This is a genomic window from Streptomyces sp. NPDC002787, from assembly GCF_053592095.1.
Map to the genome: position 1 here is coordinate 1 of NZ_JBSFVC010000025.1, position 57,671 is coordinate 57,671.

Here is a 57,671-nt window from a genome sequence, read left to right on the forward strand (position 1 = left end):
TGTTTCTTCAGGACTCCCCCCCCGCGCGGGTCCAAAAACCAATCCACCCCGGCGTGGGGGGGGGGTTGTAACAAGGGACACACCCTTGTTCCCACCGCCCGCCAGAGGCACTATCCGTTCGCGCCCCGGAAGGTCAACACCCTTCCGGGGCACTAGCCCTCAGGCGGCAACGCCACCCGCAGGCACCACAGCGCTGACATCAGTCCTCGACGTTGACCGCCGCGCAGAAGTTGCCGATGTTCTGCTCCACGTCGCCGGTGGTCGCGGGAGTGGCGGTGAAGGCAGCGCCGCCGTCGAACGCCTGCTCGCACTCCACGACCTGCAGGTTGTTGATGGCGAACGGGAACGGGTCGTCGTAGTCGTGGCCACCGTTGGCGTTGGCCACCCCGCCGCCCGCAAGGCCGAGACCGCCGACCATGGCAACGACGGCGGCGGTCTTCTTGAGCTTGTTCATCAGGTCTCCGATTTCTTCACGCACACGGGCCTCCTTACGGACCGTGTCCGACTCGTCACTGACGCTAACACATGCCTCTCTTAACGCATGATTTCCGGTACGCCCGACTGAGTGACACAAATCGAGTTACGCCCCTTTTGGCGCAACTGAGTTCACGGGATACCGCGGAGGAGAGGTGGCCGCCGCCCGCTCGGATCCTGATGGATCGCGGGACGGGCGGCGACCTTTTCGCTCAGGCGGGTGCCGGCAGGGTGACGGCGGCGGGGGTGCAGACGGTGGTGCTCTCGCCGCCGGCCCGCAGGGCGGCGCAGACCTGCGGGACCCTGGGCACGGTGAGGCTGACGCTCTGTCGAACATTGGCCTCAACGGTCTGCTGCAGCCTCGCCAGTTCGACGCCACCCGCGGTGATCGTCACACCGACGGCCTGCCTCTCCTGGCATTGGATGCTGACGGTGACCGTACTGGTCGCCGCGTTGTCGGCCTTCTGGACGACGACGGTGCAAGGGAACTGCTGCGGCAGCGCGGCGGCCTGTGCCGGCGCGGCGGCGAAGAGCGGTGCGGATGCCAGCAGCACGGTGGCCGCCGAGCGGAGCATGCGGTGAGACAAAGGTCCTCCCAGGAACCGGGGCAGCCGCCAACGGGCGGTCCGCCCTCGATCTCAGCACCCAAATACCCCTTAGGTGCCATTACGGGATGATGCGACCATAGCTGCACGGACCGCGCAACGCGGGCACACCGCCCGGCCGAAGACCCCGGCCGGGCGGTCCGGAGGGTGTCAGCTGCGGTACAGCGCCTCGATCTCCTCGGCGTACGCCGCCGTCACCGCGTGACGCTTGACTTTCATCGACGGTGTGAGCAGGCCGTTGTCCTCGTTGAACTCGCCTTGCACCAGACGGAATTGGCGGATCGACTCGGCCCGGGAGACCGCCTGGTTGGCGTAGTCCACGGCCTTCTGGACATCAGCGCGCATCCGGGAGTCGTGGACGACCTCGGAGAGCGGGGTGTCCGGGGACATGCCGCGCACATGCAGCCAGTGGGACACGTCCTCTGGGTCCAGGGTGATCAGAGCGGCGACGTAAGGGCGGTTGTCGCCGACCACGACGCACTGTCCGACCGGGGGGCGGCTGCGCAGGCGGTCCTCCAGGACGGCGGGGGAAACGTTCTTGCCGCCGGAGGTGACGATGATGTCCTTCTTGCGGCCGGTGATGGCGAGGTAGCCGTCCTCGTCGAGCGCGCCGAGGTCGCCGGTGGCGAACCAGTCGTCGGTGAGGGCGGCGTCCGTGGCGACCGGGTTGTTCCAGTAGGTGCCGAAGACGATGGAGCCCTTGATGAGGACCTCGCCGTCGTCGGCGATGCGGATCGCGGTGCCGGGGACGGGCTGGCCGACTGTGCCGGGGCGGGGCTTGAGGGGCGGGACGATGGTGGCGGCGGCGGTGGTCTCGGTGAGGCCGTAGCCCTCGTAGACGATGATCCCGGCGGCGTAGAAGAAGAGGTTGAGGTCGCGGTCGAGCGGGGAGCCGCCGCTGATGGCGTAGCGCACCCGGCCGCCGAGTTCGCCCCGGACACGGCGGTAGACCAGCAGGTCGTACAGGGCCCAGGCGGCGTACAGGCCGGGGGTCGGGCCGGGGCCCTTGTCCAGGAACTTGTCGAGGTAGGCGCGGGCGAAGCGGACGCCGAGGCGGTGGGCGCGGTCGAAGGAGGCGCCGCGGCCGATGCGTTCGGCGGTGGCGCGGCCGGTGGCGTGGATCCGCTCGAAGAGGTACGGGACGCCGACGAGGAAGGTGGGGCGGAACTTCTTGAGCGCGGGCCGGAGTTCGTCGGGTTTGATGCTCGGGCAGTGGCCGATCTCGATGCGGGCCATCAGACAGGCGATCTGGATCGTACGGCCGAGGATGTGGGCCAGGGGGAGGAAGAGGAGCGTGGAGGCGGCCTGGCCGCTGACCGCCTTGAAGACCGGGTGGAGCAGTTCGACCGTGTTGGCGGCCTCCGCGTGGAGGTTGGCGTGGGTGAGGACGCAGCCCTTGGGGCGGCCGGTGGTGCCGGAGGTGTAGCAGATGGTCGCGGCCGTGTCGGGGGTGAGGGCGGCGCGGCGCTTGGTGACCTCGTCGTCGGGGATGCCCCGGCCCAGGTCGGCGAGTTGGGCCAGGGCGCCCGCGCCGCCCGCCGTGGCAGCGGCTGATGCCGGTGTGAGCTGCCAGACGTGCGGGGGCTGGGCGTGGCGGGCGGTGGCGGTGGCGACGGCGTCCGCGTTCTCGGGGGTCTCCACAATCACGAAGTGGGAGCCGGAGTCCCGGACGATCCACTCGATCTGCTCGGGCGAGGACGTGGCGTAGATGGGGACGGACTGGCCGCCGGCCGCCCAGACGGCGAAGTCGAGGACGGTCCACTCGTAGCGGGTGCGGGACATCACCGCGACGCGGCCGCCCGGTTCGAGGCCGGCGGCGATCAATCCCTTGGCGGTGGCGGTGACTTCGCGGGCGAAGGCGGCTGCGGTGACCGGGTGCCAGGTGCCGTGCCCGTCCTCGCGGCGCAGGATCACGGCGTCGGGGGCCTCCGTCGCGTTGACGAAGGGGAGGTCGGCGATGCTGCCGCTCGTGGGGCGGGGGGCGAGAGCGGGGGTGCGTGCCTCGCGGACGACTCCCTGCGCGTCCCTGACGACCTCGACCTTGACGCGGTCGGTCAGGTCGCCGCGCTGCTTCGCCCGGTTCAGGTCCTTGCGTACGCCCATCACGACTCCCCGACGCCCACCACTGCTTCATTACCGACGAGTCAACTTACCGGTGCGTAAGAAATTTTCAATGGTTTCGGACGACTCGTGGGAACCGGGAGGGTTCGGGAGCCAGGCGCGGCCTCAGCCCATCAGTCGGTCCGCCGCTTTGATCGAACCGGCCAGGTCGTACAGGTCCCTGTCCTCACGGTTCCTCGCCAGTTCGTCGGCCCGGAGACCCAGTTGGCGGAGGGAGGGGCGGGCCGGGAGGTCCGTCCAGCGGCCGTCCTCCTGGCGGAGGGCGTCGGCGAAGTAGGCGGCCACGGCGGCCACTTGGAGGCCGTGCGGGGAGGTGGCCCACAGGTCGTCGTGGAGAGCCGTCGCCTCCAGGCCGGCCGATTCCTCGTGCGGGGTGCGGGTGTCGGGGTCGAGCCAGCGGACCGTGGCGGTGGCGAGGTGGCCCGCTTCGGTGCCCGTCTTGGTGCGGACGGCGTAGAGGGCGGTGACGGTGTGGCCGGGGCCGACCTCGCCGCCGTCGACGCGGTCGTCGCGGAAGTCCTCGTCGGCGACCTGCCGGTTGTCGTAGCCGATCAGGCGGAACTCCTCGACCGTCGCCGGGTCGAAGGAGACCTGGGCCTTGGCGTCGCGGGCGGTGAGGTCGATGTGGCGCGGGAGTTCCTCGCAGAAGACCTCCTCGGCCTCCTCCTCGGTGGAGACGTAGGTGGTGTGGCCGTCGCCCTGGTCGGCGAGTTGTTCCATGAGGGCGTCGCCGTAGTCGCTGCCGACTCCAACGCCGAAGAGGGTGATGCCGTGCTCGCGGCGTTCGCCCGCGATGCGTTCGAGGATGGTCTCGGCGTCGGTCGCGCCGGTGTTGGCGAGGGCGTCGGAGAGGAGGACGACACGGTTGGTGGCGCCCTTGCGCAGGCCGTCGACGGCGGTCTCGTAGCCGGTCTCGACGCCCGCGGCGAGGTTGGTGGAGTCGGTGGGCTCCAGACCGTCGACCGCCTCACGGATCTCGCCCCGGCTGTCGTCGAGGCGGGTCATCGGCAGGACGGTCTCGGCCTCGTCGCTGAAGGTGACGATCGCCACGGAATCGTCGTCGCGCAAGCGGTTCGTCATCGTACGCAGGGCGTCCTTGGCGAGGTCGAGGCGGCCCGGTTCGGCCATCGATCCGGAGACGTCGATGACGAAGGTGAGGGCGGCGGGCGGGCGCTTGCTGTCGCCCTCGGCGACGCGGGTGGCGAGGCCGACGCGGACGAGGGACCACTCCTCGGCGTCGGTGCGGGCGCCGTCGACGGTGACCGAGAAGCCGTCGCCGTCCGGGCGTTCGTAGTCCTGGCGGAAGCTGTTGACGAACTCCTCCGGGCGGACCGTCGACGGGTCGGGCAGGCTGCCGCCGCCCAGGGTGCGGCGGGCGTAGCCGTAGGAGGCGGTGTCGACGTCGAGGGCAAAGGTGGAGAGGTAGTCGGGGGACGGGGCGAAGTCCGGGGACTCGTCGTCCGGTTGCTCGCCGCGCTGTTCGCCGGTGCCGGTTCCCTCGGGGGCCGGGGCCGGGAATCCGTCGTCGGGGCGGCTCTCGCCCTTACCGCGGTCGTACGAGGAGGAGTCGCCGCGCTCGCCGCTCGCGCCGCAGCCGGTGAGGAGGAGGACGCCGGCCGTGCCCAGGGCGAGGAGTGCGGTGCGCGTCCGTCGCCGTGTCGTCGGCGCCGGCCTCGTCGTCGGCCTGTTCCTGCGATACGTGTGCATCCGGGCCCCCTAGCCACGTCATCTGTCGCCCTGGTGCGGGCGACTGTTGTGACTGTGACGGCGCAGGGGGCCCGGATGTGCGCTACGGGGTGTTGCGGATGCGTCTCGAACGGGCCACGGCGGGGGCCCGCCGAGACCGGTGGGTGATCCTCCGTTGACCTAGGAGACGACGTCCTTGCGGCCGAAACCCCTGAAGGCCAGGGCGAACAGCACCAGCGCGTACGTTATGGAAATCGAGACGCCCTGGATCATGTCGGTGTAGTCGGGCTGCGGGCGGACGACGTCCAGCCAGGCGTACTGCCAGTGCGTGGGCAGGAAGTCGCGCCAGTCGCCGAGGGCGGTCACCTCGTCTAGGACGCTGCCGACGATGGTGAGGCCGACGGCGCCGCCGACCGCGCCCAGCGGGGCGTCGGTCCTGGTGGAGAGCCAGAACGCCAGGGCGGCGGTGACCAGTTGGGACACGAAGATGTACGCCACCGTGATCACCAGGGCCTGGGCGGCGGCGCCCGCGGCGAGTTCACCGCCCGTGGGCAGTTCCAGCGGGCCCCAGCCGTAGGCGGCCGTGCCGACGGCGAGCGCGACGACCGGCAGCAGCACCAGCGCCGCGAGGCTGAGGCTGAGCCCGACGGCGAGCTTGGACCACAGCAGCCGGGCGCGCGGCACGGGGGCGGCGAGGAGGTAGCGCAGGGAGGACCAGCTGGCCTCCGAGGCGACCGTGTCGCCGCAGAACAGCGCGACGGGGATGACCAGGAGGAAGCCCGCCGCGGCGAACAGGTTCACCGCGGCGAAGTTCGCGCCGGACGCGGTGGCCGTGTCCATCAGGTTCACCCGGTTGTTGCCCTCGCCGGGCGTGCCGCCGACCTGGAAGGCGATCAGCAGCACGAGCGGCAGAGCGAACAGGATGCCGCCCATGACCATCGTGCGGCGCCGCTTCAGCTGGCGGACCAGCTCGACCCCGAAGGGCAGGGTGCGGCCCGCGCGGTAGCCGTCGGCGACCTCGACGGGTTCCTTGTGCCCGGGGTGTCCGGGTTCTGCGTGCTCGGCACGCTCGGCCAGCGTGCTCATGCGGACTCTCCGATCAGGGTGAGGAAGGCGTCTTCGAGGCGGCGGTGGGGGCCGACCGACTCCACGGGGACCTCCAGCCGGACGAGCTCGGCGACCAGGCGCTGGGCGCTGCCGTCGGCGTCGAGGCGGACCACCAGGCCGTCGTCGGCGCGGACCGCCGATTCGACGCCCGGCAAGGCGGAGATCTTGTCGACGATCGGCTCGTCCACCGGTTCGGACGTGCCGACCAGCAGCGTGTCGCCGGAGCCGACGATCTCGCTCACGGGGCCCGCCTGGACGAGCTTGCCGTGGTCCATGACGACCAGGTGCGTACAGGTCTGCTCGACCTCCGCCAGCAGGTGGCTGGAGACGATGACCGTACGGCCGGCGGCCGCGTACCGGATCATGACCTCGCGCATCTCGCGGATCTGCGGCGGGTCGAGTCCGTTCGTCGGCTCGTCGAGTATCAGCAGGTCGGGCAGTCCCAGCATGGCCTGGGCGATGGCCAGGCGCTGGCGCATGCCCTGGGAGTAGGTGCGGACGGCGCGGGCCAGGGCGTCGCCGAGGCCGGCGATCTCCAGGGCCTCGTCGAGGTGGGCGTCCTCGGCCGGGCGGCCGGTGGCGGCCCAGTACAGCTCCAGGTTCTCGCGGCCGGACAGGTGCGGGAGGAAGCCCGCGCCCTCGACGAAGGCGCCGACCCGGGAGAGGACCGGGGCGCCCGGCACGATCGCGTGGCCGAAGACGCGGATCTGGCCGCCGTCCGGCTGGATCAGGCCCATCAGCATGCGCAGGGTCGTCGTCTTGCCCGCGCCGTTCGGGCCGAGCAGGCCGAGGACCTGGCCCTTCTCGACGCGGAAGGAGAGGTCGCGGACGCTGTAGCGGTCGCCGTTCTTGTACTTCTTGCTCAGGTCGGTGATCTGGAGCGGGACCTCGGCGAGCGCCGGGTCGGGGGCGGGGGTGACGATTCGGCGGCGCCCCGTCACGAGGAGGACGGCGGCGAGCACGGCGCCGCCGATCGGCATGTACCAGACCCAGGCGGGCAGCACATCCGTGCGGTCGGCCCGGCCGAGCGGTGTCGGCACCTCCAGGTCGCCCTTGAGGGAGACGGTGTACGTCGCCGGGGTCGTCGGGGAGGCGTAGCCGAGGTCGGTGGAGGCGAGGACCAGGCGCAGGCTGTGGCCGTCGTCGAGTTCGTGGTCGATGGCCGGGAGGGTGAGCTCGACGTCCTTGCCGGACTTGGCTCCCTCGACCCGGAGGGGCTCGACGAGCTGGGACGGGAGCACCTGGGAGCGGCCGTCCGGGCCGACGTCGTACACCTTGGCGAAGAGGACGGCGTCCTCGCTGGTCGACTTCACATGGACCGTGGCCTTGGGCGAGCCGGTGATCTGGAGGTCGTCCGCGACGGGCTTCGACTGGAACGCGGCGAACTGGCCGGGGAAGTCGAGGGAGATGCTGACTCCGAGGGAGGACAGCTGGGAGAGGCCGCCCGCGGCGCCGAGGCCGGGCAGGGCCGACACGGCGGGCGGGTTGGCGCCGGCCGGGTTCTCGAAGCTCTGCTCGCGTCCGGCGAGGGCGATCTTCGTGGGGTCGCTCTCCAGGCCCGGGTACGTGTCGTCGGTCGTACCGGCGAGGCGGGGCTCGCCGTCGCCGGAGCCGGTGCCGAGGGTGCGGGTGACGCGGAACGCCGAGCCGGTGTCGGCGCTCTTGTCGTCCTTGAGGTAACGGTCGAACCAGGCGTTGACGCGGCCCTGGACCCGGCTCGTCTCCATGTCGCCGCCGTCGTGGCCGCCGGAGATCCAGTCGACGTCCACGGGCGCGCCGTTGGCCTTGATCGCCTTGGCGGCGGCGTCGGCCTGGCCGAGGGGGAAGAGGGAGTCGGTCTGGCCCTGGAGCAGCAGCGTGGGCACCTTGATGCGGTCGCCGACGGCCTCGGGGCTGCGCTCGTCGAGGAGCTTCACGGCCTGCGCGTCGGGTTCACCGGTCTCGGCGACCCGCTGGTACATCTCGCAGAGCTGGGTCTCGAACTTCTCGCAGCCGCCGCCGGTGTTGACGAAGAGGCCGGCCCACAGCTTCTTGAAGACGCCGTTCGGGAAGAGGGCGTCCGCCAGGTTCCAGTACGTGATCGCGGGCGCGATGGCGTCGACCCGGTCGTCGTGCCCGGCGGCCAGCAGCGAGATCGCTCCGCCGTACGAGGCTCCGGCGGCGCCGACGCGGGGGTCGCCGTCCTTGTCCAGCTGGACCTCGGGCCGCTTCGCGAGCCAGTCGATCAGCTTGGAGACGTCGGCGACCTCGCCCTTGGGGTCGTTCAGCCCGATCCTGCCGGTCGACTCGCCGAAGCCGCGCGCGGACCAGGTCAGCACCGCGTAGCCGTCGCGGGCGAGGTCCTCGGCCTGCTTGCGGACGTCGTCCTTGCTGCCGCCGAAGCCGTGCCCGAGCAGGACGGCCGGGCGGCGGCCGTCGGAGCCGGAGGTGAAGTACGAGGTGTCGATGCGCACGCTGTCGGCCGTGTCCATGGCCTGGTCGGTGCGCTTCACCGGCGCCGCTTCGTCCGAGGCGGTGGCCGTCCAGGTGCCCGCGCCGGCGAGCACGACGACGGCGGCCGCGGCGGCGATGGTGCGGCGCGGCCTTTGCCGCAACGCTCCACGCAGTCGCAGTCCGGGCAGTCGAAGATCCATGCGTCAACGGTACGGGGCTCCACCGGGGGCCCATGGCCCTCTCCGGTCGGAGGAGTGGGCCATCCCACGGTCGTACGGGAGGAATTCGGTATACAGCGGGTGCGGTACACGGGGGTGTGGGACGGACCTGACAGCAACCTGATAAGTCGGGCCTCCCGGCGGCGAATTCGGTGGCGGGAGTGTCGGTGCGGCCGGATAGAGTCACCGCTCACAGCTGGCACACATGTCCGTGATGGGCATGGATCTTCGGGGTGGGCATATGAAGCTGCGGCAGACCGCGGCCTGGGTGGGGGTCACGACGGCGGCGCTCGTGGCGACGACGGCCTGCGGTGCGGAGACCGTCAAGCGGGCCGCCGAGACGGTCGACAGGTCCGACGCGATCCTGGCGGCGCTGACGCGGGCCACGGACCGGACCGAGGAGCTGGGCTCCGCCGAGGTCGAGATGACCGCCGACATGGGCGACGGCCCGGTCACCATGGAGGGCACGTACTCCTGGGGCGACGGCTACGCGTACGACATCGAGATGGACGCCGGGGCCGCCGGGATGCAGGACCTGACGGACGACCCGACCGTCCACGCCCTCTTCGTGGACGGCGCCTACTACTACAACGTCGACCCGATGACCTCCGGTCCCTACAAGGGCAAGGAGTGGCTGAAGGTCGACGGGTCGGTGGTGTTCGGCGAGAAGGGCTCCCAGGCCTTCAGCGGCGGCAGCGGGGCCAGCCCTGCGGACTCCATGCGGAGCCTGAAGTACGCGAAGGGCTTCGAGGACCTGGGCGAGGAGCGCGTGGACGGGCGGGCCGCCACCCACTACCGGGCCCTGGTCGGCAAGGAGCAGATGGGCAGGTTCCAGGAGGCCTACTCCGGTGAGGGCAGCGTCCTGGACTCGGTGACCGGCGGCGTCGACAAGGTCACGATGGATGTGTGGGTCGGCTCCGACGACCTGCCGGTCCGGCTGCGGCAGGAGATGGGTGCCATGACCATCACCATGGACTTCGAGAAGTTCGGCGCCACGGCCGAGGTGAAGGCCCCGCCCGCCGCTCGGACCGCCGATGTCACCGAGGCTCTGCAGGAGACCCTGGGGCAGCAGGGCTGACCCCGGGCCCGGACGCGGCGGTGCCCCGCCCCTTTTCGCGAAGAGAGGGGCGGGGCACCGTACGGCCTCAGTGGTTGCGCGGGAAGCCCAGGTCCACGCCCGTGGGGGCGTCGGCCGGGTCGGGCCAGCGGGTGGTGACGACCTTGCCCCGGGTGTAGAAGTGGGTGCCGTCGTTGCCGTAGATGTGGTGGTCTCCGAAGAGGGAGTCCTTCCAGCCGCCGAAGGAGTGGTAGCCGACGGGGACCGGGATCGGGACGTTGACGCCGACCATGCCGGCCTCGACCTCCATCTGGAAGCGGCGGGCGGCGCCGCCGTCGCGGGTGAAGATCGCGGTGCCGTTACCGAAGGGGGAGGCGTTGATGAGGGCGATGCCCTCGTCGTAGGTGTCGACACGCAGCACGGTCAGCACCGGACCGAAGATCTCGTCCTGGTAGGCCTTCGCCGTGGTCGGGACCTTGTCCAGGAGCGAGATGCCGATCCAGTGGCCGTCCTCGAAGCCGTCGACCGTGAAGCCGGTGCCGTCCAGGACGACCTCGCAGCCCTCGGCCGCCGCGCCCTCGACGTACGACGCCACCTTGTCGCGGTGGACCGCCGTGATCAGCGGGCCCATCTCGGAGCTCGGGTCGTTGCCGGGGCCGATCTTGATCTTCTCGGCGCGCTCGCGGATCTTCTCCACCAGTTCGTCGCCGATCGCGCCCACGGCCACGACGGCCGAGATCGCCATGCAGCGCTCGCCCGCCGAGCCGTACGCGGCGGAGACCGCGGCGTCGGCGGCCGCGTCCAGGTCCGCGTCCGGGAGGACCAGCATGTGGTTCTTGGCGCCGCCGAGGGCCTGGACGCGCTTGCCGTTCGCCGAGGCCGTGGTGTGGATGTAGCGGGCGATCGGGGTCGAGCCGACGAAGGAGACGGCCTTGACGTCCGGGTGCTCCAGGAGGCGGTCGACGGCCACCTTGTCGCCGTGGACGACGTTGAAGACGCCGTCGGGCAGGCCGGCCTCGGAGAGGAGTTCGGCGATCTTGATGGAGGCCGACGGGTCCTTCTCGGACGGCTTCAGCACGAAGGTGTTGCCGGTCGCGATGGCCATCGGGAACATCCACATGGGGACCATCGCCGGGAAGTTGAACGGCGTGATGCCGGCGACGACGCCCAGCGGCTGGCGGATGGAGGAGACGTCCACGCGGCTCGCGACCTGTGTGGAGAGCTCGCCCTTCAGCTGCACGTTGATGCCGCAGGCCAGCTCGACGATCTCCAGGCCGCGCGCGACCTCGCCGAGCGCGTCGGAGTGCACCTTGCCGTGCTCGGCGGTGATCAGCTCCGCGATCGCGTCCCGGTTGGCGTCGAGCAGCGCGCGGAACTTGAACAGGATCGAGGTGCGCTGCGCCAGCGAGGACTGGCCCCAGGTGGCGAAGGCCTCCTTGGCGGTGCGGACCGCAGCGTCGACCTCGTCGACGGTCGCGAAGGCGACCCTGGTGGTGACCGCGCCGGTCGCCGGGTCCGTGACCGGCCCGAACGTACCCGACGCGCCTTCGACGGTCTTGCCGCCGATCCAGTGGTTGACGATCTTCGTCATGCCGAGAGACTCCTTCTCACAGATGGCGGCGTCGGGTTGAGACGTGCCGGTCGTACTCCTCGCGTGCCTTGACCGCCGACGCGCGGGTCGCGGTCTCGGCCACAGGTACATCCCACCAGGCCTGCGCGGGAGGCGGGCCCGACACTGTGTCTGCCGTTTCGGTCTCCACGTAGACACAAGTGGGAGTGTCGGCCGCCCGTGCCTCGGCGAGGGCGGCGCGCAGGTCGCGCACCGTCTTGGCGCGCAGGACGCGCATGCCGAGACTGGCCGCGTTGGCGGCGAGGTCCACGGGCAGCGGGGTGCCCGTGAACGTTCCGTCGGCGGGGTTGCGGTGCCGGTAGGCGGTGCCGAACCGCTCGCCGCCGACCGACTCCGAGAGGCCGCCGATGGAGGCGTACCCGTGGTTCTGCACCAGCAGCACCTTGATCGGGACGTTCTCCTGGACGGCCGTGACGATCTCGGTGGGCATCATCAGATAGGTGCCGTCGCCGACCAGCGCCCACACCGGGCGCCCGGGGGCGGCCATCCGGACACCGATCGCGGCCGGGATCTCGTACCCCATGCAGGAGTAGCCGTACTCCAGGTGGTACTGGTCCCGCGACCGGGCCCGCCACAGTTTGTGCAGGTCACCGGGGAGGGAACCGGCCGCGTTGATGAGGATGTCGGACTCGTCGACGAGCTCGTCGAGGAGGCCGAGCACCTGGGCCTGGGTGGGCCGGGTGTCCGGTTCGTCGGCCTCGTAGCAGGCGTCGACGCGGTGCTCCCAGCGTTGCTTGTCCTCCGTGTACTCGGCGACGTACGCCTCCGCGACCCGGTGGCCGTGCACCTCCAGCGCCTCGGCGAGCGCCTCCAGACCCGACCGGGCGTCCGCGATCAGCGGCAGACCGGAGAGCTTGTGGCCGTCGTAGGGCGCGATGTTGAGGTTGAGGAAGCGGACGCCGTCGGCGGCGAAGAGGGTGTTCGAGGCCGTGGTGAAGTCCGTGTAGCGGGTGCCGACGCCGATCACCAGGTCGGCGGTGCGGGCCAGTTCGTTGGCGGTCGCCGTGCCGGTGTGGCCGATTCCGCCCACGTCCTGCGGGTGGTCGAAGCGGAGGGAGCCCTTGCCGGCCTGGGTGGAGGCGACCGGGATGCCGGTGGCGCCGGCCAGTTCGGCGAGCGCCTCCTCCGCGCGGGCGTGGTGGACCCCGCCGCCGGCGACGATCAGCGGGCGGCGGGCCGCGCGGATCGCGTCGAGCGCGCCGGCCAGTTCGGCGACGTCGGCCGCCGGGCGGCGGACGTTCCAGGTCCGCTCGGCGAAGAACTCCTCCGGCCAGTCGTATGCCTCCGCCTGCACGTCCTGCGGCAGGGCGAGGGTCACGGCGCCCGTCTCGACGGGGTCGGTGAGGACGCGCATCGCCTGGAGCGCGGCCGGGATCAGTGCCTCGGGGCGGGTGATCCGGTCGAAGTACCTCGACACCGGACGCAGGGTGTCGTTGACGCTGATGTCGCCCGCGTACGGCACTTCGAGCTGCTGGAGGACCGGGTCGGCCGGGCGGGTGGCGAAGATGTCGCCCGGGAGCAGCAGCACCGGCAGGTGGTTGATGGTGGCGAGGGCCGCGCCGGTGACCAGGTTGGTCGCGCCGGGTCCGATGGAGGTCGTCACCGCGTGCGTGGACAGCCGGTTGGACTGACGGGCGTAGCCGACGGCCGCGTGCACCATCGACTGCTCGTTGCGGCCCTGGAGGTACGGCATGTCGTCGGCGTACTCGACCAGCGCCTGACCGAGGCCGGCGACATTGCCGTGGCCGAAGATGCCCCAGGTGGCGCCGATCAGCCGCCGCCGCTCTCCGTCGCGCTCGGTGTACTGGGCGGAGAGGAAACGGACCAGCGCCTGGGCGACCGTGAGCCGGGTCGTGGCCGGGGTCTTGTTCGAGGTCGGGCTCATCGGTACCCCTCCGTGTGGTCGGGGTGGAAGCAGATCTGCCACTTCCGCTCGGGGCCGGGGCCCGCCATCACGTTCAGGTAGTACATGCTGTGGCCGGGCTGCGCGATGGACGGGCCGTGCCAGCCGTCGGGTACGAGCACCGCGTCACCGGAACGGACCTCGGCGAGCACCTCGGCGCCGCCCTCACGGGAGGGCGACACGCGCTGGTAGCCGAAGCCCTGGGGGCCGTCGATCTCGAAGTAGTAGATCTCCTCCAGCTCGGTCTCCTCCCCCGGCCGGTTCTCGTCGTGCTTGTGCGGCGGGTACGAGGACCAGTTGCCGCCGGGGGTGATGACCTCGACCGTGATCAGCTTGTCGCACTCGAAGGCGTCGGCGGAGGCGAAGTTGCGCACCTGGCGGGCGCAGGTGCCGCTGCCCCGGTCTTCGACGGGAACCTCCGGCGCGGGGCCGTAACGAGCGGGGAGTCGTCGCTCGCACTTCGCTCCTGCCAAAGCGAAGCGGCCTCCCGCGCCGGAGGCGATCTGTACCCGGGCGTCGCGGGGCGCGTACACGAAGTCGGAGACTCCTGCGAACACGCTCTCCCTGCCCAGGATTTCGAACTCGGTGGAGCCGGTGCCGTCTGATTTGTTCGGTTCATCCGATACCTGAACCGTACAACCGCCGTTGAGGGACAGCACGATCCACTCGCTGTCCCCGGTCGTGAACGTGTGCGTACCGCCCGGCTCCAACTCCACGATCCTGAGGCTGCTGTGGGTCCAGCCGGCCCTCTTCGGGTCGATGTCGACGACGTACCGCGCGTTCGCGGTCGCGCCCTTGGGTACGTACAGCTCGGTCTTCTGTGTCATGCGGCCCTCACAACAGTCCTACGGCGGTGTCCACGGCGGCGGTCACGTCGTCGTCCGCCGGGTAGAGCAACGAACGGCCGACCACCAGGCCCTGCACGGTGGGCAGTTGCAGCGCGCCCCGCCACTTCTCGTACGCGCCCTCCTGGTCCTCGCCGACATCGCCGCCGAGCAGTACGGCGGGCAGCGTCGAGGTCTCCATGACGCGGGCCATGTCGTCGGGGTTCGCGGTGACGGGCACCTTCAGCCAGGTGTACGCCGAACTGCCGCCGAGCCCGGCCGCTATGGCGATCGACTTGGTGACCGCGTCGGCGCTCAGGTCATTCCTGACCTTGCCGGTGTCGGGATCGCGGCGGCTGATGAACGGCTCGACGAACACGGGGAGCCTGCGCTCGGCCATGGCGTCGACGGCACGGGCGGTGGACTCCAGGGTGTTGAGGGATCCCGGGTCGTCGTAGTCGACGCGCAGCAGGAGCTTGCCGGCGTCGAAGCCGAGGCGCTCCATGTCCTCGGGGCGGTGGCCGGTGAAGCGGTCGTCGAGTTCGAAGGACGCGCCGGCCAGCCCGCCTCGGTTCATCGAGCCCATGACGACCTTGCCGTCGAGCGCGCCGAGGAGCAGCAGATCGTCGAGGATGTCGGCGGTCGCGAGGACGCCGTCCACGCCGGGACGGGACAGCGCCAGGCACAGCCGTTCGAGGAGGTCGGCCCGGTTCGCCATGGCGAGCTTGCGGTCTCCGACGGAGAGGGCGCCGCGGGCCGGGTGGTCGGCGGCGACGATCATCAGCCGGCCGCTGTCGCCGATCAGGGGGCGCCGGATGCGGCGGGCGGCGGCCTCGGCGATGGCCTCGGGGTGGTGGACCCGGGTGCGGACGAGGGCGGAGACGTCGACGGGGCCGAGGGGGCCCACGGGGCGCGTGGAGGTCACAGGACCGCTCCCGCCGCGACCGCTGTCTCGATCTCTTCCACCGTGGGCATCGCGGAGGAGCACTCCAGGCGGGAGGCGACGATCGCGCCGGCCGCGTTGGCGTGCCGCATGATCTTCTCCAGGTCCCAGCCTTCGAGCAGGCCGTGGCAGAGGGAGCCGCCGAAGGCGTCACCGGCGCCGAGGCCGTTGAGGACGTCGACGGGGAGGGGCGGGACCTCGGCGGACTCGCCCTTGCTGTTGACCGCGAGGACGCCCTTGGGGCCCTGCTTGACGACGGCGAGTTCCACCCCGGCGTCGAGCAGCGCGCGGGCGGCGGCCTGCGGCTCGCGGACACCGGTCGCCACCTCGACCTCGTCCAGGTTGCCGACCGCGACCGTGGTGTGCCGCAGGGCCTCCTCGTAGAACGGGCGGGCCTCGGCCGGGTCGGTCCAGAACATGGGGCGCCAGTCGAGGTCGAAGACCGTCGTGCCGGCCTTGGCCCGGTGGGCGAGCGCCGCGAGCGTCGCCGTACGGCTGGGCTCCTCGCTCAGACCCGTGCCGGTCACCCAGAAGATCCGGGCCTCGGCGATCGCGTCGAGGTCCAGCTCGTGGGCGTCGATCTCCAGGTCCGGCGCCTTGGGGCGGCGGTAGAAGTACAGCGGGAAGTCGTCCGGCGGGAAGACCTCGCAGAAGGTGATCGGGGTCGCGAGGCCCGGCACCGGCGTGACCCAGCGGTCGTCGACGCCGAAGTCGCGCAGCGCCTGGTGGAGGTACTCGCCGAAGGGGTCCTCACCCGTGCGGGTGATGACGGCGGTGGAACGGCCGAGTCGGGACGCGGCCACCGCGACGTTCGTCGCCGATCCGCCGAGGAACTTCCCGAAGGACGTCACCTGTGGCAGCGGGACGCCCGTCTGCAACGGGTAGAGGTCCACACCGATCCGCCCCATGGTGATCAGGTCGTACGCCATCGAGTTCCCTTCACGTCACGCTCCGGTTCCGTCAAGGTCTAGCCCCGCCGGAGCGACCCTGTCAATACTTTGTCCAGACATTCGGACTACCTATTGACACCCTCCGCTTCGGGACTGAAGCTGACTCGCATGACGTCGTTGTCACCTCAGTCCTCACTTTCGCGCATCCGGATCGGCTCGGCGCCCGACTCCTGGGGTGTGTGGTTCCCCGACGACCCCCAGCAGGTCCCCTGGCAGCGCTTCCTCGACGAGGTCGCCGCTTCCGGCTACGAGTGGATCGAGCTGGGCCCGTACGGCTACCTGCCGACCGACCCGGCGGTCCTCACCGAGGAGACCGCCAAACGCGGCCTGAAAGTGTCGGCCGGCACGGTCTTCACCGGGCTGCACCACGGCCCCGACGTCTGGGAGAAGACCTGGGCGCACGTGGCCGACAACGCGGTCCTCGCCCAGGCGATGGGTGCCAAGCACCTCGTCGTCATCCCGTCGTTCTGGCGGGACGACAAGACGGGCAAGGTACTGGAGCCGAGCGAGCTGACCGTCGAGCAGTGGCGGCACCTCACCCAGCTGACCGAGCGGCTCGGGCGGGAGGTGCGGGAGAAGTACGGCCTCCAGATCGTCGTCCACCCGCACGCCGACACCCACATCGACAGCGAGGAGAACGTCGTCCGCTTCCTGGACGGCACGGACTCGTCGGTGGTGTCGTTGTGCCTGGACACCGGCCACTACGCCTACTGCGGCGGCGACAGCGTCAAGCTGATCGAGACCTACGGGGAGCGGATCGGGTATCTGCACCTCAAGCAGGTCGACCCCGAGATCCTGGCCGACGTACGGGCGAACGAGATTCCGTTCGGGCCGGCTGTCGCCAAGGGCGTGATGTGCGAGCCGCCGAAGGGTGTGCCCGAGCTGGGGCCGGTGCTCACCGCCGCCGCGAAGCTGGACGTCGATCTGTTCGCGATCGTCGAGCAGGACATGTATCCGTGCGAGCCGGACGCGCCGCTGCCGATCGCTCAGCGGACGCGGGCGTTCCTGAGGTCTTGCGGGGCGTGAGCGCTCCGCTGGGCGGCGGGTACTGAGAAGCGCCGGGGAACTGCGGGTTGTCGGCGGGCCGCGAGTGGTTCGTGGCTGGTCGCGCGGTTCCCCGCGCCTCTGCAGGGGCGCGAATGCGTCACTCTTGTCACGAAGGGCCCGTTTCTGTCACACATGTCATGTGTGTGCGGGTCTTCCGTCACATGTGGCCCACGGGCCTTCCTGATGCTCACTGGGCGTCGTTGACCGGGCACAGGCTTGTGATCGCAGCGCAGCGCCCGGCTCCCCCGACGGTCTCCCGGCCGCCCCGTGGTGCGCGCAGGGAGGTGCCACTGATGGCCGACCCACCCCTCTGGTCGTACAAGGACATCGCGGCGCACATCCGTGTGCAGCCCGACACCGTCCGCTCGTATCGCAAACACGGGCTGCTGCCGCCGCCCGACCACATGGAGAACGGCAAGCCGTACTGGTACGCCGACACCATCCGCGCCTGGGTCGCCTCCAGACCGGGGAACCGGGGGCGCCGGGTCGAGTGAGCCGGTCCCGTTCTTCGTCGCTCCGCGTTATTCACTTGCCCCCGGGTCCTCGGCTGTCGAGGATCCGGGGATGAGTTTTTCCGTCAAACCCGTGCTTACCGGCGAGAGGGCCGTACTGCGGCCGTTCACCGAGGACGACGCGACCGTGATGGTGCGGATCCTGGCCGACCCGGAGGTCGTCCGCCTCACCGGCAGCCCGACCGAGGAGTTCGGACCGGACCGGCTGCGCGCCTGGTACGGCAGCCGCAGTGAGCAGAACGACCGGCTCGACCTCGGCATCGTGGACCGGGCGAGCGGTGCGTTGGTGGGCGAGACCGTGCTCCATGAGTGGGACGAGGCCAACCGCAGCTGCTGCTTCCGGATTCTGATCGGTCCCGGCGGGCGGGACCGTGGGCTCGGCACGGAGGCCGTGCGGCTGACGGTCGGCCATGCCTTCGAGGGGCTCGGGCTGCACCGCGTCTCGCTGTACGTCTTCACTCACAATCCCCGGGCGCGCCGCGCCTACGAGAAGGTCGGGTTCGTGGCCGAGGGGGTCGAGCGGCAGAGCCTGTGGCAGGGCGGGGAGTGGATCGACGCCGTTCGGATGTCGATCCTCGCCCCGGAGTGGGCCGCCCATCGGGGGCGGCCCGGCGGCGATCCGGGGCGGCTCCGAAACGATCCGGGGCAGCCCGGCGGTGAGCTCATTCGGCGGGTCAGCTCCACGGCTCGATGACCGTCACACCGCTGCCCGGGGCCGTGCCCATCGCCGCGAGGGCGGCGGGGGCCGCGTCCAGCGGGATCGTCGAGGTCACCAGGAGGTCGGGGCGCAGGACGCCGGATCCGACCAGCTCCAGCATCTGGGGGTAGGCGTGTGCCGCCATGCCGTGACTGCCCAGGAGTTCGAGTTCGAGGGCGATCGCGCGGGCCATGGGGACGGGGGTCGTGCCGGTTTCGGAGGGGAGCAGGCCCACCTGGATGTGGCGACCCCGGCGGCGGAGGCCGTTGACGGAGGCCGCACAGGTGACGGGGGAACCGAGGGCGTCGAGCGAGAGATGGACTCCGCCGCCCGTGAGGTCACGCACCGCCACGGCCGTGTCCTCCACGGCCGACGCGTCCACGCATTCCGCCGCGCCGAACTTCCGGGCGAGGTCCAGGGCCCGGGGGGACACGTCCACCGCGATCACGCGGGCACCGGAGGCCGCCGCGATCATCACGGCGGAGAGGCCCACGCCGCCGCAGCCGTGGACCGCCACCCACTCCCCCGCCGCGACGCGGCCCTGCGTCACGACCGCGCGGAACGCCGTGGCGAAACGGCAGCCGAGTGAGGCGGCCGTGGCGTACGACAACCGGTCCGGCAGGGCCACCAGGTTCACGTCGGCGTGGTCCAGGGCCACGTACTGGGCGAACGAGCCCCAGTGTGTGAAGCCCGGTTGGGTCTGCCGCTCGCAGACCTGCTGGTCGCCGGCCGCGCAGGAGGGGCAGGTGCCGCAGGCGCACACGAAGGGGACGGTGACGCGGTCGCCGGGGTGCCAGGTGGTGACCGCCGGGCCGGTGGCCTCGACCACTCCGGCCAGTTCGTGGCCGGGCACGTGGGGGAGGGTGATGTCGGGGTCGTGGCCCTGCCAGCCGTGCCAGTCGCTGCGGCAGAGGCCGGTCGCCTCGACCCGGACGACGACGCCTTGGGGGGCTGGGGTGGGCGCGGGGACGTCCTTCACCGTGGCCAGCTCCCCGAACTGCTCGAACACCACCGCGCGCATGTGTCCCACCTTTCGCTCGCGGGCCGTTGATCCCTTTCCGGGTTCCGGTCAGCATCGCATTGCATTGTCGGGAGGAGCGGGTTCTCGCCCCGCCACCCCTATCCGTCCCCATCCGCCAAGGGCTGCGTCCCTTCGCCCTATTCGCCCCCGGCGACCCCGCTGGAGGTGGCCGCCGCCGTCGACCGTTTCATCGACTTCAACTGCCGCCAGCCGGTGGTCTACACGGTGCTCAGCCGCGAGGGCGCGGAGCGCGAGGCCTACATCCAGGAATTGAAGAACATCCTGCACCGCTACCTGGGACTTCTGGTGGGCGATCGCCCGCCCACCTGCCCCTAGAGCCCCCCGCGCCCCACCTCCCCACGCGGCCCCCTCTTGGATTCATACCCCTAGGGGGTATAAAGTGGATGCCCTGAAGGGTTACCCGACCCGACACAGATCCCCTACACCCCCGATCCACCGCGCCCGATGAGGAGTAACGACATGACCACCGAGACCGACACCCAGGGCTCCGTCACCTCCGTCTACAAGGTGAGCGGCATGAGCTGCGGACACTGCGAGGGCGCCGTTTCGGGCGAGATCACCCAGCTCGACGGCGTGTCCTCCGTGAAGGCCGTCGCCTCCACCGGTGAGGTCACCGTGGTCTCGGCCGCACCGCTCGACGAGGAGGCCGTGCGCGCCGCCGTCGACGAGGCGGGCTTCGAGCTGGTCGGCAAGGCCTGAGGCACCGAGCAGCACGCACGGGCACGGACATGACGAGCACCACGGCGGGAGCCGCCACGAGCGCCCCCGTCCACGAGGTCGAGCTGACGATCGGCGGAATGACCTGCGCCTCCTGCGCGGCCCGCGTCGAGAAGAAGCTCAACCGCCTGGACGGGGTCACCGCCTCGGTGAACTACGCGACGGAGAAGGCGAAAGTCACCTACCCGACCGGGGTGGAGGTCGCCGATCTGATCGCCACCGTCGTGAAGACGGGCTACACGGCGGAGGAGCCCCCGCCCCCGGCTCCCCCGGAGGCCACACAGGAGGGACCCTCCCGGGCGGAGGAGGCGGACCCCGAACTCGCCTCCCTGCGCGAGCGCCTCACCGTCTCCGCACTGCTCGCCGTGCCCGTGATCCTCATGTCCATGGTCCCGGCCCTGCAGTTCGACAACTGGCAGTGGCTCTCGCTGACGCTCGCCGCGCCGGTCGTCGTGTGGGGCGGGCTGCCCTTCCACCGGGCCGCGTTCACCAACCTCCGGCACGGCGCGGCCACGATGGACACGCTCGTCTCGGTCGGCACGCTCGCCGCCTTCGGCTGGTCCCTGTGGGCCCTGTTCCGGGGGCACGCGGGCATGCCGGGCATGCGGCACGGCTTCGAGTTCACGGTGTCGCGCACGTCGGGCTCGTCGACGATCTATCTCGAAGTGGCCGCCGGCGTCGTCGCGTTCATCCTGCTGGGCCGCTATCTGGAGGCCCGCTCCAAGCGCCGCGCGGGCGCCGCGCTGAGGGCGCTGATGGAGCTCGGCGCCAAGGACGTCTCGGTGCTCCGCCAGGGGCGGGAAGTACGGATCCCGGTCGGGCAGCTGGCCGTCGGGGACCGTTTCGTCGTACGGCCCGGGGAGAAGTTCGCCACCGACGGGAGCGTCGTCGAGGGTTCCTCCGCCGTCGACGCCTCGATGCTGACCGGCGAGTCCGTGCCGGTGGACGTGACGGTCGGGGACGCCGTCACGGGCGCGACCGTGAACGCCGGGGGCCGGCTCGTCGTCGAGGCGACCCGGATCGGCGCGGACACCCAGCTGGCGCGGATGGCACGGCTGGTGGAGGACGCGCAGAACGGCAAGGCGGAGGTGCAGCGGCTCGCCGACCGGATCTCCGCCGTGTTCGTCCCGGCCGTCCTCCTCGTCGCGGTCGCCACCTTCGGCGCCTGGCTCGGCGTCACGGACGACACCACCTCCGCCTTCACGGCGGCCGTCGCGGTCCTGATCATCGCCTGCCCGTGCGCGCTCGGCCTCGCCACCCCGACCGCCCTGCTCGTCGGCACGGGCCGGGGTGCGCAGCTCGGCATCCTCATCAAGGGCCCCGAGGTGCTGGAGTCCACCCGCCGTGTCGACACCGTCGTCCTGGACAAGACCGGCACGGTCACCACCGGCCGGATGACCCTCCAGAAGGTGTACGTCGGGGAGGACGGCGACGAAGGCGTCCTCGAGGAAGACGTGCTCCGGCTCGCGGGCGCCGTCGAGCACGCCTCGGAGCACCCGGTCGGCCGCGCCATCGCCGCGGGCGCCGAGGACCGCGTCGGCGCGCTGCCACCCGTCGAACGCTTCGAGAACCTGCCCGGGAAGGGCGTACGCGGCCGCGTGGAGGGCTACGACGTCCAGGTGGGCCGAATCCTCGACCGGCCGCTCCCCGATGGCCTGAAGCGCGCGAAGGAGGCCGCCGAGAACGAGGGACACACGGCGGTCGTGGTCGCCCGCGACGATGTGGCACTCGGTGTCGTCACGGTCGCCGACGCGATCAAGGAGACCAGCGCCGAGGCCGTACGGCGGCTGCGGGCGCTCGGGCTCACACCGGTGCTGCTGACGGGGGACAACGAGCGGGTGGCCCGGTCCGTGGCCGCGTCGGTCGGCATCTCCCCGGAGCACGTGATCGCAGAGGTGCTGCCCGAGGACAAGGTCGACGTCGTACGGCGGCTGCAGAGCGAGGGCCGTACGGTCGCGATGGTGGGTGACGGGGTCAACGACGCGGCCGCGCTGGCCACGGCGGACCTGGGCCTGGCCATGGGCACGGGGACGGACGCGGCGATCGAGGCGGGCGACCTGACGCTCGTCCGGGGGGACCTGCGGGTGGCCGCCGACGCCATCCGGCTGTCGCGGCGGACGCTGGCCACGATCAAGGGCAATCTGGCCTGGGCCTTCGGATACAACGTGGCGGCGCTGCCGCTGGCCGCCGCCGGACTGCTCAACCCGATGATCGCGGGCGCCGCAATGGCCTTTTCGTCCGTTTTCGTGGTAACGAACAGCTTGCGACTCAGGACATTCTCGTGACCGTGGGGCAAAAGTCCCTCTAGAGTCCAGAAGCAGCCTCACATAAGCTCTTCACAAGGCTCGCGCATCATCCTTACGCTGGGGTCTCGATCACCGAATCGGGTCTCTTGCGCATCTTCAGGACATATGGCAAGAGACGCAGATCACAGTGATGTGAACGTAACCATCGAAGGGGTTCGTGAGTCTAAGTTGGCGATGTCAGAAGCGTCTTGGGGGGCGTGACTGGCATCTGGGGATGTCTTGGGGGACGTTCCCGGAATTGCGTTGCCGGGGCACGTGCACCGGGGAGCTTTGAGCGGCCCTCCCGTACGTACGCGTCCCGGCAGACCGCACACCGCCGCTCAACAGGCGCATAGAGGCTCAACAGACGCATACAGGTAGGACGAGTTTTGCTCGTTTAGCTCAGCGATTCAGGCGCTGGCCCACCAGACGCCCGGCCGGATCCCGTGGGGGGAATCCGCACCGGGACATGGGAAGGCGCCCTGCTCGCCGGCCCGTGGGGGGACCAGCGTTGCAGGGCGCCTTCTCGCAATTTTTTTGGGGCTCGGTTCGCCTCCGGGGCGCCTGTGCCTGTGTCGAGACGGCGATCGTGCTCGACCCCTCCTTCGTCGGGGCCTGCGCGCTCCCCCACTCTCGGCTTCGCTCGAGCGGGAGGGGCCCCCATGCCGTCTCGACACAGGCGCGCCCCTTCGGCTCACTCGCCGTAGGGCGCCCTCTTCTGCGGTCGGGCAAGCAAGGGGCCCGTACGGAAGACTCTCCGTACGGGCCCCTTGCTTACAAGTGCTCGGCGGCTCAGCGCGCCTCGACCGGAACGAAGTCGCGCTCGACGACGCCCGTGTAGATCTGGCGCGGGCGGCCGATGCGGGAGCCCGGCTCCTTGATCATCTCGTGCCACTGCGCGATCCAGCCGGGAAGGCGGCCGAGGGCGAAGAGGACCGTGAACATCTCGGTCGGGAAGCCCATCGCGCGGTAGATCAGGCCCGTGTAGAAGTCCACGTTCGGGTAGAGGTTGCGCGAGACGAAGTAGTCGTCGGAGAGCGCGTGCTCCTCCAGCTTCAGCGCGATGTCCAGCAGCTCGTCGGACTTGCCGAGGGCCGAGAGGACGTCGTGCGCGGCGGCCTTGATGATCTTGGCGCGCGGGTCGAAGGACTTGTAGACCCGGTGGCCGAAGCCCATCAGACGGACGCCGTCCTCCTTGTTCTTCACCTTGCGGATGAAGGAGTCGACGTCGCCGCCGTTCGCCTGGATGCCCTCCAGCATCTCCAGGACGGACTGGTTGGCGCCGCCGTGCAGCGGGCCCCAGAGCGCGGAGATGCCGGCGGAGATCGAGGCGAACATGTTCGCCTGCGAGGAGCCGACCAGGCGGACCGTGGAGGTCGAACAGTTCTGCTCGTGGTCCGCGTGCAGGATCAGCAGCTTGTCGAGCGCGGAGACGACGACCGGGTCGAGCTCGTACTCCTGGGCCGGGACCGAGAAGGTCATGCGCAGGAAGTTCTCGACGTAACCGAGGTCGTTGCGCGGGTAGACGAACGGGTGACCGATCGACTTCTTGTACGCGTACGCCGCGATGGTCGGGAGCTTGGCGAGCAGGCGGATCGTGGAGAGGTTGCGCTGCCGCTCGTCGAACGGGTTGTGGCTGTCCTGGTAGAACGTCGACAGGGCGCTGACCACGGAGGACAGCATCGCCATCGGGTGGGCGTCCCGGGGGAAGCCACGGTAGAAGTTCTTGACGTCCTCGTGCAGCAGGGTGTGCTGCGTGATCTCGTTCTGGAACGTCGAGAGCTCGTCGACGGTCGGAAGCTCACCGTTGATCAGCAGGTACGCCACCTCGAGGAAGGTGGAGCGCTCGGCCAGCTGCTCGATCGGGTAGCCGCGGTACCGGAGGATGCCCTGCTCACCGTCGAGATAGGTGATGGCGGATTTATAAGCGGCGGTGTTCCCGTAGCCGCTGTCCAGGGTGACCAGACCGGTCTGGGCCCGGAGCTTCCCGATGTCGAAGCCCTTGTCGCCGACGGTGCTGTCGATCACCGGGTAGGTGTACTCGCCGTCGCCGTACCGCAGTACTACAGAGTTGTCGCTCACGTCATCCCTCACCGACGTAGTGCCTCTTCTTCGAGGTGCCCTGACTGTCTCTACCATCCCCCAATTGGCTCTGGAGAGTGCACTCGGGGTCGACCATCGGGCCCATCGGCGGCACTGAGTGCCGCCAACTTGCTCATCCTGCCCCCTCCGTCCGACATCTGGAAGGGCTGTGTGACCTTTACGACTCGTTTGATCGATCAAATTTCACTCACGGGGCGACGGGCCTTCACGAGAGGGCCGCACCGGGCCCGTGGAGAGGTCCTCACCGTGGCCGTGGGGGTGCCCTCACAGTGGCCGGGGTGCGAGCCGGAAGTCGAGAGCCGTGCAGCGCCGGCCCGCTGAGACCGTCCGCACCGCCTGCCCTATCGCCTTGCGGGAGCCGACGAGGACGACCAGCTTCTTCGCCCTGGTCACCGCCGTGTAGAGGAGGTTGCGCTGGAGCATCATCCACGCGCCCGTCGTGACCGGGATCACCACGGCCGGGTACTCGCTGCCCTGGGACCGGTGGATCGTCACCGCGTAGGCGTGCGCCAGCTCGTCCAGTTCGTCGAACTCGTACGCCACCTCCTCGTCCTCGTCGGTGAGGACCGTCAGGCGCTGGTCGACCGGGTCGAGCGCGGTGACCACGCCGACGGTGCCGTTGAAGACGCCGTTCTCGCCCTTCTCGTAATTGTTGCGAATCTGGGTGACCTTGTCGCCGACGCGGAAGACCCGGCCGCCGAACCGCTTCTCGGGCACGTCGGGGCGGGCGGGGGTGATGGCCTGCTGGAGCAGCCCGTTGAGGTTGCCGGCGCCCGCCGGGCCCCGGTGCATGGGTGCCAGGACCTGCACGTCCCGGCGGGGGTCGAGCCCGAACCTGGCCGGGATACGACGGGCCGCGACATCGACCGTGAGCCGCCCGGCCTCCTCCGTGTCGTCCTCGACGAAGAGGAAGAAGTCCTTCATGCCGTCGGTGACCGGGTGCTGGCCGGAGTTGATCCGGTGCGCGTTGGTCACCACGCCGGACTGCTGGGCCTGGCGGAAGACCTTGGTGAGGCGGACGGCGGGGATCGGGCTGCCGTCGGCCAGCAGGTCCCGGAGGACTTCGCCGGCGCCGACGCTCGGGAGCTGGTCGACGTCGCCGACGAAGAGGAGGTGGGCCCCGGGAGGCACCGCCTTCACCAGCTTGTTGGCGAGGAGCAGGTCCAGCATGGAGGCCTCGTCGACCACGACCAGGTCGGCGTCCAGGGGGCGGTCCTTGTCGTAGGCCGCGTCGCCGCCGGGCTTCAGCTCCAGCAGGCGGTGGACGGTGGAGGCGTCGGCGCCGGTCAGCTCGGCGAGGCGCTTGGCGGCGCGGCCGGTGGGGGCCGCGAGCACGACCTTCGCCTTCTTGGCGCGGGCCAGCTCCACGATCGAGCGGACGGTGAAGGACTTGCCGCAGCCGGGGCCGCCGGTGAGGACGGCCACCTTCTCGGTGAGCGCGAGGCGTACGGCCGCCTCCTGCTCCGGGGCCAGCTCCGCGCCCGTACGTCCCCCCAGCCAGGCCAGCGCCTTGTCCCAGGCCACGTCGTGGAAGCCGGGCATCCGGTCCTGGTCGGTGCGCAGGAGACGCAACAGCTGGGCGGAGAGGGAGAGTTCGGCGCGGTGGAAGGGGACCAGGTAGATCGCGGTGACCGGGTCGCCGCCGTCCTGGCCGGGGACCTTCTCCCGTACGACACCGGGCTCGCCGGAGTCCTCGTCCGGCTCGGACAGCTCCGCCAGGCACTCGATGACCAGGCCCGTGTCGACCTGGAGGAGCTTGACCGCGTCGGCGATCAGCCGCTCCTCCGGGAGGTAGCAGTTTCCCTGGTCGGTGGCCTGCGAAAGGGCGTACTGAAGGCCCGCCTTGACGCGTTCCGGGCTGTCGTGCGGGATGCCGACGGACTGGGCGATCTTGTCGGCGGTGAGGAAGCCGATGCCCCAGACGTCGGCGGCGAGCCGGTAGGGCTGGTTCTTCACGACCCCGATCGAGGCGTCGCCGTACTTCTTGTAGATGCGGACCGCGATGGAGGTGGACACCTCGACGGTCTGGAGGAAGAGCATGACCTCCTTGATCGCCTTCTGTTCCTCCCAGGCGTCGGCGATCTTCTTGGTGCGCTTGGGGCCGAGGCCGGGGACCTCGATCAGGCGCTTCGGCTCCTCCTCGATGATCTGGAGGGTGTCCAGGCCGAAGTGCTGGGTGATGCGGTCGGCGAAGATCGGGCCGATGCCCTTGACGAGGCCGGAGCCGAGGTAGCGGCGGATGCCCTGGACTGTGGCCGGGAGGACGGTGGTGTAGTTCTCCACGGTGAACTGCTTGCCGTACTGGGGGTGCGAGCCCCAGCGGCCCTCCATGCGCAGGGACTCGCCGACCTGGGCCCCGAGGAGCGCACCGACGACCGTGAGCAGGTCGCCGCCGCCTCGGCCGGTGTCCACGCGCGCGACCGTGTAGCCGTTGTCCTCGTTGGCGTACGTGATGCGTTCCAGGACGCCTTCGAGCACGGCGAGTCGCCGTTCACCCGGGGGATTGCCCGCCTGTTGAGCCATGACCCGACGGTACCGGGGAGGTGTGACAGGGACGGTGGAACGTGAGGGCACGGGTGAGCGTCTGAGGTGGTGGCTGAGAGATGTTCACGAAAAGCCATCGCCATCCGACGAGATGCTAATGTCACTGATCGCATATATTCGGTCTCAGGCAGTGAAGTCGGCTGCCACGGAACGTCGATCACAGGAGCCGACTTGACGCCTCGTAAGCGAACCGGCCGGTGCGCCACCCTCCTGTTGACGGTCGCGTTGGCGACCGGAGCGCTCACCGGGTGCGAGCCCCTCGATGCCGCTTCCGTCTCGTGCGACGGCACCGGGAGCCGCGTCGACGAGCTGAAGTCGTACGACGTCCTCGACTCCCGTCCCCCGGGGACGATCGCGCCCAAGGGCTTCGAGGACCTCGAGGCCGGCTGCTGGGAGGACAGCGGCGAAGCCTGGCTCTACGCCGACCGGACCTACGTCTTCCCCGGCGAAAAGGCCGAAGTGATCCAGTACTACCGGGCCGCGGCGGAGCGCGAGGGGTGGGAGCCGTCCCGGGCCACGCGCAAGGCGCTGAAGGAGAACCGGTCCGCGAGCCTGTGCTTCACCCGCGGCAAGGCCGACGAGGCGACGACGCTGGACGTCTACTTCCTGACCAAGGAGATCCTGGACGCGGAGGAGACGAAGACCGGGCCGGAGTTCGACGCCGGATTCGGCTACCGCGTGTCCGTCAACTCCACGGCCGACGGCTCCCCCACCAGCTGCTCGGACTGAGGTAGCGACTGCCATCACTTTCCGCCAACTTTGGCTGGAAGTGAGCGCTTGGCATGCAACGGATTGACTTCTGTAAGGGCCTTATGAAGATCTTCAGGTTCTTGCGGGAAGAACTCGCACCGTTGCAAGGAGTGCGCTTGATAGCCACCTTCCTCAGACCGGGGCGGAGATCGGACAGACCGTCCGTCCAGCCCTTCCTTCCTCCGGCCCGGCGAAGACGCCTCCGCTCGGTGGCGGCGACCGTCGTCCTGGCGATGGCGTTCGAGACCGCCGTGATCGTGGGAACCACCAATGTGGCAGTCGCCTCGGGCCGCGAAGCCCCGGCTGCCGACCGGAACAAGCCCGCGAAGGACCTCGGGTCCGCGACCGCCGGGTCGGTGGCCGCCGCCCGGCTGAAGGCGAAGATCCAGAACCGTCGCATCGAGGCGCTGGACGCCCGCACGGAGACGTCCACGACCTACGTCAACCCGGACGGTTCGGTCACCCAGACCGCGTATGCGGGACCGATCCGGTTCCAGGACGACCAGGACCGGTGGCAGGACGTCGACGTCTCCCTGCGGAAACTGTCGGACGGCTCGGTCGGCGCCCGGCGGCATCCGCACGGACTGCGTCTGGCCGGAAAGAGCAAGGCCCCCAAGGGGCTGAAGGACGTCGGGGAGAGCACCGGTTCGGCCGGCGTCCCCCTCGTGACCCTGGAGGGCCGGACCGGGCAGCGGATGCAGCTGGGCTGGTACGGGACCCTGCCCGCGCCGGAGATCGAGGGCGCGGAGAAGAACATCGCCCGCTACCGGAGCGCGCTGCCCGCGACGGACCTCCTGATCGAGTCCACGCGTACCGGCTACGAGCAGTTCCTGGAGCTGAAGGATCGTTCCGCCGTCGACGCGAGCGGGGCGATCACCTACAGCCTGACCGCCAAGGGGCTGACCGCGAAGGAGAAGGCGGACGGCTCGGTCTCCTTCTCCGACGCCAAGGGCAGGACCGTGGGGGTCCTGCCTGCGCCGGTGATGTGGGACGCGCAGGTGGACGCCAGATCCGGTGAGCACAAGCGCACCGCGCCCGTCGCGGTGAAGGTGGCCCAGGACGGTGACACGGTCGCCCTGACCCTGACACCGGACGCGAAGTTCCTGGCCGACGACTCGACGCGGTTCCCGGTGACGATCGACCCCGCGATCAACGTGGGGGCCAGCTTCGACGCCTTCGTGCAGGAGGGGCACACCACCGACGAGTCCGCCTCCACCGACCTCAAGCTCGGCAACAACGGCTCCTCCGAGGTGGCGCGGTCGTTCCTGTCGTTCCCGATGAAGAACATCACGGGCAAGCAGGTCTCCGCGGCGAAGCTCAATCTGTTCGCCTACCACTCGTGGTCCTGCACCCCGAAGAGCTGGGAGGTGTGGTCCACCGGAGCCGCGAGCACCGCCACGCGCTGGACCTCGCAGCCGGCCTGGGAGACGAAGTACGCCACCAGCACCCAGACCAAGGGCTTCTCCAGCGCCTGCAACGACGGTTGGGTGTCCGCCGATGTGACCTCGCTGGCGAAGGCGTGGGCGAGCGGCGGCAACACCACCAACCACCTGGGTCTGCGGGCCACGGACGAGACCGACCCGTACGGCTGGAAGCGGTTCAACTCCGGCAACGCGGCCTCCAACACCCCCTATCTGTCGGTCACCTACAACTCGATTCCCGAGCAGCCGACACTGCTGGCCCCGCTGAGCGCGGCGGCCACCAACGACACGACGCCGACGCTGTCCGCGAAGGCCCTGGACGGTGACGGGTCGCAGGTCACCCTCGACTACGAGGTGTGGACGTCCACCGGAACCTCCGCGCTGCGCACCGGTTCCAGTGCCGCGGTCGCCTCCGGAGCCCAGGCCAGCTGGACCCCGGCCGCGCTCGCGGCGGGCTCCTACAAGTGGCGGGTCCGCGCGGGAGACGGCTCCGCCACCAGTGCCTGGTCGGCTTTCCGCACCCTGACGGTGGACACCGCGTCCCCCGCCGCGACCTCGATCGCCTCCGGCGACTTCCCCGCCGGGCAGTGGTCCGGCGCTCCGAACGGCAGCGGCGACTTCACCGGAAGCTTCACCCTCACCCCGCCCTCGGCGGACGTGAAGGAGGTCCAGTGGCAACTGGACGGCGGAGCCTGGCAGACGATCGCCACCGCCGGCGCGGCGGTGACGGCCAAGCCGGTGTTCCGCGCGGGCAAGCACATCCTGACCGCCCGCACGAAGGACGCCGCCGGCAACGCCTCCGCCCAGACCACCTTCACCTTCTACGCGGGCTCGGGCGCCGCGCTGCTCTCCCCGGCCCAGGGGGACCGCCCCGCGCGGCGGACCGTCCTGTCCGGCCAGGGCAAGACCGCCGACACGGGGGTCCGTTACCAGTACCGGCGCGGTGAGACCGACACCTGGAAGGACGTTCCCGTCGCCGATGTGCGACGCAAGTCGGACAACACGGCCGTCGCCGCCTGGCCGGTGAAGGTGACCGGTGGCGTGCCGGACGAACTCGTCTGGAACATCACCGACACCCTCGGCGAGGACGGTCCGCTGGACCTCCGCGCGGTCTTCACCGACGGCTCCAGCACCGACGCCTCCCCGGCCACCTCCATCACCGTCGACCGCGACGCGGGCGCCGCGCCGACCCAGGCCGCCGGCCCGGGCGACGTGAACATGCTCACCGGTGACTACACGGTGTCCGCGACGGACAGTTCGTCCTTCGGGCTGACCGCGAGCCGCACCGCGTCCTCACGCCGTCCCACTGCCGGTGGGCAGCAGGAGGGGCAGGTCGCCATCTTCGGTCCGCAGTGGACCGCGGGTACCGCCGCGGAACTCACCGACTCCCAAATGCTGTACATCCGCAAGACGTCGAGCACCTCGGTCGCGTTGGTGGACGTCGAAGGGGAGGAGACCGGGTTCACCGCGACGAGCGGCGGCGGGTGGAAGCCCGAGGAGGGGGCCGAGTCCCTGACCCTCACCGGCAGCCTGACGGGCTCCTTCACCCTGAAGGACACCGAGGGGACCACCTCGCAGTTCACCAAGATCGACACGGCCGCGACGACCTGGCAGCTCTCCAAGAGCTCGCTGTCGACGGAGAACTCCACCACCTCGCTGATCTCGGAGAAGGTCACCGTGGGCGGAGCCGTGCTGGCCCGGCCGAAGTACGCGATCGCCCCCTCGTCCGCCGTGAGCAACGAGACCTGCGCGAACGCCCCTTCCACCAAGGGCTGCCGGATCCTGGAGTACCAGTACGCCACCACGACCACGGCGACCGGCAGCACGCTGGGCGACTACGCCGGGCAGGTCTACCGCATCCGCCAGTGGTCCACCAACCCGGGCGCGGCGAACGCCACCGCCACCGTGGTGTCCAGTTACGCGTACGACGCCTCGGGCCGCCTGCGTGAGCAGTGGGATCCCCGGATCTCCCCGGCGCTGAAGACGACCTACACCTACGACAGCGCGGGCCGGGTGGTCACCCAGACCCCGCCGGGCGAGCTGCCGTGGACGTTCGAGTACGGCAAGGCGGGCTCCAGTTCGGTGGCCGGTGACGGCATGGTGCTGTCCGTGTCGCGGCCCACGCTGAAGCCGGGCAGCAAGGACGAGCCGGACGGCGGCAGGGCGGCGCTCTCCCTCGTCTACGACGTTCCGCTCTCCGGCACCAAGGCGCCGAACCAGGTGGCCCCCGTGGACACCAGGACATGGGCGCAGACGGACGCGCCCACGGACGCCACCGCCATCTTCCCCGCCGATCAGGTGCCCGCCTCGCACAGCGGGAACGATCTCGCTGCGGGGGACTACGACAAGGCGACCACCACCTACACCAACGCCTCGGGGCTCCAGGTCAACACCGGTCTGCCCGGTCGGCACCTGACCACCACGCAGTACGACGCGTTCGGCAACATCGTCTTCGAACTGGGGGCCACCAACCGCGAACTCGCTCTCGGCAGCGAGGAATACCAAGTCAACACCCAGAGCGAACTCGGCATCCTCTCCGATTCGACGGCTGAGCGTGCCCAGAAGCTGGCCACCGTCGCGAAGTACTCCACCGACGGCCGGCGGATGGTGGACCAGCTCGGACCACTGCACCTGGTCACCCTCACCAAGCAGCTCCAGGGTGACGCCGACAGCCCCGACATCCCGGCCCGCACCCAGGTGCCCGCGCGGGAACACATAGTCACGCGGTACGACGAAGGCCGTCCGACCGACGGGTCCGCCCTGGTCATGGACCAGCCGACCACGACGTCGACGGGCGCTTTCGTCGAGGACTACCCGGCCGACGCCGACGTGCGTACCAGCACGACCGGTTACGACTGGGCGAAGGGCCTGCCGGTCAGCAGCGTGACGGACCCGACCGGGCTCAAGCTGACCCGGGCCTCCGTCTACGACGCCCAGGGACGCATCACCAAGAACAGCCAGCCCAAGTCCAACGGGGCCGACGCCGGAACGGTGGTGTCGCAGTACTGGTCCGCCAGTGGCACCGGAGCGTGCGCGGGACGTCCCGAATGGGCGGACCTGCTGTGTTCCAGCGGCCCGGCAGGAAAGATCACCGGGGGCGGCTCGAACCCCGATGAGCTGCCCACCAAGACCCTCGAGTACGACCGCTGGGGCAACGCCACCAAGGTCACCGAGACCGCCAACGGGGTGACGCGCACCACCGTCACCACCTACGACGCGGCCGGTCGGGGCAAGCAGATCCAGATCAGTGGCGGCGTCGGCACGGCCGTACCGACCCAGACCATCACCTTCGATCCCGCCAACGGCCAAGTGGCCACCATGTCCGACGGCGCCACCACGGTTCGCCATGTCGCCGACAAGCTCGGCCGCGAGATCTCGTACGACGACGGCGCGGGGAACGTCACGCGCACCGAGTACGACGCCCGCAACCGCGTCACCAGGCGGTCCGACTCGGCTCCTTCGGAGACCACGTACGACTACGACAGCCTGACCGGCCTGCCGACCCGGATGCACGACTCCGTCATGGGCGGCATCGGCGACGTCACCGGTTCCTACGACTCCGACGGGCGCCTCTACAAGCAGAAGCTGCCCTGGAACATGGACGTCGAGTTCAACCTGGACCCGACGGGCAGTGAGACCTCGCGCTACTGGCACTGGGAGTCCGGCTGGACGGTCCAGGGCGAGTCGGTCAGCGAGAACATCCACGGCCAGGTCGTCTCCCGCACCACGTACACGGGCGGTGGGGCCTACCAGGAGTACTCCTACGACGCGGCCGGTCGCCTGACCAAGGCCGACGACACCCAGACCGGCGTCACGACCCACCGCGGGTACGGGTTCGACGACAACACCAACCGCACGTCCCTGGTGACCACGGTCGACGACGTGGACGGGGGTGCCCCCACCACCAGGACGGTCAACTCCACCTACGACAGCGCCGACCGGCTGATCGGGACCGGCACCGCCTACGACGCCTTCGGCCGCACGACCAGCCAGTCGAGCGGTGCCCAGTACTCCTACTACGCCAACGATCTGGTACGCCAGATCACGGCGCGCGGCGAGCGCACCACCTGGAGCCTCGACGCGGCCGGGAGGCTCGCCTCGTCCACGACCGAGAGTCAGGACGACAACGGGGCCTGGGCCACCACGGCATCGCTCCGCAACCACTACGGGGCCGACGGGGACAACCCGACGTGGATCGGCGAGGGCGACAGCAAGATCACCCGCAACCTGTCGGACCTGTCGGGGAGCCTGATCGCCACCACCGGCGCCGCCGGTGACGTGGTTCTCCAACTCACCAATCTCCACGGTGACGTAGCCACCCAGATCCCCCTGGCGGACGCCACCACTCCCGTGGTCAACACCTACGACGAGTACGGCAAGCGCCTTCCCGGTACGGACGCGTCCCGCTACGGCTGGCTCGGCGGGGAGCAGCGCTCGTCCGAGACGCCGAGCAGCGTCACGCTCATGGGGGTCCGCCTCTACGACTCGGACACGGGGCGGTTCCTCTCCGTCGACCGGATCGTGGGAGGCAACGCCAGTTCGTACGACTACTGCTTCGCCGACCCGGTCAACTGCTACGACATCAGCGGGAACTACAGCATCAACGGCCTCGTCCCCGAAGCCGCGATATGCGCCCTGTTCCTGCTGTGGTGCGCGGACATGGCCTACATCACCTACTGGGCCCTGGGAGAGGCGAAGAAGCGGTACTCGAACGGGGCCAAGCAGAACGCCTACCGCCACTGCATCTGGCAGGCGATGCTCACCTGGGCGGTCGGCTCCAGCCTGGCCAAGGCCCTCGGGAACGCCCACGAGAAGAACGCGGGAAGCTCCGCAGCGGCGAAGCGCGACTCGAAGGCCGACCAGTACAACAACAAGATCGGAAGAAGCCTGGGAGGGAAGATCACGGCCTGGACGTACGGGAAGGCGAAGGAAACCGCCTGTCGCTTCTGCAAGGACAAGGTCAAGAAGCACAAGCTGAAGTCCAACGCCGCGGGCAAGACATGGGTCTAGGCCGTCTCTGACGGCTCCTGAACCCCTGCCCGGACGGACCGGGGTCGAGCGGGGTGGTGCGCGGGTCGCGCGCCACCCCGCTCGGCACGTCCGGGACCGGCCACTCGGCCACTCGGTCACGATTGAATTTCGGCCACCGTCGGCCTCTTGCCTCCGCCCCCTGTAATCGATTCCAATCCTCCATGCACGTCGATGTAATCGATTCCACAAGGAGGTGGGCGGCGATGGCGAGCATCAAGGACGTCGCGGCCGAGGCGGGGGTGTCCGTCGCCACCGTGTCCCGGGTGCTCAACGACCATCCGTCGGTCAGCGCGGAGGCGCGGGCGCGGGTGCTGGCCGCCGTCGAGACGCTGGACTACCGGCCGAACGCCGTCGCCCGGTCGCTGCGTACGGACCAGACCCACACCCTCGGGCTCGTCATCAGCGATGTCATGAATCCGTACTTCACCGAGCTGGCGCGGTCCGTCGAGGAAGAGGCGCGGGCGCTCGGGTACAGCGTGATCATCGGGAACGCCGACGAGCGGCCCGAGCTTCAGGATCACCACGTACGGAATCTGCTCGACCGGCGGATCGACGGGCTGCTCGTGTCGCCGACCGACGGCGGATCGCCGCTGATGCTGGACGCTGCTCGGGCCGGGACGCCGATGGTGTTCGTGGACCGGTGGATTCCGGGGGTCGACGTGCCGGTGGTGCGGGCGGACGGGCGGGGGGCCGTCAGGGATCTCGTGGCCCATCTGCACGGGCTCGGGCATCGGCGGCTCGCCATCATCGCGGGGCCGGCGGCCACCACGACCGGGCGGGAGCGGGTCGAGGCCTTCCGGGAGGCCCTGGCCGAGCTGGGGCTGCCGCTGCCGGACGCGTACATAGGGCAGGGCGACTTCCAGGCCGAGAGCGGGCGGCGGGTGACTGAGGGGTTCCTCGACCTGCCCGAGCCGCCCGAGGTCGTGTTCGCGGCCGACAACCTGATGGCGCTCGGGGCGCTGGACGCCGTCCGCGCGCGGGGGATGCGCGTTCCGGAGGACGTCGGGCTGGCCGCCTTCGACGACATCCCGTGGTTCGTGCACACCGATCCGCCGATCACGGCGGTGGCCCAGCCGACGGGCGAGCTGGGGCGGGCCGCCGTACGCGCGCTCGTCGACCGCATCGAGGGGCGGCCTCCGCAGTCCGTCACCCTCCCCGCACGTCTCGTCGTACGTCTCTCGTGCGGCGAGGAACACGCACAGAACAGGAGCGCGTCGTGAGCGACCCGGACGAGTTGCTGCGCATTGAAGGCATACGGAAATCCTTCCCCGGTGTGGTCGCGCTGGACGGCGTCGACTTCGATCTGCGCCGGGGTGAGGTGCATGTCCTGCTCGGTGAGAACGGCGCGGGCAAGAGCACGCTCATCAAGATGCTCTCCGGCGCGTACACCCCCGACGCGGGGCGGATCCTGGCCGGTGGCGAGGAGGTGCGCATCCATGGCGCGCAGGACTCCGAGCGGCTCGGGATCGCCACCATCTACCAGGAGTTCAATCTCGTACCGGATCTGACGGTCGCCGAGAACATCTTCCTCGGGCGTCAGCCGCGCCGCTTCGGGATGATCGACCGGAAGCGGATGGAGGCCGAGGCCGCCGAGTTGCTGGAGAGGGTGGGGGTGCGGGTCTCACCCCGCGCGCGTGTGCGTGAACTCGGCATCGCGCGGCTTCAGATGGTCGAGATCGCCAAGGCTCTGAGTCTCAACGCACGTGTGCTGATCATGGACGAGCCGACCGCCGTGCTGACCACCGAGGAGGTCGAGAAGCTCTTCGCGATCGTGCGCCGGCTGCGCGAGGACGGGGTGGGCGTCGTCTTCATCACCCATCACCTGGAGGAGATCGCCGCTCTGGGGGACCGGGTGACCGTCATCCGCGACGGGAAGAGCGTCGGGCAGGTGCCCGCCTCCACACCCCAGGACGAGCTCGTACGGCTCATGGTCGGGCGGTCCATCGAGCAGCAGTACCCGCGGCAGCAGGGCGACTCCGGCGCCGGGGAGGCGTTGCTCGTCGTCGAGGGGCTCACGCGGGACGGCGTCTTCCACGACGTGAGCTTCGAGGTGCGGGCCGGTGAGGTCGTCGGTATCGCGGGGCTCGTGGGGGCCGGTCGTACGGAGGTCGTGCGGGCCGTGTTCGGCGCCGATCCCTACGACAAGGGGGCCGTGAGGGTGGGGGGTTCCGCTGTTCCCAAGGACGACGTCAACGCCGCCATGACCGCCGGGATCGGGCTCGTGCCCGAGGACCGCAAGGGCCAGGGGCTGCTGCTGGACGCGTCCGTCGAGGAGAACCTGGGGCTGGTGACCCTGCGGGGCGCCACCAAGGGCGGGTTCGTCGATCTCAAGGGGCAGCGGGAGAACGCGGCCCGGGTCGCCGAGCAGCTCGGGGTCCGGATGGCGGGGCTGCACCAGCACGTCCGCACCCTCTCCGGCGGCAACCAGCAGAAGGTCGTCATCGGCAAGTGGCTGCTCGCGGACACCAAGGTGCTGATCCTCGACGAGCCGACGCGGGGCATCGACGTCGGCGCGAAGGTCGAGATCTACGAGCTGATCAACGAGCTGACGGCCGCCGGTGCCGCCGTTCTGATGATCTCCAGTGACCTGCCCGAGGTGCTCGGTATGAGCGACCGGGTGCTGGTCATGGCCCAGGGGCGGATCGCGGGTGAGCTGCCCGCCGCCGAGGCCACCCAGGACGCCGTGATGGCGCTCGCCGTCTCCAACCCCACCAACTCCACCAACCTCACGACTGAGACCACTGAGACCACTGAGAAGGAGGCCCCCGGTGGCCGCTGACACGCTCAAGAGCACGACGGGCGCGGGTGGCGCCTCGGGGCTGCGCCGGCTCCTGCTCGACAACGGCGCGCTGACCGCGCTCATCGCCCTCGTCATCGCGATGTCGGTGCTGTCCGGCGACTTCCTGACGGCCGACAACCTGCTCAACATCGGTGTCCAGGCCGCCGTCACCGCGATCCTCGCGTTCGGTGTGACCTTCGTGATCGTCTCGGCGGGCATCGACCTGTCGGTCGGTTCGGTGGCGGCCCTGTCGGCCACCGTCCTCGCCTGGAGCGCCACTTCGGAGGGCGTACCGGTCTGGATAGCCGTGATCCTCGCGATCGTCACCGGTATCGCGTGCGGTCTCGTCAACGGCTTCCTCGTCTCGTACGGGAAGCTGCCGCCGTTCATCGCGACGCTCGCGATGCTGTCGGTGGGGCGCGGTCTGTCGCTGGTGATCTCGCAGGGCAGCCCGATCGCGTTCCCCGAGTCGGTGTCCCACCTCGGTGACAACCTGGGCGGCTGGCTGCCGGTGCCGGTCCTGCTGATGATCGTCATGGGACTGATCACGGCGGTGATCCTGGGCCGGACGTACATCGGGCGTGCCATGTACGCGATCGGCGGCAACGAGGAGGCGGCCCGGCTCTCCGGGCTCCGGGTGAAGCGGCAGAAGCTCGCGATCTACGCGCTGTCCGGTCTGTTCGCCGCCGCCGCGGGCATCGTGCTGGCCTCCCGGCTCTCCTCCGCGCAGCCGCAGGCGGCGCAGGGCTACGAGCTGGACGCGATCGCGGCGGTCGTCATCGGCGGCGCCTCGCTGGCCGGCGGCACGGGCAAGGCGTCGGGGACGCTGATCGGCGCGCTGATCCTGGCGGTGCTGCGCAACGGGCTCAACCTCCTTTCGGTGTCCGCGTTCTGGCAGCAGGTCGTCATCGGTGTGGTGATCGCGCTGGCCGTGCTGCTCGACACCGTGCGGCGGAAGGCGGGGGCGACTCCGGTCCCGGCCGGTGCCGGTGGCTCCGGGGACCGGAAGAAGCAGGCGGTGACGTATGTACTGGCCGCGGTGGTCGCGACGGCCGTCGTGGGCGCGACCTCCTTCCTGCACAGCGGGTCGTCGGCGGCGAAGAGCCAGAAGATCGGGCTGTCGCTGTCGACGCTCAACAACCCCTTCTTCGTGCAGATCCGCGCCGGTGCGCAGGACGAGGCGAAGAAGCTGGGCGTGGACCTGTCCGTCACCGACGCGCAGAACGACGCCTCGCAGCAGGCCAACCAGCTGCAGAACTTCACCAGCGAGGGCCTCGGCACGATCATCGTCAACCCGGTCGACTCCGACGCGGTGACCCCGGCGGCGAAGGCCGTGAACAAGGCGGACATCCCGCTGGTGGCCGTCGACCGCGCGGTCAACGGCGCGAACACGGCCGCGCTCGTCGCCTCCGACAACGTCAGCGGCGGCGAGCTCGCCGCCAAGTCGCTCGCCGAGAAGCTGGGCGGCAAGGGCGAGATCGTCATCCTCCAGGGCCAGGCGGGTACGTCCGCGAGCCGGGAGCGCGGCGCCGGCTTCGCCGAGGGGCTGAAGGCCTACCCCGGCATCAAGGTCCTCGCCAAGCAGCCCGCCGACTGGGACCGCACCAAGGGTCTCGACGTGATGACGAACCTCCTCCAGGCCCACCCCGACGTCGACGGTGTCTTCGCCGAGAACGACGAGATGGCCCTCGGTGCGATCAAGGCGCTCGGCTCCAAGGCCGGCAAGTCCGTCCAGGTCATCGGCTTCGACGGCACGGCCGACGGGCTGAAGGCCGTCGAGGCGGGCACGCTGTACGCGTCGGTGGCGCAGCAGCCGGCCGAACTCGGCAGGATCGCGGTGCGCAACGCGGTCGAGGCCGCCAAGGGCGAGAAGGTCGAGAAGTCGGTGATGGTGCCGGTCAAGGTGGTCACGTCGGAGAACGTGGCCGAGTTCAGCGGCTGACGGCAGCTCCGCTTCATCCGCTACCTGCCACAGGGAGAATTCATGTACGACTACGACCTTCTGGTCGTGGGATCGGCCAACGCCGACCTGGTGATCGGTGTGGAGCGGCGGCCGGGCGCCGGCGAGACGGTGCTCGGCTCCGACCTGGCCGTCCACCCGGGCGGCAAGGGCGCCAACCAGGCCGTGGCGGCGGCCCGGCTCGGGGCGCGTACGGCACTGCTGGCGCGGGTCGGCGACGACGGCAACGGGCGGCTGCTGCTTGACTCGCAGCGGGCGGCCGGGGTCGACACGGCGGGTGTGCTGGTCGGCGGGGCGCCCACCGGGGTCGCGCTGATCACGGTGGACCCGTCCGGCGACAACAGCATCGTCGTGTCGCCCGGCGCCAACGGGAAGCTGACCCCCGAGGACGTGCGGGCGGCGGACGCGCTGCTGCGGGCCTCGCGGGTGGTCTCGGCGCAGTTGGAGATCCCGTTGGAGACGGTGGTGGAGGTCGTACGGCGGCTGCCGGAGGGCGTCCGCTTCGTGCTCAACCCTTCGCCGCCGAGGGAGTTGCCGGCGGAGGTGCTGGCCGCCTGTGATCCGCTGATCGTCAACGAGCACGAGGCGCAGGTCATCGTCGGAGGTGAGCTGGCGGGTTCGCCGGAGGACTGGGCGCGGGCGCTGCTGGCGCTCGGGCCGCGCTCGGTGGTCGTCACACTGGGCGCGGAGGGCGCGCTGGTCGCGACCGCCGAGGGGAGTGCGCGGGTGGCGGCGGTGAAGGTGGATGCCGTGGACACGACGGGTGCCGGGGACGCGTTCACCGCGGCGCTGGCGTGGAAGCTGGGCACGGGCGCGGAGCCGGCCGAGGCCGCCGCGTACGCGGCCCGGGTCGGGGCCGCCGCCGTGACCAAGGCCGGGGCGCAGGTGTCGTTCCCGACCGCCGAGGAGGTCGAGGCGCTGTGAAGCGGGCCGGGATACTCAACCGCCATCTGGCGGGTGCCGTCGCCGAGTTGGGGCACGGGCACGGGGTGCTGGTGTGCGATGCGGGGATGCCGGTGCCGGAGGGGCCGCGCGTGGTCGACCTCGCCTTCCGGGCCGGGGTGCCGTCGTTCGCGGAGGTGGTGGACGGGCTGCTCGACGAGCTCGTGGTCGAGGGCGCGACCGCCGCGTACGAGGTGCGCGAGGCGAATCCGGAGGCGACGGCTCTGCTGGAGGACCGCTTCCCCGGGCTGGAGCTGGTCTCCCACGAGAGGCTGAAGGAGCTGTCGGCGGGGGCGCGGCTGGTCGTGCGGACCGGGGAGGCGCGGCCGTACGCGAATGTGCTGTTGCGGTGCGGGGTGTTCTTCTGAGCCGGCTCGTCTGCCGGAGCTGGTGAGACATTTCGAGGGGCCCGGTCCAGTGGACCGGGCCCCTCGGCTTTCCCCTCCGTATCAGAACCCCCGCGATCCCCCCAGATCCCCCTCCGAGAAGTCCCGATGCCCAGTACGACCCGCGGCGTGCGGAGAGGGTTGCACGGCGTTTTGAGAATTTTTTGGTATGCCAAGGTCGGGCATGGGTGGCCTCGCCACAGGGGTGTTCGAATTATGTCCCGATGATGTCACCTTGCGGGCAAGCGCGTTGCGGGTGCAACGCGTTGTGGGAGAGCATGGTCGGGACGTAGGTGACCCAGACACACGGGGGTGGACACGACGTGAAGTTCGACATGGGGTCGACGACCCTGGCGGAGCTCGGCAAGAGCACGGTCGGATCGAGTGACGACCTTGGGACGCTGATCCAGCTGCTGATCAGCGCGGCGGAACCGCTGGAGGGCAAGTTCAACGGCGCGGGCAAGGCCGCGTTCGACTCGTTCAAGAACCGCGCGGACGAAATCACCGCCGATCTGAACGGCTCGCTCGCCGCGATCCTGGGCGGTCAGTCGGGCATGGACAACGCGTTCGGCACCGGTGACGTGGAGTCCCAGGACAACGCCAACCAGAACATGGGCCTGGCCAACTTCGACGCGGCCCGCTTCGGCGCCCGATAACCAGGAACGAGGGGGAAGTCACCATGGCTCAGAACCAGGACCGCCGTTCGTACGACACCGGCGCCTCGGGCGAGGTGCAGACCGCGCTCGGCACGATCGTCGGGCAGTTGGAGCGGGTGCTCAGTGACCGCGACGCCGCGGTCAAGGCCGCGATGACCGACTTCCAGGCCGACGGCGTCTCCGACGACTACCACGGCAAGGAAGAGCGCTGGAAGAAGGCCGCGGGCGAGGTCCGCGAGATCATCCGCCTGGTGCGCACCACGCTCGAACAGAACGACGGCACCGCCCAGTCCACGCTGGCGAAGGCCCGCGCGGCGGTCGACCAGATCGGCTGACACGGACGTAGTGACAGGGGGGTCCCGTAGCGGTGGCAGCGCAGGATTACGACAGCCAGTTGCTGGAGTCGGTGTCGGTGCGGCGCCGACGGCTGCGGGACGCCCTGCTGTTCGGAGCACAGCGGCAGCGGCGCTCGGTGGACGAACGGATCGGCAAGGTGTTCGCCGGAATCGTCATCGCGGCGGTGCTGTGCGCGGGGTGTGTGGGGTGGTCCTTCGTGTCGAACCGCATCATCGGCAAGAGCCCGTACGGAAGTTCCGTGCAACCCTCGGTCACTCCGTCCCCGGCCGCTTCGCCGACGGCGTCCACAGCGGTTTCCACAGCCCCGACCAGCACTTCTACCCGGTGATAGGTTCGAACGCGTGATGTCTACGGGGACGTTGGGACAGGCCACGGGCGGTGCGCGGACGGCGCTCAGCCGGGTCACACTGGTGGGTGAGCGGCGGCGTGTGGACCTCGTGCTGCCATCGCGGGAGCCGGTCGGACTGCTGCTGCCGGAGGTCATGCGGCTGCTCGACGACCAGGTCGGCGGGCGGCCCGAGTTGCGGCATCTCGTCACCGCGGACGGTTCCGCGCTGGCGCACGACAGCACGCTGGAGTCGGCCTGCGTCCCGGACGGTGCCGTACTGCGGCTCGTCCGGGCCGAGGACGCGCCGTCGGCGCCCGTCGTCCACGACGTCACGGACGAGGCGGCCGAGGATCTCGACGCCCGCGGCTGGCGCTGGCGGCCGGCCACACGCCGGGTCACCGCCGGGGCCGCCACGGTCGGCTGGGCCCTGGCCGCCGGGACGTTCGCGCGGACCGCGTACGAGCCCGGAGCCGTCGCGGGCGCACTGCTCGTCGTCGCTCTGGTGGCCGCGCTCGCGGGTGCGCTGCTGGGGCGGGCCGGGAAGCGAGGGCTCGCGGCGACCCTGATCGCGACGGCCGGTGCGCTGGGCCTGCTCGGCATGTCGACGTTGGCCCAAGCACAGGACTGGTCCGGAACGCCGCAGGTCGCCGCCATGGCGGGCGCCGGGATCGTCACCCTCGTCCTGCTCGGGCTGTTCACCCCGCTCGGGCGCGGTGGGCTGGTCGGGGCGGGGGCGCTGGCCGGGGCCGTGGTGTGCTGGCTGGGGGTCGCCGCGTTCGTGTCGGGGACGCTGTCGTTGTCGGTGACGGACCAGTCCGAGGTGGGGGCCGTCCTCGCGGTGGTCTCCGTGATCGTGCTCGGGCTGCTGCCCCGGCTCGCGCTGATGGCGTCGGGGCTCTCCGGGCTGGACGACCGGCGCTCCGGCGGGGCCTCGGTGAGCCGTCTGCAGGTGTCGGCGGCGCTCACCGCCACGCACCGGGGGCTGGTCCTCGCCACGGTCACCATGGCCGTCTCGGCGGCCGTGGCCGGGGGGTTCGCCCTGCGCGCACCCACCAAGTGGACGGTCCTGCTGGCCGTCCTCACCATGGTCGTCCTCGCCCTGCGCGCGCGGGCGTTCCCGCTCGTCGCCGAGGTCGTGGTGCTGCTCGGGGCGGCCGCCGTGCTCGCCGTGCGGCTGGTCTCGGTCTGGCTGGACCACTCCGGCGAGGCCGCCGGCCCGGTCGCCGTGCTCGTGCTGCTGGCCGTACTGCCGCTGCTGGTGCTCGCCGTCCAGCCCGCCGAACATGTACGCGTCCGGCTCCGGCGCTTCGGCGACACGCTCGAGTCCATCGGCGTCATCACCCTGATCCCGCTGCTCATCGGCGTGTTCGGCGTGTACGGACGACTGCTCGACACCTTCGCTTAGGAGCTGGGGGCCGCACATGGCGCAGGCAGGGGACTGGCAGCGGGATGTGCTGCGCGAGCTGGGGCAGGAGACCCGGGCGACACCGCACTCGGGGGCCGGTGCGCGGGAGGGCGAGGATTTCGCCGCCGGTGGAGGCAGTGGTTCCGGTGCGGGGTGGGTGGCTGACCCGGCTTCGGCGTCAGGTGCGGCGGAGACGCCCGGAGCGCCGGCCCGCCGGGCGGAGCCGACGCTGAGGCTGGTGCGGTCGGTGCCGTCCGAGACGCCGGGGACGGCGGGGCGTACGGGGACGGCGGAGACGGCGGGGCGTACGGGGACGGCGGGGACTGAGGCTGCCGAGGCGGCGGGGAGTGAGCGGCCTGTGCGTCCGGTGCCTGTGCGGTCGGTGCCGGATCAGCCGGTGCCAGGTCAGCCGACGTCGGTGCAGTCGGCGTCGGTTCAGCCGGTGCCAGGTCAGCCGACGTCGGTGCAGTCGGCGTCGGTTCAGCCGATGCCGGATCAGCCGAGGCCGGATCAGTCGGCATCCGTTCAGCCGGTTCCCGTGCAGCCGCTGCCCGTTCAGCCGGAGCCCGTTCAGCCGTGGCCGGTACAACCAGAGCCCTCTCAGCCGCCGTCGCCACAGCCGGGGCAGGGCCAGCCGAGGCCCGTTCAGCCGGTGCCCGGCGCGCAGCAGCCCGCGCAGCCCGTCGCGTCGCCACCGCCCGCGCAGCCCGTCATGCCGTCACCGGTGATGCCCACGCCCGTCGTGCCCGCCGCCCACCCCCGTGTGGAGCACCCCCGGGCCGCCGCGCAGCCCCCGGGTGTTCCCGCTGAGCCGGGGCGGCCCGGCGACGATCCCCGCACGGCCGGCGGAACTTCCCCGGCCCCTGCGGACCCCGCGGCTTCCCCGGACCCGCGTACCTCCCCGGCCGCCCCGGCCCACCGCGGTTCCCGTGCGCCCCAGGCACCCCTGCGTACGCCCGACTCGGTCCCCACCATCGACCCGCGGCTCGCGCATGCGCTGGGGCGGCCTCAGCACGGCGACTCGGTGGCTCGGCGTACGGGACGGTCCCTTCGGAAGCTGACCTCCTCCGCCGCGCAGGACGTGGCGGAGGAGACGCGGATCGCGCGGGAGCTGCAGCAGCCGGTGACGACGGGGCGGGTGATCGCCGTGACGTCGATCCGGGGCGGGGTCGGGAAGTCGACGGTGGCCGCGCTGCTGGGGCGGACGTTCAACCACTACCGGCACGACCCGGTGCTCACGCTGGAGGCGGACGCGGCGCTCGGCACGCTGCCGGTGCGGATGGGGGCCGATTCGGTGCGCTGGGCGGCGGCCGATCTCGCGGGGATCCTCAACCCCGCGATGCAGCTCACCGACGTCACCGGCTACCTGGTGCCCGTGTCGGACGGCGGCTGGCTGCTGCCCGCGAGCCAGGGCCGCGTCGGGGCCCCGCTGGACATCCGTACGTACCGCACGGTCACCCTCGCGCTGCGGCGCTACTTCGCGGTGACCGTCGTGGACTGCGAGACGCTCCCGGGTGAGGTGGCCCGTACGGCGATGGACACGGCCCACGCGCGTGTGGTCGTCGCGCCGATGACCGCCGAGGGCGTCAACGGCACGCGTCAGGTGCTGGACTGGCTCGGCCAGTTGCCGCACTCCGCGCTCGCCTCGACCGTCGTCGCGCTGACCGCCAACTCCCCCGACGTCACGCTGGACCGCAAGACGGCCGTCGCCCATCTCAAGGAGTCCGGCGTCCATGTCGTCCCCGTCCCCTACGACCGTCACCTCGCCCAGGGCGGCCCCATCCGCGCCGCCCTGCTGGGCCAGGAGACCCGCGACGCGGCGATCACGCTGGCGGCGGAGGCGATGACCCGCGCGGTGAGGATGCGATGACCACGGCAGCCACGCGAGCGAGACGAGAAGGGGTCCGTCCGTGACCCAGCAGTTGATCCACCGGCCCGCGCGGAGCACCCGGCCGCTCGGGCCCGCCGGTGCCCGGACGATCGAGCCGCCGCCGAACCTCCCGGAGGGCAAGGCGGGGACGGCGGCGACGGCGTTGCTGCCGATGGCGGGTGTCATGGGCTCGGTCGTGATGATGACCGTGATCCGGAACAGCCAGTTCGCGGCGCTCGGCGCGATCGTGCTGGTCTTCGCGCTACTCGGCGCGGTCGCCCTCTTCCTCTCCCAGCGCGGCAAGGCCCAGCGCACCCGGCGTACGCAGCGGGAGCGGTATCTGGAGTATCTGGAGGAGCTGCGCGAGGAGTTCGGGACCGACGAGCGCGGGCGGCGGCAGCTGGCGCGGGTGCTGAATCCGCCCCCGGAGGCGCTGTACGACCTCGTGCGCGACCCCGCCCGGCTCTGGGAGCGGCGACGGCAGGACGTGGACTTCCTGCGGGTGCGGGTCGGCACCGGTGACGTGCCCGTGGCGAACCTGGCCATCGGGCAGAACCAGGGCGGGGTCCTGACCCCGCCGGACCCGTTCATGCTGAACGAGGCGCGGGCGCTGCTGGCCCGCTACTCGGTGGCGAACGACTGCCCGATCACGGTGCCGTTGGACCGTGCGGGCAACGTCAGCGTGGTCGGCGACCGCGAGGGCGTCCTGCGGGTGGCCCGCGCGCTCCTCGTGCAGGTCGCCGTCTCGCACGCGCCGGACGACGTGGCCGTGGCGCTCGGGGTGCCGGGCGAGCGGCTGGGCGACTGGGAGTGGGCCAAGTGGCTGCCGCATGTGCTGGACTCGCAGGAGCACGACGGCCCGGTGGCGGCCCGCCGTATCGCGCCGAGCCTGCCGCAGCTGGCCCGGCACTTCCGGCACGAGCTGGGCCGGCGTGCCTCGTACGCGGCGGAGGTGCGCCGGGGGCTCGCCGACCGCAAGGCGCTCAAGCTGGCGTCCCGCATGCTGGTCGTGAGCGACGAGTACGGGGAGACGGCCGCCGAACTGCCCCGGCCGGACACGGCGGTGGGGCTCGCGGACATGGGTGTCACCGTGCTGCATCTGCTTCAGGAGCAGGTGCACGAGCCCGATCAGGTGTCGGTGCGGATCACCGTGCGGGGCGACCAGGTCGCCGTGGAGGACCTCCGGGAGCCGCAGGCGGAGGGGAGCACCACGGGTGGGGTCGCCCACGGCACCTCCGACGACGTCACCGCCGCCGGTGCCGAAGGACTCGCCCGGCTGCTCGCGCCGCTCAGGCTGTCCGCCGAGTCGGCCGCCGAGGGCACCCCGGTCACCGGCCCGGTCGACTTCCCCGGCCTCCTCGGCATCGACGACCCGGCCCTGCTGAACCTGGCCGACCTCTGGGCGCCGCGCGGTGAGCGTGAGTTCCTGCGCGTGCCCATCGGTGTGACGAACCGTCACGAGCCGGTGCTGCTCGACCTCAAGGAGTCCTCGGAGCTGGGCATGGGCCCGCACGGGCTGTGCGTCGGCGCGACCGGCTCCGGCAAGAGCGAGCTGCTGCGCACCCTGGTGCTGGCGCTCGCCGCCACCCACTCCCCCGAGGACCTGGCGCTCGTCCTCGTCGACTACAAGGGCGGCGCGACCTTCGCCCCGTTCACCGAACTCCCGCACGTGGCCGGCGTGATCACCAACCTGGAGAACCAGGCCGGCCTCGTGGAGCGTGTGCACTCCAGTCTCGCGGGTGAGGTCAAGCGGCGGCAGCAGGTGCTGAAGGACGCGGGGAACGTGGCCGACATCGGGCACTACGCCGCCCTGCGCTCGACCCGCCGCCCGGACCTCGAACCGCTCCCGCACCTCTTCGTGGTGATCGACGAGTTCGGTGAACTCCTGACCGCCAAGCCGGACTTCATCGACCTGTTCCTGTCCATCGGGCGCATCGGCCGTTCCATCGGCGTGCATCTGCTGCTGTCCAGCCAGCGCATCGAGGGCGGCAAGCTCAAGGGGCTGGACACCTATCTCTCGTACCGGCTGGGGCTGCGTACGTTCTCCGCCGACGAGTCGCGGACGGTGCTCGACACCACCGACGCCTTCCATCTCCCGCCGCTGCCGGGCTTCGGCTATCTGAAGGTGGACACGTCGACGTACGAACGGTTCAAGGCGGGGTACGTGTCGGGGGCGTACCGGGGTCCGGCGCTGGTCGCGCAGGAGGACGACACGCCGCTGGCCTGGCCATATCCGACGTACAACACGCTCGCCAGCGCATCCGCCACGAACGAGGTCGCCGAAGAGCCCAAGGCGACCAAGCGGGAGACCGGGCCGACCGTGATGTCGGTGATGGTGGACCAACTCGCTTCCGCCGCACGGCCGGTGCGCCGGATCTGGCTACCGCCGCTGCCGGACGCGATCACGCTGGACGCGGCGGCCGGGCCCGTGCAGGTGGACGAGCGCGGGCTTCGACTGGCCGGCGGCGAGGGACCGTTGCGGATGCCGCTCGGGGTGCTGGACGATCCGGCGAAGCAGTGGCAGGGGCACTGGGTGCTCGATCTGACGGTCGCGGGCGGCCACGCGGCGGTGATCGGCGGCCCGCAGTCGGGCAAGACGACCCTCCTGCGGACGCTCGCGCTCTCGCTCGCCACGACCCACACGCCCGCCGAAGTCGCCATCTACGGGCTCGACCTGGTCGGTGGCGGCCTCTCCGCCCTCTCCGGGCTGCCGCACGTCGGCGGGATCGCCGGGCGGGCCGACCGGGAGCGGGCCGCGCGGACGGTCGCCGAGGTGCGGACGATGCTGATCGAGCGTGAGGAGCTGTTCCGCGAGCACGGGATCGACTCGGTGGACCAGCTGCGGCGCCTGCGCGGGCAGGGCAGGCTGCGCGAGCTCGGGTCGACGGACATCGTGCTGCTCATCGACGGGTTCGGGGCGCTGCGCGACGAGTTCGCCGAGCTGGACGACACGGTGGTGGATCTGCTCAAGCGGGGTGGCGGCTACGGCATCCATGTCGTCGGCTCCATGCTGCGCTGGAACGACGTGCGGATCGCCACGCAGTCGATGTTCGGGACGCGGGTGGAGCTGCGGCTCAACGACCCGAGCGATTCGAGCGTCGACCGCAAGCTCTCCGAGACGCTGTCGCCCGACACTCCGGGGCGCGTCCTGACCGACGGCAAGCTGTTCGCGCAGGCGGCCCTCCCCCGCCTGGACGGCCGTCCCTCGACGGACGACCTCGGTCCCGCCCTGGAGGACGCGGCCCGTACGATCCGCTCCACGTGGCACGGTCAACTGGCGGCTCCGGTAAGGGTGTTGCCGACCCGGCTGCCGGTGGCACAGCTGCCGTCGCTGGTCGCGGAGCCCCAGCGGGTGCCGATCGGCGTCGACCAGGACGCCCTCGCCCCCGTCCTCCTCGACCTCTTCGGCTCGGACCAGCACCTCCTCGTCCTGGGCGACAACGAGTGCGGCAAGACGAACCTGCTGAAGCTGGTCGCCGCGCGGCTCGTGGAGCGGTACTCGGACGAGGAGCTGGTCTTCGGTGTCTTCGACCCGAGGCGCGGGCTGCGGGGTGTGATCCCGGAGCCGTACCGGGGCGGGTACGCGCACAACGCGAAGCTCGCGGCGGGGCTGTCGGCGGGCATCGCGAGCGAGCTGGAGAAGCGGATGCCGGAGTCGGCCGACCCGGACGCGCTGACCGACGAGCCCGCGTTCAAGGGCCCGCGGATCGTGATCCTGGTCGACGACTACGACATCCTCACCACCGCGGGCCAGCAGCCGCTGTCGCCCTTCCTGCCGTATGTGTCGTCGGCGCAGGACATCGGGCTGCACTTCGTGATCACCCGCCGGGTCGCGGGCGCCTCCCGGGCGATGTACGAGCCGCTGCTCCAGACCCTCCGCGAGACCGGTACGGCCGCGCTGCTGATGACCGGTGAGCGGAGCGAGGGCCAGCTCTTCCCGGGCCTGTACGCCTCGGCGCAGCCGCCGGGCCGGGGCACACTGGTCCGCCGGGGCCGGGCCCACCAACTCATCCAGACCGCGCTCGACAGCGAGGAGGGCGACCGCCCGTGACCAAGGACGTCATCGCCCTCACCCCCAAGATGCCCAACGTCTGGGCGCTCATGGCGAGCCTGTACGCCGGAGGCTCCGACCTGGACCTGTCGGCGGCGGCCGACGGCGCGGTCGTACAACTGCACGGTCCCGGTGGGCGCCCGCTGGTGTCCGTGGAGTCGCCGGTGCTGGTGCAGGTGCCGGGAGAGGCGGAGCGGCTGCTCGGGCAGGCCGCCGAGGCGCCGTTCTGGTGGACGGAGGCGCGGGCGTCCACGGCGGTGCCGGAGGCGGAGAAGCTCGCGGGCGTGGTGTGCGGGCGGCTCAACGCGCTGCTGGGCGGCTCCACCTGGCCCCCGGAGGCGGCGAGCACGAAGGTGGTCGACGTGTCCGCCGTACCGTCGGCGGGGTCGGGGCAGCCCGCCGTGGACGTGGTGACCGACCACGCGGCCGTCGTCCTCATCGACCGGCCGGTGGTGGCCCTGACCAGCTGGCTCGCGGAGATCATGCGTACGGCGGTGGTGTCCCGGCGTTCCCTGCAGATCGTCACGCCGCCCGAGGTGCGCCTGACGACGGCGGCCCGTACGACGCTCGCGCGGGTGCCGAACCGCTGGGTCGTCCAGGACCCGGAGTGCGGGTACTACGACGGGCTGTCGGGGGCGGTGCTGCGCTGGCGGGACGGGGCGTTCTTGCCCGCGCTGTCCGAGGACGGGACGGGGACCGTGGCCGCCGCCTTCACGCGCCCGGCGCAGGAGGCGCCGGGCCGGCAGCTGATCGTCGCCCTCCGTACGGTGCACCAGCCGGACGAGCGGCTGCTGTTGGGCGGCGCGCTGGAGGCGGCCTGGGAGGCGCTGACGGGGACGGCACCGGCGGGCTGGGGCACGGCCGAGCCGGTCAACCTCCCCTGGTCGCCACGGCAGTTGACCGACCTGGCCCGGGAACGGGCACCCGAGCCGTCACAGCTGATCGTGGTCGGCACCCCGGAGCGGCCGGCCATGGCGACGGTCCGGGTGAAGCGGACGACGAAGGGCGTGGAGGAGGACATCGTCCTGACGGTCGGGTACGCGGCCGGTGAGGAGCCGCCCCTGGACCGTGTCGAGCCGCTGGCGGAGACCCTGGTCAGGGAGCACGGCCTGCGGACCATGCTGACCTCGGTACGCGTGGCCCGCGCCGACCTGACGACGGCGCCCCAGCTGGAGGGCCCGCCGATCCCGTACGCCTTCACACTCGGCCCGGACGACGTGCACGCGATCGGCGCCGATCACGCGCGCCGGCCGCCGGTCGAGGTCCGCCCGGTGGGGCTCGGGCCGACGACCCGCCCGGCGCTGCACTACCCCCTCGGGGACGGCTCCGACACCGAGGCGTGGGGGCGGCTGCAGCAGCTCACGGCGCATCTCAGGAGCGATCATTCCCGGCCAGAAACGCCTGCTCGGCAGCGGTGACTCGCGTCACGTACACAACGACCAATACGAGCAGTACGAGCTCTGACGGGTGAAGGATTTACCGGCCTGACCTGGGTCCCTAACCTCCCGGCAACAGCTGCCAGAAGGCACGCGCCAGGAGGAGAACCATGGCCAGATCCAGCCACATCGGCACCGGACACACCGTCGGCCCCGTCAGCGGGCCGGCGTCCGCGTACCGGCGCCCCGCCCGGCGCCCCCTCGCGGCGGCGTTCGCCGCGACCCTCGCGCTCGCCACCCTGGCCGCCTGCGGCGGTGGCGGGGACGCGCCGAAGGTGGCGGAGAACAAGATCTCGGCAGGCCAGGTGCCGGACTACTACCCGGCCGACTACTCCGACCTGATCGAGGCGGCGAAGAAGGAGGGCGGCGAGCTCACCGTCTACTCGAACCTCGGCGACGAGAACATGGCGCCGATCGTCCGGGACTTCAAGAAGAAGTACGACTTCATCAAGACCGTCTCCGTCAACGAGCTGGACAGCGACGAGCTGTTCCAGAAGACCCTCTCCGAGAACGCGGCCGGGTCCTCCCCGGCGGACGTGCTGATCTCCAGCGCGGCGACCGCGTGGGCGGACTTCTCGGCCCGGAAGAACACGGTCCTGGAGTACAAGTCGCCGGAGCTGGAGGAGCTGGGCGAGAGCGCGGAGCTGTTGCCGAGCGTGTACTCGATGTCGCAGGACCCGATGACGATCGCCTACAACACCTCGCTGATGGAGACCCCGCCGACCACCCTGACGGACTTCGCGAAGATCGTGACGGCGGACGAGGGCAAGTACAAGAACAAGGTGACGGTCCGCGACCCGGAGGGCTCGTTCGGTTTCACGGTCACGCGGGCGCTCACCGAGGGCAACCCGGAGGCGTGGAAGGACCTGGAGAAGATCCTTCCGCTGACCCGCCCGGAGACCTCCTCCGGCACCCAGCTGGAGAAGATCGTCGCCGGTGAGTACACGGCCGGCTTCCTGATCAGCGCCTCCCCCGCCTACCCGGTGGTCGAGGACAGCGCGGGCCTGGTGAAGATCGTCTTCCCGAAGGACGGCACGGTCGTCCTGCCGCGCGGCCTGGGTATCGCCGCCGAGGCGCCGCACCCGGCGACCTCGAAGCTCTTCCTGGACTTCGCCCTCTCCGACGAGGGGCAGCGCGCGGTCGCCGAGGGCGGTCTGGCCTCCTACCGCGAGGGCGTGAAGGGCGAGGGCCTGCACACCTACCAGGAGGTCGTCGACGCGGTCGGCGAGGAGAACATCATCCACGTCAAGTACGAGCCGGTCGCGAAGGACGACGCCGCCGCCTGGCTGGAGCGCTTCGACGGACTGCGCAAGTAGTCCGTAACCAGGCAGCCTCCAGGGACGATCGGAGTCAGAGCAGATGTCAACCCTCACTCAGCCGCCCCGCACACCGGCGGACGAGTCACCCACGGAGACCTTCCCACCGCCGCGCTACCGCCGCGTCCGCGGCATCGGACGGGACACGGTCGTCCAGTACGCGGTCCTGGCGTTCCTCGCCGTCCTGGTGCTGGCCCCGATCGTCCCGACGCTCTACCAGAGCATCCGCAACCGCCCGCTCTACGAGGCGGGCGGGGCGTTCACCCTCAGCGGCTACACCGACCTCTTCACCAAGGCCGGTTTCGGTGAAGTCGCCCTGAACACCCTGCTGTTCGCCTCGCTCACCACCATCCTGAGCCTGGCGATAGCCATCCCGATGGCGATCGTGGTGGTCCGCACGAAGCTGCCGGGCGGGCGGTTGATCGCCCTCGCCATGCAGTGGCCGTTCTTCATCTCGTCGCTGATCCTGGGCTTCGGCTGGATCATCATGTACGGCCCGGCCGGGTTCGTCAGCGTCAAGGTGCAGCAGCTCTTCGGCTCGGTGCCGTGGAACCTGTACTCGATCCCCGGCATGGCGCTCACGGAGGCCGTGGCGCTCGCCCCGATCGCGTACGTCTTCTGCGCCAACGCGCTCCGGCAGTCGGACGCGTCGCTGGAGTCGGCCGCCCAGGTGTGCGGCGCGGGGCCGTTCAGGATCCTGGCCCAGGTGATCGTGCCGTTGCTGCGCCCGCCGATCGTCTACAGCGCGATCCTCGTCTTCTCCGTCTCCATCGAGACGCTGAGCGTGCCGCTGCTGTACGGCCAGCCGGTCAGCATCGACGTGTTCTCAACTTTCCTCTACCACAACGGACTTCAGTCGGTGGACCCCGACTACACGATGCTGGGCGCCGCCTCGACGGTCATCCTCGTCGTCACCCTGAGCCTGGTCGCCGTACAGGCGAAGCTGCTGAAGGACGCGGCCCGCTTCGTGTCCGTGCGCGGCAAGGTCACCCGGCCGCGCAAGCTGGACCTGGGCTGGCTGAAGTGGGTGAGCATCGCGTGCATCTGGTTCTACGTGATCGTCGGCGCCCTGATCCCGATCGCGGGCCTGGTGATGCGGTCCTTCACGCTCGTCTTCACGCCGCTGCAGTCGCCGTTCAGGACGGTCACGACGAAGAACTACGAGATCGTCTTCGACTCCGACAACTATGTGCAGTCGCTGTACAACAGCATGATCGTCGCCGGTGTGGGCTCGGTGGTCGTGTCCGCCCTCGCCGTGTTCGCGGTGATGGTGGCCCGGCGGTCGACGTTCCGCTTCGGCCGGGCGGTGGAGTACCTGGCCCTCATCCCGCAGTCCCTCCCCGGCATCATCATCGGTATCGGCTTCTTCTGGGCCTTCGCGCTCGCCCCGTTCGACATGGGCACGGTGCTCCAGGGCACGGTCTGGGCCGTCATCATCGCGTTCGGTATGCGGGCCCTGCCCAGCGCGTTCGGCTCGGTCGCACCGGCGATCATGCAGATCGGCGGTGAGCTGGACAACGCGGCCCGGGTCTCGGGCGCCGACTGGCTGATGACCTTCTTCCGCGTCCTGCGGGCCCTGATCACGCCGGCGTTCGCCGGAGCGCTCGTCCTCACGTTCGTGATCATGCTCAAGGAGTACTCCCCGGCCGTCTTCCTCTCCTCGGCCGACAACAACATCCTCGGCACCACCATGCTCAGTCTCTGGACGCAGGGCAGGGCCGGATCCGTCGCCGCGCTGGCCACCCTCCAGATCGGCATCACCGCGGTCTTCGTCGCACTCGCGGGACTGCTCATGAAGGGAAAGCACCATGCCTGAGGTGACCGTCAAGAACCTCGCCAAGACGTTCGGCGACAACTCCGTCCTGCGGGACGTCACCTTCACCATCAAGGACGGCGAGTTCTTCACGCTGCTGGGTGCGAGCGGCTGCGGCAAGTCGACGACGCTGAACTGCATCGCGGGTCTGGAGCAGCCGACGGAGGGCTCGATCGCGGTCGGCGGCCGGACGTTCGTGGACGCCGCCGCCGGGGTCTTCCTTCCCCCCGAGGAGCGCAACCTCGGCATGGTCTTCCAGTCGTACGCGCTGTGGCCGCACATGACCATCGCGAAGAACCTCGCGCTGCCGTTGAACATCCGCAAGGTGCCGAAGGAGAAGCAGAAGACGCTGATCCACGACGCCCTGGACAAGGTGGGCCTGGCCGCGCTGGCGGGTCGCTACCCCCACCAGCTCTCCGGCGGTCAGCAGCAACGCGTCGCCCTGGCGCGGGCGTTGGTGTACTCGCCGACGGTCCTGCTCCTCGACGAGCCGTTGTCGAACCTCGACGCCAAGCTCCGCGAGCAGGCCCGCGCCTGGCTGAAGCGGCTCCAGGAGGAGCTGGGCATCACCACCGTCTACGTCACCCACGACCAGGACGAGGCCCTGGCGCTCAGCGACCGGATCGCCGTGATGGAGGGTGGCAACATGATCCAGATCGGCACGCCGCACGAGATCTACGAGCGGCCCGCGGCGCCGGCGGTAGCGGCTTTCGTCGGCCGCTGCAACTTCCTCACCGGCAAGGTGGTGAGCGTGGACGGCACCCGGCACAGCGTGCTCCTCGACGCCAGCGGGGAGATCGTGCGTGTCGACAGCGACGAGCGCGTCCCGACGGGGGACTCGGTGACGGTGGCCGTCCGCCCCGAGCGCCTGGAGGTCGTGGCCTCGGCCGAGACGCCGGCCGGTGCGAACCGGCTCAACACGCAGGTCATCACCAGTTCCTACGTCGGCTCCCGCTACGAGTACGACGTGCGCCTCGGCGACCAGGTGGTGCAGGTGTTGAGCGGGAACGGGGGGCTGGCGGGGGAAGTGGCGCTTGTCTTCGACCCCGGGCACGCGCTGCTGTACGCGGACAGGGTTGAACTGCCGGAGGACCAGCGGGACCTGCTGACGGTCACCTCGTGACGGGTCGCCTCCCCGGGAGGCCAGCAGCCCCGAGGGGGCGGCCCGGCCCTTCCGGGGAGGCGACCCGTCAGCGGTTCAGCCGCCCGTCTCGCCTGGGCTCTTTCCCGACTCGTCGTGGAGCCGGTCACCAAGGACACCGCCCAAGAGGCTGTCGCACGTCTGAAGGACAGCGGCAGGACCGGCGGGCACAAGTACGCGCGGGACGCGATCGTCGCCGCCACTGCCCGCGCGGCACAGCCACCGGTGACCGTCCTCACGTCCGACCTCGACGACCTAAGGCCACTCTGCGGCAAGCAGGTCGAGGTCAAGCAAGTCTGAACCGAGACGCCGTCGGTCCCGGGGTGCCACCAGGCCCCGGGAACCGACCGGCGACTACGTCACGCCGCGTGCTCCACGAACCGCTCCGCCGTCTGCGCCAGCAGCGCGTGGCCGTCGCCCGCCCACAGCTCGTCGTTGAACAGCTCGACCTCGATCGGGCCGGTGTAGCCCGCCGCCTCGACGTAGGACTTCCACTCGCGCATGTCGATCGCGCCGTCGCCGATCTGGCCCCGGCCGGTCAGGACGCCCTGGGGCAACGGGGTGATCCAGTCGGCGAGCTGGAAGGTGTGGATGCGGCCGGTCGCGCCCGCGCGGGCGATCGCGGCCGGGGCCGTGTCGTCCCACCAGATGTGGTAGGTGTCCACGGTCACGCCCACCTGGTCCGCCGGGAAGCGTTCCGCGATGTCCAGGGCCTGGGACAGCGTCGAGACCACGCAGCGGTCCGAGGCGAACATGGGGTGGAGCGGCTCGATGGCGAGCCGGACGCCGTTCGCCGCCGCGTACGGGCCCAGCTCGGCCAGCGCGTCCGCGATGCGTTCCCGCGCGCCGTGCAGGTCCTTCGAACCCGCCGGGAGGCCGCCCGAGACCAGGACGAGGGTGTCCGTGCCCAGGGTCGCCGCCTCGTCGATCGCCTTGCGGTTGTCGGCCAGGGCCGCCGCCCGCTCGGTCGCGTCGATGGCCGTGAAGAAGCCGCCCCGGCAGAGGGTGGTGACCGCGAGGCCCGCGTCGCGGACCAGCTTGGCCGTGGCCTCCAGGCCGTACCCGGCCACCGGCTCGCGCCAGAGGCCCACGCCCGGGATGCCCAACTCCACGCACGCGGCGACCAGTTCGGGCATCGACAGCTGCTTGACCGTCATCTGGTTGATGGAGAAGCGGGAGAGGTCGCCGGCGACTCCGGCCGTCGTTTCCGTGCTCACTGGGCCACTCCGTACAGGGAGAGCAGGTTCTTCATCCGGGCCTCCGCCAGCGCCGGGTCCGGGAACAGGCCCAGGCCGTCGGCCAGTTCGTACGCCCGCGCGAAGTGCGGGAGCGAGCGGGCGGACTGGAGGCCGCCGACCATCGTGAAGTGCGACTGGTGACCGGCCAGCCAGGCGAGGAAGACGACACCCGTCTTGTAGAAGCGGGTGGGGGTCTGGAAGAGGTGGCGGGAGAGTTCGACGGTCGGGTCCAGGAGGTCCCGGAAGCCCTGCACGTTCCCCGTGTCGAGGACGCGGACGGCCTCCGCCGCCAGCGGCCCCAGCGGGTCGAAGATGCCGAGCAGGGCGTGGCTGAAGCCCTTCTCGTCGCCCGCGATCAGCTCGGGGTAGTTGAAGTCGTCACCGGTGTAGCAGCGGACCCCGCTCGGGAGCCTGCGGCGGATGTCGATCTCCCGCTGGGCGTCCAGCAGGGAGACCTTGATGCCGTCGACCTTGTCCGGGTGGGCCGCGATGACCGCGAGGAAGGTCTCCGTGGCCGCGTCGAGGTCCGACGAGCCCCAGTAGCCCTCCAGCACCGGGTCGAACATGGGGCCCAGCCAGTGCAGGACGACCGGCTCGGCGGCCTGGCGCAGCAGGTGGCCGTAGATCTCCAGGTAGTCCTCGGGGCCCTGTGCCGCCGCCGCCAGCGCGCGCGAGGCCATCAGGATCGCCTGGGCGCCCGACTCCTCGACGACGGCCAGCTGCTCCTCGTACGCCTTGCGGATGTCCGCGAGAGAGGTGGGGCCGGTGAGCTGGTCGGTGCCCACACCGCAGGCGATACGGCCGCCGACCGACTTCGCCTCCGCCGCGCTGCGGCGGATCAGCTCCGCCGCGCCCGCCCAGTCGAGGCCCATGCCGCGCTGCGCGGTGTCCATCGCCTCGGCGACGCCCAGGCCGTGCGACCACAGGTGGCGGCGGAAGGCGAGGGTGGCGTCCCAGTCGACGGCGGCGGGGGAATCCGGGGACACGTCCGCGTACGGGTCGGCGACGACATGCGCCGCCGAGAAGACCGTACGGGAGGTGAAGGCGGCGCCGGTGGTGAGGGAAAGGGGTTCGGTGCGGGGGGTGTAGGGCTTCGACAGCCCGTTCGCGCCGGGGAGTTGGATCGTCACAGCTGGATCTCCGGTACGTCGAGACGGACGCCCTCGGCCGAGGACTTCAGGCCCAGTTCGGCGAGCTGGACACCGCGGGCGCCGGCCAGCAGGTCCCAGTGGTAGGGCGCGTCGGCGTAGACGTGCTTGAAGAACAGCTCCCACTGTGCCTTGAAGCCGTTGTCGAACTCGGCGTTGTCCGGCACCTCCTGCCACTGGTCGCGGAAGGAGTAGGTGGCGGGGATGTCGGGATTCCAGACCGGCTTGGGGGTGGCGGAGCGGTGCTGGACGCGGCAGTTGCGCAGGCCCGCGACGGCCGAGCCCTCGGTGCCGTCGACCTGGAACTCCACCAGCTCGTCACGGTTGACACGGACGGCCCAGGAGGAGTTGATCTGGGCGATCGCGCCGCCGTCCAACTCGAAGATCCCGTACGCGGCGTCGTCGGCCGTGGCGTCGTACGGCTTGTCCTGCTCGTCCCAGCGCTGCGGGATGTGCGTGGCGGTGAGGGCCTGGACGGACTTCACGCGGCCGAAGAGCTCGTGCAGGACGTACTCCCAGTGCGGGAACATGTCGACGACGATGCCGCCGCCGTCCTCCGCGCGGTAGTTCCAGGACGGGCGCTGGGCCTCCTGCCAGTCACCCTCGAACACCCAGTAGCCGAACTCGCCCCGGATGGAGAGGATGCGGCCGAAGAAGCCGCCGTCGATGAGGCGCTTGAGCTTCAGCAGACCCGGGAGGAAGAGCTTGTCCTGGACGACGCCGTGCTTGATGCCGGCGGCGTTCG

Annotated in this window: 41 protein-coding genes and 1 pseudogene (1 of these 42 running past the window's edge); 25 read left to right on the forward strand and 17 right to left on the reverse strand. The window is 70.7% G+C overall.

The window, feature by feature from the left end; genetic code table 11:
• Positions 1-199: 199 nt before the first annotated feature.
• The 6 genes from ACWD26_RS30835 to ACWD26_RS30860 all read right to left on the reverse strand — a co-directional run bounded on the left by ACWD26_RS30835 (position 200) and on the right by ACWD26_RS30860 (position 8,626).
• Positions 200-478 (reverse strand): hypothetical protein, encoded by a 279-nt coding sequence (locus tag ACWD26_RS30835; protein WP_451275236.1) that lies wholly within the window; start codon positions 476-478, stop codon positions 200-202.
• A gap of 208 nt (positions 479-686) precedes the next feature.
• Entirely contained in the window at positions 687-1,049 is a 363-nt protein-coding gene (locus ACWD26_RS30840) for a hypothetical protein (protein WP_451275237.1), read from the reverse strand.
• A 180-nt stretch (positions 1,050-1,229) separates the two neighbouring features.
• Positions 1,230-3,182 carry an AMP-dependent synthetase/ligase gene (locus ACWD26_RS30845; protein WP_451275238.1) on the reverse strand — a complete coding sequence of 651 codons (1,953 nt, stop codon included), beginning with the start codon at positions 3,180-3,182 and terminating at the stop codon, positions 1,230-1,232.
• 123 nt (positions 3,183-3,305) lie between these two features.
• Positions 3,306-4,907 carry a YfbK domain-containing protein gene (locus ACWD26_RS30850; RefSeq protein ID WP_451275239.1) on the reverse strand — a complete coding sequence of 534 codons (1,602 nt, stop codon included), beginning with the start codon at positions 4,905-4,907 and terminating at the stop codon, positions 3,306-3,308.
• A 159-nt stretch (positions 4,908-5,066) separates the two neighbouring features.
• Positions 5,067-5,972: an ABC transporter permease gene (locus ACWD26_RS30855; protein WP_451275240.1), complete on the reverse strand. Its 906-nt coding sequence runs from the start codon at positions 5,970-5,972 to the stop codon at positions 5,067-5,069.
• Positions 5,969-8,626 (reverse strand): alpha/beta fold hydrolase, encoded by a 2,658-nt coding sequence (locus tag ACWD26_RS30860; protein WP_451275241.1) that lies wholly within the window; start codon positions 8,624-8,626, stop codon positions 5,969-5,971. Before ACWD26_RS30860 ends, ACWD26_RS30855 begins: the two co-directional genes overlap by 4 nt.
• A 259-nt stretch (positions 8,627-8,885) precedes the next feature.
• Here ACWD26_RS30860 and ACWD26_RS30865 point away from each other — a divergent pair, with 259 nt between their 5' ends.
• Positions 8,886-9,722, forward strand: a complete 837-nt coding sequence (locus ACWD26_RS30865; RefSeq protein WP_451275242.1) for a hypothetical protein — start codon at positions 8,886-8,888, stop codon at positions 9,720-9,722.
• 67 nt (positions 9,723-9,789) lie between these two features.
• Here the strand turns inward: ACWD26_RS30865 and mmsA are convergent, their stop codons facing one another.
• From mmsA to iolC, 5 genes are read right to left on the reverse strand one after another with little or no spacing between them, the layout of a single operon-like run.
• Positions 9,790-11,292: a CoA-acylating methylmalonate-semialdehyde dehydrogenase gene (gene mmsA, locus ACWD26_RS30870; RefSeq protein ID WP_451275243.1), complete on the reverse strand. Its 1,503-nt coding sequence runs from the start codon at positions 11,290-11,292 to the stop codon at positions 9,790-9,792.
• Positions 11,293-11,308: 16 nt separating this feature from the next.
• The gene (gene iolD, locus ACWD26_RS30875) at positions 11,309-13,216 is read right to left on the reverse strand and encodes a 3D-(3,5/4)-trihydroxycyclohexane-1,2-dione acylhydrolase (decyclizing) (RefSeq protein ID WP_451275244.1); all 1,908 of its coding nucleotides are present in this window, start codon (positions 13,214-13,216) and stop codon (positions 11,309-11,311) included.
• A complete protein-coding gene (gene iolB, locus ACWD26_RS30880) occupies positions 13,213-14,061 on the reverse strand; it encodes a 5-deoxy-glucuronate isomerase (RefSeq protein ID WP_451275245.1) in 849 nt (282 codons plus the stop codon). The genes iolD and iolB overlap by 4 nt, the downstream gene beginning before the upstream one ends.
• Before the next feature lie 7 nt (positions 14,062-14,068).
• The gene (locus tag ACWD26_RS30885; RefSeq protein ID WP_451275354.1) at positions 14,069-14,965 is read right to left on the reverse strand and encodes a Cgl0159 family (beta/alpha)8-fold protein; all 897 of its coding nucleotides are present in this window, start codon (positions 14,963-14,965) and stop codon (positions 14,069-14,071) included.
• 14 nt (positions 14,966-14,979) lie between these two features.
• On the reverse strand, positions 14,980-15,930 hold the full coding sequence (iolC, locus tag ACWD26_RS30890; protein ID WP_451275246.1) for a 5-dehydro-2-deoxygluconokinase: 951 nt from the start codon (positions 15,928-15,930) through the stop codon (positions 14,980-14,982).
• A 129-nt stretch (positions 15,931-16,059) separates the two neighbouring features.
• Between iolC and ACWD26_RS30895 the strand changes: the two genes are divergently transcribed.
• The 3 genes from ACWD26_RS30895 (at position 16,060) to ACWD26_RS30905 (ending at position 18,204) form a co-directional block, all read left to right on the forward strand.
• Entirely contained in the window at positions 16,060-16,977 is a 918-nt protein-coding gene (locus tag ACWD26_RS30895; protein ID WP_451275247.1) for a sugar phosphate isomerase/epimerase family protein, read from the forward strand.
• Positions 16,978-17,291: 314 nt separating this feature from the next.
• A complete protein-coding gene (locus tag ACWD26_RS30900) occupies positions 17,292-17,492 on the forward strand; it encodes a helix-turn-helix transcriptional regulator (RefSeq protein ID WP_451275248.1) in 201 nt (66 codons plus the stop codon).
• A 70-nt stretch (positions 17,493-17,562) separates the two neighbouring features.
• Positions 17,563-18,204 (forward strand): GNAT family N-acetyltransferase, encoded by a 642-nt coding sequence (locus ACWD26_RS30905; RefSeq protein ID WP_451275249.1) that lies wholly within the window; start codon positions 17,563-17,565, stop codon positions 18,202-18,204.
• Here the strand turns inward: ACWD26_RS30905 and ACWD26_RS30910 are convergent.
• Positions 18,185-19,228: a zinc-dependent alcohol dehydrogenase family protein gene (locus tag ACWD26_RS30910; protein WP_451275250.1), complete on the reverse strand. Its 1,044-nt coding sequence runs from the start codon at positions 19,226-19,228 to the stop codon at positions 18,185-18,187. The genes ACWD26_RS30905 and ACWD26_RS30910 overlap by 20 nt on opposite strands.
• A 147-nt stretch (positions 19,229-19,375) precedes the next feature.
• Here ACWD26_RS30910 and ACWD26_RS30915 point away from each other — a divergent pair.
• From ACWD26_RS30915 to ACWD26_RS30925, 3 genes and pseudogenes are all read left to right on the forward strand, one after another.
• A pseudogene (locus ACWD26_RS30915) lies at positions 19,376-19,564 on the forward strand (TetR/AcrR family transcriptional regulator); the annotation flags it as partial.
• Between the two features lie 144 nt (positions 19,565-19,708).
• Positions 19,709-19,948, forward strand: coding sequence for a heavy-metal-associated domain-containing protein (locus ACWD26_RS30920; protein ID WP_451275251.1), 240 nt, complete (start codon positions 19,709-19,711; stop codon positions 19,946-19,948).
• A 29-nt stretch (positions 19,949-19,977) separates the two neighbouring features.
• Entirely contained in the window at positions 19,978-22,251 is a 2,274-nt protein-coding gene (locus ACWD26_RS30925) for a heavy metal translocating P-type ATPase (RefSeq protein ID WP_451275252.1), read from the forward strand.
• Positions 22,252-23,043: 792 nt separating this feature from the next.
• Here the strand turns inward: ACWD26_RS30925 and ACWD26_RS30930 are convergent.
• A complete protein-coding gene (locus tag ACWD26_RS30930; RefSeq protein ID WP_451275253.1) occupies positions 23,044-24,333 on the reverse strand; it encodes a citrate synthase in 1,290 nt (429 codons plus the stop codon).
• 285 nt (positions 24,334-24,618) lie between these two features.
• Positions 24,619-26,877 carry an SF1B family DNA helicase RecD2 gene (gene recD2, locus ACWD26_RS30935; RefSeq protein WP_451275254.1) on the reverse strand — a complete coding sequence of 753 codons (2,259 nt, stop codon included), beginning with the start codon at positions 26,875-26,877 and terminating at the stop codon, positions 24,619-24,621.
• 192 nt (positions 26,878-27,069) lie between these two features.
• On the opposite strand from recD2, the gene ACWD26_RS30940 reads away from it, so the two are divergent.
• The 18 genes from ACWD26_RS30940 to ACWD26_RS31025 all read left to right on the forward strand — a co-directional run bounded on the left by ACWD26_RS30940 (position 27,070) and on the right by ACWD26_RS31025 (position 54,840).
• Complete coding sequence (locus ACWD26_RS30940; RefSeq protein WP_451275255.1) at positions 27,070-27,627, forward strand: hypothetical protein; 558 nt, start codon at positions 27,070-27,072, stop codon at positions 27,625-27,627.
• A gap of 230 nt (positions 27,628-27,857) precedes the next feature.
• Positions 27,858-34,079, forward strand: coding sequence for a DNRLRE domain-containing protein (locus tag ACWD26_RS30945; protein ID WP_451275256.1), 6,222 nt, complete (start codon positions 27,858-27,860; stop codon positions 34,077-34,079).
• A gap of 224 nt (positions 34,080-34,303) precedes the next feature.
• A complete protein-coding gene (locus tag ACWD26_RS30950) occupies positions 34,304-35,320 on the forward strand; it encodes a LacI family DNA-binding transcriptional regulator (RefSeq protein WP_451275257.1) in 1,017 nt (338 codons plus the stop codon).
• Positions 35,317-36,879, forward strand: coding sequence for a sugar ABC transporter ATP-binding protein (locus tag ACWD26_RS30955; RefSeq protein ID WP_451275258.1), 1,563 nt, complete (start codon positions 35,317-35,319; stop codon positions 36,877-36,879). Before ACWD26_RS30950 ends, ACWD26_RS30955 begins: the two co-directional genes overlap by 4 nt.
• Positions 36,869-38,821, forward strand: coding sequence for an ABC transporter permease/substrate-binding protein (locus ACWD26_RS30960; RefSeq protein ID WP_451275259.1), 1,953 nt, complete (start codon positions 36,869-36,871; stop codon positions 38,819-38,821). Before ACWD26_RS30955 ends, ACWD26_RS30960 begins: the two co-directional genes overlap by 11 nt.
• A 42-nt stretch (positions 38,822-38,863) precedes the next feature.
• Positions 38,864-39,763, forward strand: a complete 900-nt coding sequence (locus ACWD26_RS30965; RefSeq protein WP_451275260.1) for a ribokinase — start codon at positions 38,864-38,866, stop codon at positions 39,761-39,763.
• The gene (gene rbsD, locus ACWD26_RS30970) at positions 39,760-40,149 is read left to right on the forward strand and encodes a D-ribose pyranase (RefSeq protein WP_451275261.1); all 390 of its coding nucleotides are present in this window, start codon (positions 39,760-39,762) and stop codon (positions 40,147-40,149) included. Before ACWD26_RS30965 ends, rbsD begins: the two co-directional genes overlap by 4 nt.
• A 341-nt stretch (positions 40,150-40,490) precedes the next feature.
• On the forward strand, positions 40,491-40,823 hold the full coding sequence (locus ACWD26_RS30975; RefSeq protein ID WP_390996263.1) for a hypothetical protein: 333 nt from the start codon (positions 40,491-40,493) through the stop codon (positions 40,821-40,823).
• 23 nt (positions 40,824-40,846) lie between these two features.
• A complete protein-coding gene (locus ACWD26_RS30980; RefSeq protein WP_390996266.1) occupies positions 40,847-41,158 on the forward strand; it encodes a pore-forming ESAT-6 family protein in 312 nt (103 codons plus the stop codon).
• 32 nt (positions 41,159-41,190) lie between these two features.
• Entirely contained in the window at positions 41,191-41,508 is a 318-nt protein-coding gene (locus tag ACWD26_RS30985) for a hypothetical protein (RefSeq protein ID WP_451275262.1), read from the forward strand.
• A 16-nt stretch (positions 41,509-41,524) separates the two neighbouring features.
• Positions 41,525-42,913 carry a type VII secretion integral membrane protein EccD gene (gene eccD / locus ACWD26_RS30990; RefSeq protein ID WP_451275355.1) on the forward strand — a complete coding sequence of 463 codons (1,389 nt, stop codon included), beginning with the start codon at positions 41,525-41,527 and terminating at the stop codon, positions 42,911-42,913.
• A gap of 727 nt (positions 42,914-43,640) precedes the next feature.
• The gene (locus ACWD26_RS30995; RefSeq protein WP_451275263.1) at positions 43,641-44,783 is read left to right on the forward strand and encodes a type VII secretion protein; all 1,143 of its coding nucleotides are present in this window, start codon (positions 43,641-43,643) and stop codon (positions 44,781-44,783) included.
• 40 nt (positions 44,784-44,823) lie between these two features.
• Complete coding sequence (gene eccCa / locus ACWD26_RS31000) at positions 44,824-48,834, forward strand: type VII secretion protein EccCa (protein WP_451275264.1); 4,011 nt, start codon at positions 44,824-44,826, stop codon at positions 48,832-48,834.
• Positions 48,831-50,252 carry a DUF6177 family protein gene (locus ACWD26_RS31005; protein ID WP_451275265.1) on the forward strand — a complete coding sequence of 474 codons (1,422 nt, stop codon included), beginning with the start codon at positions 48,831-48,833 and terminating at the stop codon, positions 50,250-50,252. The genes eccCa and ACWD26_RS31005 overlap by 4 nt, the downstream gene beginning before the upstream one ends.
• Positions 50,253-50,380: 128 nt before the next feature.
• A complete protein-coding gene (locus ACWD26_RS31010) occupies positions 50,381-51,586 on the forward strand; it encodes an ABC transporter substrate-binding protein (RefSeq protein WP_451275266.1) in 1,206 nt (401 codons plus the stop codon).
• Positions 51,587-51,629: 43 nt separating this feature from the next.
• Entirely contained in the window at positions 51,630-53,402 is a 1,773-nt protein-coding gene (locus ACWD26_RS31015; protein ID WP_451275267.1) for an ABC transporter permease, read from the forward strand.
• The gene (locus ACWD26_RS31020) at positions 53,395-54,522 is read left to right on the forward strand and encodes an ABC transporter ATP-binding protein (protein ID WP_451275268.1); all 1,128 of its coding nucleotides are present in this window, start codon (positions 53,395-53,397) and stop codon (positions 54,520-54,522) included. The genes ACWD26_RS31015 and ACWD26_RS31020 overlap by 8 nt, the downstream gene beginning before the upstream one ends.
• A gap of 114 nt (positions 54,523-54,636) precedes the next feature.
• The gene (locus tag ACWD26_RS31025) at positions 54,637-54,840 is read left to right on the forward strand and encodes a hypothetical protein (RefSeq protein WP_451275269.1); all 204 of its coding nucleotides are present in this window, start codon (positions 54,637-54,639) and stop codon (positions 54,838-54,840) included.
• Between the two features lie 59 nt (positions 54,841-54,899).
• Here ACWD26_RS31025 and ACWD26_RS31030 read toward each other — a convergent pair whose 3' ends face one another.
• The 3 genes in view from ACWD26_RS31030 to ACWD26_RS31040 are tightly spaced (at most 56 nt apart) and all read right to left on the reverse strand, a layout consistent with a single transcriptional unit that may run on beyond the window.
• Positions 54,900-55,697 (reverse strand): sugar phosphate isomerase/epimerase family protein, encoded by a 798-nt coding sequence (locus ACWD26_RS31030; protein ID WP_451275356.1) that lies wholly within the window; start codon positions 55,695-55,697, stop codon positions 54,900-54,902.
• Positions 55,698-55,753: 56 nt separating this feature from the next.
• Complete coding sequence (locus ACWD26_RS31035) at positions 55,754-56,908, reverse strand: dihydrodipicolinate synthase family protein (protein ID WP_451275270.1); 1,155 nt, start codon at positions 56,906-56,908, stop codon at positions 55,754-55,756.
• Positions 56,905-57,671, reverse strand: partial view of a Gfo/Idh/MocA family protein gene (locus ACWD26_RS31040; protein ID WP_451275271.1) — the 3' portion only. Its footprint extends 385 nt past the window's final position; 767 of the gene's 1,152 nt are visible here — the last part of the coding sequence; the start codon falls outside the window, past its right edge; it ends in the stop codon at positions 56,905-56,907. The genes ACWD26_RS31035 and ACWD26_RS31040 overlap by 4 nt, the downstream gene beginning before the upstream one ends.

What these genes read in the sequence shown, in the direction of transcription:
- ACWD26_RS30840 (WP_451275237.1), bottom strand. Translation starts at nt 1,049, where the DNA reads ATGCTCCGCTCGGCGGCCACCGTGCTGCTGGCATCCGCACCGCTCTTC.
- ACWD26_RS30845 (WP_451275238.1), bottom strand. Translation starts at nt 3,182, where the DNA reads ATGGGCGTACGCAAGGACCTGAACCGGGCGAAGCAGCGCGGCGACCTG.
- ACWD26_RS30850 (WP_451275239.1), bottom strand. Translation starts at nt 4,907, where the DNA reads ATGCACACGTATCGCAGGAACAGGCCGACGACGAGGCCGGCGCCGACG.
- ACWD26_RS30855 (WP_451275240.1), bottom strand. Translation starts at nt 5,972, where the DNA reads ATGAGCACGCTGGCCGAGCGTGCCGAGCACGCAGAACCCGGACACCCC.
- ACWD26_RS30860 (WP_451275241.1), bottom strand. Translation starts at nt 8,626, where the DNA reads ATGGATCTTCGACTGCCCGGACTGCGACTGCGTGGAGCGTTGCGGCAA.
- ACWD26_RS30865 (WP_451275242.1), top strand. Translation starts at nt 8,886, where the DNA reads ATGAAGCTGCGGCAGACCGCGGCCTGGGTGGGGGTCACGACGGCGGCG.
- mmsA (WP_451275243.1), bottom strand. Translation starts at nt 11,292, where the DNA reads ATGACGAAGATCGTCAACCACTGGATCGGCGGCAAGACCGTCGAAGGC.
- iolD (WP_451275244.1), bottom strand. Translation starts at nt 13,216, where the DNA reads ATGAGCCCGACCTCGAACAAGACCCCGGCCACGACCCGGCTCACGGTC.
- iolB (WP_451275245.1), bottom strand. Translation starts at nt 14,061, where the DNA reads ATGACACAGAAGACCGAGCTGTACGTACCCAAGGGCGCGACCGCGAAC.
- iolC (WP_451275246.1), bottom strand. Translation starts at nt 15,930, where the DNA reads ATGGCGTACGACCTGATCACCATGGGGCGGATCGGTGTGGACCTCTAC.
- ACWD26_RS30895 (WP_451275247.1), top strand. Translation starts at nt 16,060, where the DNA reads ATGACGTCGTTGTCACCTCAGTCCTCACTTTCGCGCATCCGGATCGGC.
- ACWD26_RS30900 (WP_451275248.1), top strand. Translation starts at nt 17,292, where the DNA reads ATGGCCGACCCACCCCTCTGGTCGTACAAGGACATCGCGGCGCACATC.
- ACWD26_RS30905 (WP_451275249.1), top strand. Translation starts at nt 17,563, where the DNA reads ATGAGTTTTTCCGTCAAACCCGTGCTTACCGGCGAGAGGGCCGTACTG.
- ACWD26_RS30910 (WP_451275250.1), bottom strand. Translation starts at nt 19,228, where the DNA reads ATGCGCGCGGTGGTGTTCGAGCAGTTCGGGGAGCTGGCCACGGTGAAG.
- ACWD26_RS30920 (WP_451275251.1), top strand. Translation starts at nt 19,709, where the DNA reads ATGACCACCGAGACCGACACCCAGGGCTCCGTCACCTCCGTCTACAAG.
- ACWD26_RS30925 (WP_451275252.1), top strand. Translation starts at nt 19,978, where the DNA reads ATGACGAGCACCACGGCGGGAGCCGCCACGAGCGCCCCCGTCCACGAG.
- recD2 (WP_451275254.1), bottom strand. Translation starts at nt 26,877, where the DNA reads ATGGCTCAACAGGCGGGCAATCCCCCGGGTGAACGGCGACTCGCCGTG.
- ACWD26_RS30950 (WP_451275257.1), top strand. Translation starts at nt 34,304, where the DNA reads ATGGCGAGCATCAAGGACGTCGCGGCCGAGGCGGGGGTGTCCGTCGCC.
- ACWD26_RS30965 (WP_451275260.1), top strand. Translation starts at nt 38,864, where the DNA reads ATGTACGACTACGACCTTCTGGTCGTGGGATCGGCCAACGCCGACCTG.
- ACWD26_RS30980 (WP_390996266.1), top strand. Translation starts at nt 40,847, where the DNA reads ATGGCTCAGAACCAGGACCGCCGTTCGTACGACACCGGCGCCTCGGGC.
- eccD (WP_451275355.1), top strand. Translation starts at nt 41,525, where the DNA reads ATGTCTACGGGGACGTTGGGACAGGCCACGGGCGGTGCGCGGACGGCG.
- ACWD26_RS30995 (WP_451275263.1), top strand. Translation starts at nt 43,641, where the DNA reads ATGCCCACGCCCGTCGTGCCCGCCGCCCACCCCCGTGTGGAGCACCCC.
- ACWD26_RS31010 (WP_451275266.1), top strand. Translation starts at nt 50,381, where the DNA reads ATGGCCAGATCCAGCCACATCGGCACCGGACACACCGTCGGCCCCGTC.
- ACWD26_RS31015 (WP_451275267.1), top strand. Translation starts at nt 51,630, where the DNA reads ATGTCAACCCTCACTCAGCCGCCCCGCACACCGGCGGACGAGTCACCC.
- ACWD26_RS31020 (WP_451275268.1), top strand. Translation starts at nt 53,395, where the DNA reads ATGCCTGAGGTGACCGTCAAGAACCTCGCCAAGACGTTCGGCGACAAC.
- ACWD26_RS31030 (WP_451275356.1), bottom strand. Translation starts at nt 55,697, where the DNA reads ATGACGGTCAAGCAGCTGTCGATGCCCGAACTGGTCGCCGCGTGCGTG.